Raw genomic sequence first — 57,671 nt, 5'->3', positions numbered from 1 at the left:
CTGCATTACCGGCCGCACGTTCACGTCGGCGACGGCGCTGTTGACCCTGATGGCCGATCGCGCGCCGATCAAGGCCCCCAAGGCCCAGGCCGAGACCGCCCAGAAGTAAGCGCCGCTGGGGCAGACGCCAGGCCCAGCGAGGGGTCAACCTCCTGGAGCCTGGCGTGCCTTGTCAGTTGAACCGCCGGCTGGCGTCAACGGCTCCCGTTTCCATTGATCCTGATCGGGGTGAATCAAATGACGCCCACTTGGCGCCCCTTTGTCTGGCTGTTGGTGGCCGGTTGCCTGTTACTCGTCGCTGGTGGCGCGCCGGCCGTGGCGGGCGAGGCGAGCGACCTGGCGGCGATCGATCGCGCCCTGGAGCGCGGAGTCGCCTATCTGATCACGCAGCAAGCCCCGGACGGCGCGTGGCGCTCGACCCGGTACCCGCCCTTTGGCGATGGCGCGTCGCTGACGGCGGCGATCCTGGAAGCCTTGTCGACCCTGCCCGACCAGCAACCGGCTCGCGAAGCCCGTGCCCGCGGACTCGATTGGTTCGTCTGGCGTGCGCTGGGGGATTGCGGCAGCCCGGACACTGGCCAGCTCAGCTACCCGGTCTACACGGCTGGCTCGATGGCGTCCTTGCTCGCGCGCGATTGCGCGGCCGACCCTTTCACGCTGCGAACGATGTGGACCGACCTGCTCGTCGAGTGGCAACTGAACGCAGCGCTTGACTGGCGTGAAGACGACGACGTCTACGGTGGTTGGAACTACGCGCACGAGCCGACTCGCAAACCCAAGGGCGGCGCGCCGCTGGGACCACTGGCCGAGCCGAACCTGTCGGCCACCGTGGCGGCGATCGAAGCCTTGGCCGCGAACGGCCGCGCGGAACATCGCGCCGCGCTGACTGCCGCGCGACGGTTCGTCGAGCGTTGTCAGAACTTTGGCGACGACCCGGCGTTCGATGACGGTGGATTTTTTTTCATCCAGCGCGACCCAGTGCGCAACAAAGCTGGCGCGCGCGGCCACGACGCGCAAGGCCGCGAGCGGTTCAGCTCCTATGGCAGCGCCACGGCCGACGGGCTACGCGCGCTGCAGGCCTGTGGCCTGGACGAGAAGCATCCGCGCGTCGCGGCGGCGTGGCGTTGGCTGGACGAGCACTTCGATCCCGAGCGGCACCCCGGCGAATATGCGCGCGGGCGCACGGCGGCGCAGCCGGCGCTGTATTACTACTACGCCCATTCGCTCACTCGGGCGTGGTTGGGGCGCGAACCGTCGGTCGAGACGGCCAGCCGCGCCGAGTCACTGGCCCGCGCGCTGGTGCGACGGCAGGCCGTGGATGGCAGTTGGTCGAACACTGCGGTGGACGTGCGTGAGGACGATCCGCTGGTGGCCACGCCGGCGGCCTTGGCGGCGTTGGCCCATTGTCGGCAGTTGATCACCGCCCAGTTGGACGCCAACGCCCAAGGGCAAAGCGTGGCAGATCGCTAGCGCGTCTTGCGCGCTGTCGCAGCGGGGTGGCACGCCCGTCCTTCGGGCGTGGGGAAGCGTGTACAAAGCGCGATGTTCGAGCGGCGACTCACCACGCCCTACGCTGCGCTGGGGACGTGCCACCCATGATTAGTGCGCATCGAAACGGATGGAACGCGCTTCAATCAGTGTGTGTGCCGCGCTTAGAAGCCGGGACGGAACATCGTCACCAGCGAGAAGACCAGCAAGCCGCCAGCGATCAACATCCAAGCCCACGACGGCGAGCTTTGGGTCGCCACTTGCTCGGGAGCATTCACCAGTTTCTTGGTACGACGAGTTGCACGCATGAGAACCTCGACTAACCAGAGGGGGCATTAGGCATCATCGGCTGCCACCCGCGATGCACTTGATGAGAGAACAACAATGTTCACGTTATGCATGACCCGCCAGGGCAACAAGTCCGACAGAAAGTCGGACGAACACGCGAGCCGCGCGGTAAGTGATTGCGCCGTCGATGGGTGTGCGCGAGCGCTCTGAAACACGCTGCCAACGACGTCCGAAACTTTTTTTGCGCGACTGACCGCAACCGCGACAGAGTGACGCAGGTGGTCTATTCGTCGCCGTTCGGGGCGATGGGGAGCACGGCTTCGACGCGCGTCCCTTTGCCGATCGTGCTTTCGATGGAGCAACTGCCGCCCAAGAGGCGGATGCGCTCGCGCATGCCGCGCACGCCGAAGGCGCTGCTGGGCACGGCGCGAATGTCGAAGCCGGCGCCGAAGTCCTGGACCGCCAGGGCGATTTCGGCGGCGCGGCATTGCAGCTCGACGCGGACGCGGCGCGTGCCGCTGTGGCGACGAGCGTTGTTGAGCGCCTCTTGCGCCACACGATAGATCGCCGTCTCCAGCGGCCGCGACAGCCGGTCGATCGTCGCCGGATGCGTGAACTCGATCGCAATGCCCGAGTCGGCCAGTTGGTCGATCAGATCCTCGATGGCGGCGATCACGCCGTAATCGTTGAGCACCGTGGTGCGCACGCCGCGGATGATCCGCCGCCCTTCGTCGACCGCGCGGCGGAGATTGGCGATGGCCCGGGGAATGACGTCCGAAGCGCTCTGCGCGGGGTGGCTGCGCTGGTAACCTTCGAGCGACATCATCGTGCCGGCCACGTATTGAATCAGCCCGTCGTGAACCTCGTAGCTGATGAATTGCTTCTCGCTTTCCTGGACTTCGATCAGGTTGCGCAGCAGTTCGCGCTCGGCGCGCAGCGCCTCGGTGGTTCGCTTCAGCTCGCTGATGTCGGTCGAGATGCCCCCCATGGCAAGCACCTTGCCCGTCGCGTCCTTGATGGGGAACTTGACCGAGATGTAATGGTGCTCGCCATCGCGGTGCGGGGCGACCTCCTCGAAGACCAGCGGCTCGCCCAGGCGAATCACCTCTTTGTCGTTGGCCACGAACTGCGCGGCCAGTTCGGGGGGAAAGGTCTCCTCATCGGTCTTGCCCAGGATGTCGTCGGGGAGAATCTTGATCACGTCGACATATTGCCGGTTCACCAGCAAGTATCGTCCGTCGGTCCCCTTCACGTACATGACGGCCGTGGTGTTATCGAGGATGGCCTGCAAGCGCGCGTGCGTGGCCCGCAACTCGTCCTGGGCCAGCCGGCGGTCGGTGATGTCGAGCACCATGCCGATCTGGCCGAGGGGCTGGCCTTGATCGTCGTAGAACAGTTTGGCCGAAGCCACCGCCCAACGAATCGAGCCGTCCTTGCGGGTGACGCGAAATTCGGGGCTCTGAAAGTCCTCACCGGCGGAGATCACTTCTCGCCACAAGGTGACGACCTGGTTCCGGTCGTCGGCGTGAATGAAGCTTATCCAGCCCAGCCCCATCGCCTCGTCGGGCGTGCAACCGCTCAGCTCGCACCATTGTCGATTGACGAAGAAGATGTGGCCGGTCAGGTCGCCTTGAGCGATACCCACCGGCGCCTGCTCGGCCAGTTGCCGGAACTGGGTCTCGGCGGCGCGCAGGCGCAGCTCGCGCTGCTTGCTGTCGGTAATGTCGGCGCACACGCCCAGCACGCGGATCGGCTGGCCGGTGGCGTCGCGCATCACCTGCCCCGAGGCCTCGACCCAATGAATGCCGCCATCGGGCCAGATCACCCGGTAGGTCACCTTCTTCTCGGCGTTGTCGCTCACGGCGGTTTCAATTGCTCGGCGGACGAGCTCGCGATCTTCCGGGTGGATGTTCTCGTCCGAGGCGCCGATCGGCGCCACGCGCTGCGCGGGGGAACGGCCGTGAATCAACTGCTGGGTCGCGGACGATTGCACCAGGCCGGTTCGCAAATCCCATGACCAGAGCCCCAGCCGGCCGGCCTGCAAGGTCAGCTCCAGGTGCTGCTGCCGTTCGCGCAGTTGGTGCTCCAGCTCGGCGCGCTCCGAAACTTCGTGTTCCAGAATTCGCTGCTGGCGCAGGGCCTCGGCCGCGCTTTGCTCGGCCGCGCCGCGGGCGTTCCACTCGCCGCGCGACAGCAGCACGATGCCGATGCCCAGCAGCCAATAGGCGATCATGCCCCCCTGAAAGATCTGGTCGTGGACGTCGATCGCCCCTGCGCGAAAGTAAAATACGCCGATCGATCCCAGGCAGCCCAGCCCCAGCGCCAGGCACGACGGCCCGAACCCCGCGTAGCGCCCCGCGAACATCACCGCCAAGGAAAAGAACGCATACGTCGCTCGATGCTGCAAGAATGGCTCGCACGTCACGCGCAGCGCCGCGGCGATGGCGATGGCGAACAACGCAAGGCCATAATTGCGCCATGGCTGGCCCCGGGCAGCATGCATGGGCGTGATCTCCGAACGGCGGCGAAGAAAAGTCGGCACTGGCGATTGTACCTGGGGGGACAGGCCGGTGGCATCGGTTCGCCGGGCCACTTTTCGCCCGCTCGGGTCTCCGCGGTCGGCGCGGCGGGTTAATTCGCGCCTCGCGCCCCGGTTGTTACCCTGGATACGGAACGAAGACCTGTAAAGTCGCCAGGCCGCGTGATTCAGCCGAACCAGGCGGTGGGGCCCAGGGGCAGCCATGCATCCGGCGTTCGCCGAGACCGATCATCGACCGTGGCCCGTGCCAACGGGGCCGTGGACCTGGCGACAGGTCTGGCACGATTTGCTGTTCGCGCATTGGCCCGTGTCGGCCGCAGTCTTGCGGCCGCTGGTGCCGCGCGAGCTGACCGTCCAGGAATTCAGCGGCGTCTCCTGGGTGGCCGTGATCCCGTTTCACATGACCGGCGTCATGCGCCGCCCCTGGCCCGACCTGCCGGGCGTCTCGGCCTTCCCGGAACTGAACGTGCGGGTCTACGTCGAGCGCGACGGCAAGCCGGGTATCTGGTTCCTGAGTCTGGACGCCACGAACCGGTTGGCGATCTGGGCGGCGCGGCGATGGTGGCATTTGCCGTACGTTCGCGCGCGGATGTCGCACCAGCAAACGGGCGAGCGACACCGGTACCGATCCGAGCGCGCCCCGCGGAAAGCGCGCGGCCGGTTCAGCGCCGACTTCACGCCGATTGCGCCGCTAGCGCCGGCCCGGCCCGGGACGCTGGAACACTTTCTGGTCGAGCGCTATTGCCTGTACGCGCGAGCGCCCAATGGGGTGTTCTTCCGCGGCGAAGTACATCACGTCCCCTGGCCGCTGCAGCCGGCCGCCGGCGCGGTCGACGCCGGCCAGTTGCTGGCCGTGCATGGGATTCAAGTGTCGGGGCCACCGCTCTTGCACTTTGCCAAGCGGGTCGACGTGGTGCTGTGGCCGTTGGAACGGCTCGGGCGACTTGACGAGGATCGTAAATTGTAGGGTGCATTCCATACACCTTATCTGTGGCATCGTAGCCGCGCGAGCTGACAGGCGTGAAGGCGCTCGCCGGTTTATTTGCATCGAGGTATTCGGCTCGCGACGTCGGCTTAAGGTGCATAGAATGCACCCTACGAAGATGCGGTCAACCTTTGTCACGCGCAAAACAAAACCGGGGACGGTGGCGTCCCCGGTTCCTTGCGTGCGATGACAAGCGAGCGTGGCGACTATTTGCCGCCGGCGCTCTTGCCGCTGGCGGCGCGTGTCTTGCCGATGTTCGCCGTCCCGGCCGTCGTCGAACCGGCGGCGATCCCCTGCTTGATGCTGTTCGAGGGCCGCATCATGGGCCGGCGATAGTGCCGATGATTGTTCCAGAGGCCAGACCAAGAGCCGTTGTTGTAGCCGCCGGCGCCGCCGCTGACATAGCCATTGCCAAAGCCGCCGCGACGGGCGAACTGGGCGCCGCTGTACTTGCCGTTGCGCATGGCGTAATTCGTATGGTGCTTGCCGCGCGAGTTGCTCGCGTGCTTGAACGAGTGATGAGACGAATGACCGCGATGGCCGAAGCCGTGGCCATGATGCGAACCGCCATGATGCCCGCCGCCGTGGTGGCCACCACCATGCCCACCGCCATGTCCGCCCCCGCGGGCAAAGACCGCGCCCGGCACTCCCAACATCACCGCGCTTGCCAACAACCCGCACGAGACGATCGAAATCCAACGAGACATGATCGAACCCCTTTGCTAAAAAGTTCCCTGCATCGCGGTCGCGTGGACCGCACGGTTTGAAGCCACTGCACTTCGTTACGCGAGCGGCGGCTGGGCAGGTCGCAACGCGCAGGCAAACTGACGAAGATGTAAGTGGAACCGTCGCGCGCGGGGAGTTGATTGCGCAAAAGAAAAGCCCAGTGGTATTCACCACTGGGCTTGTGTTGGATTCGTAACGGTCGTGCCGATCGCGCCCGGAAGGAAATCGCTTGGCGCTTAGCTGGCCGGGGCGGCTTCGGTCTTGGCGGCCTTCTTGTCCTTGCCCAGGCTGGCATAGCCCGCCGCGGCGAACTTGTTCTTGAACTTCTCAATGCGGCCGGCGGTGTCAACGTACTTCAACTTGCCCGTGTAGAACGGGTGGCAGACGTTGCAAATATCGACCTTGATCTCGGGCAACGTGCTGCGGGTGACGAACGAGTTGCCGCAGCCGCACTTGACCGAGGTATTCATGTACTTGGGATGGATGTCTTTTTTCATGGCTGATGCACCTTGCGCGGCCGGACGCCAACAGTAAGGATGGTTAGAACTTGAGTGAACCCAACATTTTATCGCCGTCCCGGCGAGGGGACAAGGCCGGGGGCCAGCGGGCCAAAACCGCGTAAAAGCCCGCGATTCATGGTTATCGGCCAAAGGGAAGCTAGCGGTTCTCAATTCGAGGGCGCGTCGGCGTATCCTTTGTGTTCGTCATTCCCGCGCAGGCGGGAATGACGGCAAAGGGGACCACGCTATCACGCACAGGCCGCGCGTCAGTCGTAGTTGCGAATCCGGCGGCCGATCGCTTCGCCCAGCGCGTTGCGCACGCTTTCGATTGTGATCCGGTCGAACACTTGCTGGAAGAAGCCGGCCACGATCATCCGCACCGCTTCATTGCGGGTCAGGCCGCGACAGCGAGCGTAGAACACCTGTTGATCGTCCACGCGGCCGGCCGTGGCGCCGTGGGTGCAGCGGACGTCGTCGGCTTCGATCTCCAAGCCTGGGATCGAGTCGGCCCGGGACGACTCGGACAACATCAAGTTGTCGTTGCGCTGATAGCCGTCGGTCTTCTGGGCGCCAACGTCGACTTTGATCATGCCGCGCCAGACGACGCGCGATTCGTCCTGCAGCGCCCCCTTGTAGAGCAGGTCGCTGCGGCACTCGGCGGCGCGATGGTGCTGCAAGGTGTGATACGACAGATGCTGCGAGCCTTCGGTGAACATCACGCCGTTGACTTGCGCTTCGGCCCGCGGGCCGACCAGGGCCACGTGCTGGTTCACCTTGGCCAGCCGGCTGCCCAGCGCGCCGATCGTCCATTGCAGTCGGCCATCCTGCTCGACGTGGGCTTGCTGATGGGCAAAGTGCCAGGTTCCGCGTCCCCAGTTTTGCAGGTTCACATACCGCAGCGACGCTCGCGGCCCGACGAACAGCTCGATCGCTCCGCAATGCAACGCCGCCTGCTCATCGCCCACCGTCTCGGCCAACAGCGTCACCTCGGCCCCTTCGTCGAGGATGACGAGTTGATGCGCCAAGTCGACTTGGCCATGTTCCAGCGCGTTGAGCAGGTGCAACGGCTCGTCGACGCGCACGTTGCGCGGCACGTACAGCAGCGTCCCGCCCGACCAACAGGCCGCGTGCAAGGCGGCGAACTTGTCGACCGTCGAGTCGACGGCTTGGAACAGGTATTTGCGGACCAGCTCGGGATGATCGTTGACCAGCGTGTCGAGGCTGCCAAAGATCACGCCCCGGTCGGCGTACTGCTTGGCCAGTTGAGCCACCTGGTGCTGGCTGTTGACAGTCGCGGCGCGGCCGGCCAGATCGACGCCCTGATTCAGCAGCCCGGCGGGAATAGCTTCGCTGGCCGCTGCTTCGACGGCGCCACCGCCGGCTGGCAAGCCGAACTTATCGAAGCGGAACAAGCGGATGTCGGTTCGCATCCACTCTTCTTCTTTGCGCGAGGGGAGGTTCAAGGCCACGAACCGGGCCCAAGCCTGGCGGCGCAGCTCGGTCAGCCAGGCCGGCTCTTGCCGAGCGGCCAGAAAGGCCTCGAACGCTTCGTGAGTAAAACCGGTCGCGGTCAAAGTCTGCATGGGAAATGCTTAATGCGAAATGCTTAATTGGGAAGGGACGACGTCTGGCTTGCGAATGACTGTCACGAAAGAAGTTCATCGACGGGAAAGCGCCAGCCAGGGACCGCCGGCTCGGCGTCGGCGGACATGCCGGTGTTAAACACGATCGGGGTATCCGGCGCTTCTGGGCGATAGACACGAATCGTCAAGTTGTCGGCCACGTCAACGTCCCAAACTACTTTCGTGCCAGCCGCAAAATAGTCAGCTCGCTTCCTCGCTATGCGTCGCTCGGCGCCTGGGCCGTAGTCATCCTCACCGCGAATCTCGACGGCGAAGTCGGGAGGCTGCGGCAGGAACTTCATCTTGGCCCGCGGACCAGTGTAGTAGGCCGCGTCCGGGCTGAACGAGCGCCGGTTCGGCAAATCGCAGAGGAACACAATGCTGTCGCCGTACGCCACCCCCACGCCAAGCTGCTTCACGTGAGCGTGCAAGCTTATGAAAATGTTTCCCGTTACAATGCCATGCCAATCGCCGTTCGCCTGCATATGCACAAGTTCTCCATCGACGAGTTCCGCTTTCCCCTCGACGCGGTACAAATCATCGACGGTGGCGTTCCAAACGACGGTAGCCATGACGCCTGCTTCGCGGTCGGTTACCCGACCGTGCCTTCCATTTGCAGCTCGATCAGCTTGTTCATCTCGACCGCGTATTCCATCGGCAACTCGCGGACCAGCGGCTCGACGAAGCCGTTGACGATCATGGTGCTGGCCTCGGGCTCGCTCAGGCCGCGGCTGGTCAGATAGAACAACTGCTCTTCGCCGATGCGCGAGACGCTCGCCTCGTGGCCGATCGACACGTCCTGCTCGGCCACTTCGACGTAAGGATACGTGTCGCTGCGGCTGTGCGAGTCGAGGATCAAGGCGTCGCAGACGACGTTGCTCTTGCTCTTGTGCGCGCCGGGCTCGACTTTGACCAGCCCGCGATAGCTGGCCCGGCCGCCATTCTTGGAGATCGACTTCGAGATGATTCGGCTGCTGGTGTGCGGGGCACAGTGGACGACCTTGGCGCCGGCGTCCTGGTGCTGACCCTTGGACGAAAAGGCGATCGATAGGATCTCGCCTCGCGCGCCGGGCTCCATCATGTAGACGGCCGGGTACTTCATGGTCAGCCGACTGCCCAGGTTGCCATCGATCCACTCCATGGTGGCCCCTTCATAGGCCATCGCCCGCTTGGTCACCAGGTTGTAGATGTTGTTGGCCCAATTCTGGATCGTGGTGTAGCGGCAGCGGGCGTGCTTCTTGACGATCACCTCGACGACGGCCGAGTGCAGGCTTTCGGTGCTGTACATCGGCGCGGTGCAGCCTTCGACATAGTGAATCTGCGCCCCCTCGTCGACGATGATCAGCGTCCGCTCGAACTGGCCCATGTTCTCGGCATTGATGCGGAAGTAGGCCTGCAGCGGGAACTCGATCTTCACTCCCTTGGGGACGTAAATGAACGAGCCGCCCGACCAGACCGCCGAGTTGAGGGCCGCGAACTTGTTGTCGGCCGAGGGAATGACCGTCGAGAAATACTCGCGGACCAGGTCCGGGTATTCGCGGACGGCCGAGTCGGTGTCGGTGAAGATCACGCCCCGGTTGGCCAGGTCTTCGCGGAGCGAGCCGTAGACCACTTCGCTTTCGTACTGGGCCTTCACGCCGGCCAGGAATTTCTTCTCGGCTTCGGGAATGCCCAGGCGGTCGAAGGTGTTCTTGATGTCGGCGGGCACATCTTCCCAACTGCGACCCTGACGATCGGACGGCTTGATGTAGTAGTAGATGTCCTGGAAGTTCAGGTCGATCGCGCCGCCCCATTTGGGCGTCGGCTTGCTGTTGAAGATGTCCAGGCTCTTCAAGCGGAAGTCGCGCATCCACTGCGGCTCGTTCTTCATGTCCGAAATCTGATGCACGATTTCGGCATCGAGCCCCTTCCGGCTTTTGAAGACGTACTTCTCTTCGTTACGGAAGTCGTATTTGTTGATTTCGCCCGCTGCGACGTCGAAATCAGGTTTAATTTCGGTGGCCATGATAAAAGTTGCGAGTTGCTGGTTTCTAGTTGCTAGTTAAAGACAAGGAAGCTGGTGTTTCTTACTAGCCGCTAGCAACTAGCAGCTAGCAACTTCCCTCCTACGTCCCCACTTCGGCCACTTGCGGTTGCTTCATCGCGTCTTCGGCCGCGGCCGCTTCGGGGTGGGCGGCGCGAATCCGGTCGTAGCCGCGCTCGTGCAGCTCGACGGCCAATTCGGGTCCGCCGGTTTCCACAATTCGACCGCCGAGCATCACGTGGGTGAAGTTCGGCTTGTTATGTTCCAACAGCTTGTCGTGGTGGGTGATGATCAAGATGCCCATCTCGGCGCCGCCGATCTCGGCAATGCTCTGGCTGGCCAGTCGCACCGCGTCGACGTCCAGCCCGCTGTCCGTCTCGTCGAGGATAGCGAACTTGGGACGCAGCATGGCCATCTGCAAAATCTCGGCCCGTTTCATTTCGCCCCCAGAAAACCCGTCGTTGACGTAACGCCGGGCAAACTCGGGGTCCATTCGCAACTGTTCCATCTTGGCCTTCAGTTCCTTGCGGAACTCGCGCATCGGGATCAGTTCTTCCCCTTCCTTGCGGTCGGGGCGGCGGACGTTCGTCGTGGCGTGGCGCAAGAAGTCGGCCATCTTCACGCCCGGGATCGACATCGGCCGCTGAAAGGCCAAGAAGATGCCGGCGCGAGCGCGCTCGTTGGGGTCCATGGCCAGCACATCCTGGCCGTTGATCTCGATCGAGCCCTCGGTCACCTCGTAGTTCGGGTGACCCATAATGGCGTAGCCGAGCGTGGTCTTGCCCGAGCCGTTGGGGCCCATCAAGGCGTGGACTTCGCCACGGCGAATGACCATGTCGACGCCGCGCAAGATCGACTTGCCTTCGACCGAAACATGCAGGTTGGAGATTTTGAGAGTTTCTTGGGACATGAAAAGTTGCTGGTTGCTAGTTGCTGGTTGCTAGTTAAAACGCATCAGGCCCAAGCCTTTTACTAGCTGCCAGGAACCAGCAACTAGCAACTTCGGCTTAACCCGTAATCTTCTGATGATCGAACACCGGCTGCTTCTCTTCGACATCGACGTAGCCCGAGTGGTGCGGCACCGGCAGCTCGAGCTCAGTCTGAATGCCTTCCTGGAATCGCGGGGCCGAGCCGCGCTGCTTGCTGATCTTGTAGCCGCGGATTTTGTCTTGGATGCGCATCAGCCCTTCGAGCAGGGCTTCGGGGCGCGGCGGACAGCCCGGCACATAGACGTCGACCGGCACGACCAGGTCGACCCCCTTGACCACGTGGTAGCCGTACTTGAAGTATGGTCCGCCGCCGACGGTGCAGGCCCCCATGGCGATGACGAACTTGGGGTCGGGCATCATGTTGTAAAGCCGGCGGACACGGCTGGCCATTTTGTAGGTCACGGTGCCGGCCACGATCATCAGGTCGGCTTGCCGCGGCGTGGCGCGAAACGCGCCAGCCCCAAACCGGTCGAGGTCGTATCGGCTGGCGCCGGCGGCCATCATCTCGATGGCGCAACAGGCCAGCCCGAACGTCATCGGCCAGACGCTGGCTTGCCGGGCCCAGTTGATCGCCTGTTCGACCGACGTCGTGATGACGTTTTCCTCGAACCGTCCTTCAATCCATGGCTTGGTCATGTGAGTTCCTGCGTAATTCCAAGGTCACGTTCGTGAGGCCCCTGTGGGGGTGATGCACTGCCTGGATCAGCCTCGAAACCAAGCCAGCGTTTGACTGCGTTTTCCACCTCATGCAACTCTGCTGACGTCAAAGCACCAATTCTGCGCCTAAGCTTACTGCGATCGATCGTATCAATCGCTTGGGCATCAAACACACCTTGTTGGTCAAAGAAATCTGCGTTGCTTGCAACTTCAAATCGAGTTCCGCGCACCTGAGTTGTACGTGGCACAAAGCTAACTAATGCCCGTTCGTTATCACGGACAGGAACGCTCAACACCGCACAGGGCCTCGTCTTTGCCTGATAACCTAAATCCACGATCCAAACTTCGCCGCGACGCGGCTCAGGCATGTTCGCTTTCCTCCGCGTCGTACATCAGGAACAACTGATCGGCCAAAAATGCCATTTCTTCATCACTGGCAGGTGATTCGTCAGTCTTTTCCTCTCGTCGAGCCCGAATTTGCGCAACAATTAACTTCGCAAACGCAGCTTGATCCGCGTCCGACAACTCTCCAAACGACGCCAAGAGCTTCTGAACTATCTCGGTCATAGCGTTTGGCTTTCGTCTCTGGTCCGGGGGTGGTTCACCGGCAGGCCGGCTGGGAACAGCGAAGTTCGTCAAAACCTGCGGAATCCAGCAATATATCGCTCACCTAAGTCGTTTGAAACTGGCAACAAGCGTGGCCGTCCAGCCGGCACTCGGTCAGCTTGACCGGCGTCGCCAACAGCTCGGAAAACAGCATTCGCTCCATCGCACATACGCCCCGATCGTGCTCGGCCAGCTCGCCGTACGGGCAGTCGAGCACCTGCAACGTCAGGCCGGTCGCCACCGCTGCCGGTCCAGTCGCCTCAGCCGGGGTGTTGGCTTCAACGGGCGCGCTGGCCTCGGTCAACGTAGCCACCAGCGGAATGTTTCGTTCGGCAAACACGTTGCGCACCGACTCGACGCGCTGGTCAAGTGACTCGCCCATGACTTGCGGAGCGTAAAACCGGGCCAGCCGCTGAGCCAACCGCTCGAGCAAGCCGCGCTTAACCGCCGGGTCGGCGACCGCGCGAATCTCGTCCCACAACGCCAGCGCCAGATCGGGGGCGTTGGTACCGGCCTGGTGCCGGGCCTTGGCCGTGGCGCGGTACTTGTGACTGGGCCGGCCGCGCCCGGTGCGATTGATGTCCCGTTCGACCAGCCCTTGGCCCATCAACCGGGTCAGCCGTTGCCGCACGGCCGTGGCTGTAACCGCCAGCGCCGTCGCCATTTCGGCAATGCTCAATGGGCCGCCGCGGCGCAGCAGATCGACCAGCATGCCGTCCGAAGTTTCCGATTGCGTGCTCATGGTCGCAGCGCCCGACGGGGCGTTAAGTGAGAGAAGCTAGCCCAAGGGGGCTGCTGTCATCGTATCAGTTACCTCAATTATAGCAACGGACTATGCGAAAAACACGGCATGCGTGCCGTAACTGCTTTTATCGCATTGTGTTGCGTGAATTAAACTGCGCATGAAAAAACCCGGGGGTGGGATCCCTGGGCTTGTCGCAATCTCAACGAACACAGCGACTTCACACCGCGTCGACGCCGGTTTCGCCGGTGCGAATGCGAACCGTTTCGTCCAACGGAATGACGAAGATCTTTCCGTCGCCAATCTGCCCGGTCTGGGCCGTGCGCAGGATCGTGGCCAGCGTCTTCTCGACGTCTTCGTTCCGGACCACGACTTCGATCTTCACCTTGGGAACGAAGTCGATCGTGTACTCGGTGCCCCGGTAGGTCTCGGTGTGACCTTTCTGGCGGCCAAAGCCGCGAACCTCCGAGATGGTCATGCCGCGCACGCCCAGTTCGCTGAGCGCGTGCTTGACTTCTTCGAGCTTGAAATGCCGGACGATCGCTTCGATTTTTTTCATCGGTGTCTCTCGCCCTGGTTCATTCCACTCTGATCGCCGCTTAGCCCCCGGTCAATGACCGGGGGCCATTGTTGCCACAGCGTTCGCGAAGTCGCGTTCCGTGTAACCGGCGCTCAGATGAAAATATACCCTTCTTCGCCGTGCTGGCTGTAGTCGAGGCCTTGGACTTCGTCTTGCTGCGTCACCCGCAGGCCCATCGCCACGTCGAGAATCTTCAACAGCACGAACGTCGCCACCGCGGCATAGACCCAAGTGACGAGCGCCGCCATCACCTGCGGCGTCAGCAGCGGTCCCCCTTCCAACAGCCCCAGCAACTTGCCCCCCGACGTCCCCTCGGGCGTGATGTTTCGCGTGGCGAACACCCCGGTCAACACCGCGCCGAGCGTGCCGCCGACGCCATGCACGCCAAAGGCGTCAAGCGAATCGTCGTAGCCGAATTTCGACTTTAGCGCCGTACAGGCATAGAAGCAGACCGCGCCAGCCGCCAGTCCCATGGCCAGCGCCGGCATCGGCGCCACGTAGCCCGACGCCGGAGTAATGCAGACCAGTCCCGCCACGGCTCCCGAGGCACAGCCCAACACCGTCGGCTTGCCGCGGAAGACCCATTCGAGCAACGGCCAGGCGAGCGCGCCGGCCGCGGCGGCGAAATGGGTGGCGCAAAACGCGCTGGCCGCTTGCGCTCCGGAATTCAGGGCGCTGCCGGCGTTGAAGCCGAACCAGCCGAACCAGAGCAGGGCCGCGCCAACCACGGTATAGGTCAAGTTGTGCGGCGGCATCGGCTCGTGACCAAAGCCGAGACGCTTGCCCATGACCAGTGCGCAGACCAGCGCCGACACGCCCGAGCTGATGTGTACCACCGTGCCACCGGCGAAGTCGAGCGCGCCGAACTTGGCGTCGGCCGCGCCAAAGGCCAGGATGCCCCCGTCCCACACCCAATGACACAACGGGCAGTAAACCAGCGTCCCCCACAGGATCATGAACGCAACCATCGTGCTGAACTTCATCCGCTCGGCGAACGCGCCGCAAATCAGCGCCGGAGTGATGATGAAGAACATCCCCTGAAACAGCATGTGGGTCAGCCGCGAGATGCTCCCTTCGACCGGCGTTTCGACCAGACCGGTCGCTTCGTTGAACGTCGAGGTGACGTTCCGCATCAGCACAAAGTCCCCGTTGCCAACCCAGGGACTGAAGCCCGCCTCGCCGGGCGCGCCGCCAAACGACAGCGAGTAGCCATACAGTCCCCACAGCACGGTCATCAGCCCGGCCAGCATCAGGCACTGCATCATCACGCCCAGCACGTTCTTCTTGCGCACGAGGCCGCTGTAGAACAACGCCAGCCCCGGCGCGGTCATCAAGAAGACGAGCGCGCACGACATCAGCATCCAGGCCTGATCGGCCTTGTCGAGCGTGGCCACCGGCGCAGGCGCGCTCGGCTTGGGATCCTCGGCCCAGGCCAACGCGCCGGGCAGCGACAGGACCGCGACTGTGAATATGAATCTCAGTCCGCGCGCGATGTCGAGACGCCAACCGTTTGACTCACAAGAAGTGGCTACTTGGGCCGAGTCGCAACTCGGCGCGCCTGCCTGGCGTTGGGTCATTCGAACAGCTCCTGTACTTAGAGAGGTTCCACGCCATTGAAAGGAGTCCGCCCGAGGACACTCTCAATACGAGTGATTCGCCGGGCATCCCTACCGCGAGCCGCGTGCGACGCACAGAGCGTAGCTCAAACCCGCCCGGCCGAAAAGAGTCGGCCAGATAACGTCCGAAGAAGGAAGGAAAATCGACCACGACGACACAACGGGCACGACGCCGGAAAATACGAAGAAAATTGAACCGCAAAGACGCGAAGGGCACAAAGAAAGACATGGGAGGGGAGCGCGGGAGTGAAACACGCTTGCGGTTTAGCCGCAGGGTCATGGGCCCGCGCGCTTCCCTTCCGCATTCATCACTCAGCACTCATCATTCATCACTACCCATGTCGTGTCGTCGTGGTCGAATTATCTTCATCAATCGGGCTTCGTCATTTGCCCTCGGCCCGGTACCAGTCCCCGCGCAGCCACATCACCAACAGCCGCAAGTCGTGGGCCCAGATCGTGTGCCGCGTCGGCTCGTCCCCGTCGGCAAAGGCCGGCATCCGGTCGTTCCGGTCGCCGTAGAACCGCTCGTGGGCCGGGTTCGAGATGAACTCCGTCAGCCACTCTTCGGACCCGTAATCGGTCAGATCGGGAGCGGTCCCTAGCGACCCTTCGTCGTTGTACTTGTGACAGTCAGTGCAACTCAGCTTGGCCACCAGCTCGCGCCCCTCGGTGATCTGGGCAGCGTCGCGCTTGTCCGCCGCGGCCTGCTCGGGCAGCGCCGCTTCGGCCGACAGGGCGGCCACGACCTTGGCGACTTGCGCTTTGTCTTCCTTGGCCAACGTGTCGCGGACGAAGGTCACCATGTCCCCTTCCTTGTGCTTGGTGTTGCCAAACATTTCCGGGCCGCCCACGTGCGCCGGGTCGAGCACCCGAGCGATCCATTGCCGGCTGGCAAAGCCATACAGGTTCGGCGCCGACGACTCGGGCGCCTTGATGCCGACGCCTTGCGGGTTCGTGTGGCTGTGGCAACTGGCGCAATAGCGCGCGAACAGCCGCGGCCCTTCGGTCATGGGGTCTCTGCGCATCAGCGAGACCGCGCCGGCCGGCGGAATGCCCGACGGCGCCGAGGCCAACTCGAGCGCGCGGTGCGTCTGTTGCTCGGCGTCAGCCACCGCTTCGAGGTAGCCTTGCGATTCCTTGCGCTTCGCGTCCGTGGCCAGCACCGGCACGTTGGTTTCGAACCGAGCCATATTGTCGTCGTACCAGGCCACGCCGGTCAGCGCGCCAGCGCCGAGCAGCAGCATCAGGATGTACAGCACGTTGAACCGATGCCCCAGCTTCCAACGACCGACAATCGGCATCAGCGCCAGGCCCAGCATCAGCAGCCCCGGGATCACCAGCGCGCCGTAAATCTCTTTATCCCCCGGGAAGTACTTCAAGAACTGAAACAGGAACAGGAAGTACCACTCCGGTCGCGCCGCCGAGTACTGGTTTGCCGGATCGGCCGGCGCGCCCAACTCGGCCCCCAGCAAGTGTCCCGGGTGCTCGCCGACCTGCGCGCCGAACAGCGCCGGTCGGACCACGAAGAACAGCACCACCAGCAGCACCGCCAGACACGCCACCGAGTCCTTCAACACCTGGTCGGGCCAGAACGTCGTCTCGACCCCCTTCTTGGGATCCTTGGCGTGAATGCCGTGCCGGCGGAAGATCGCGATGTGCAGCACCAGGAAGAAAATCAGCAACCCGGGCAGCACGCCCGCGTGCAGCGCAAAGAACCGCGTCAGCGTATGGTGCCCATAGTCGGCCCCGCCGACGACCACGCGCTGAATATCGGTGCCGACAAACGGGACCAGGCTCATCAGGTTGGTCGCCACGCGGGTGGCCCAGTAACCCTTCTGATCCCAGGGCAGCAGGTAGCCGGTCAGCGACAGCCCGAGCACGATCTTCATCAGGATCAAGCCGAGCCAGAAGTTCACCTCTCGCGGGGCGCGATACGCGCCGTCGATGACCACTTGCAGCAAGTGCAACGCCAGCAGCACGATCATGGCTTGGGCCATGAAGTGGTGAATGCCGCGCAGCAGCCAGCCTCCCCACATCTCGTTTTGGATGTAATAGACGCTTTCCCAGGCAGTCTGGCTGCTGGGGCTGTAGCTCATCCACAAGAACACGCCGGTGATCAACTGCACGGTGAAGGCGAACACCAGCGTGCTCCCCCACACGTAGCGCCACCGCGCGTGCCCGGGAATGCGCTCGTACAGCGCCTCGTGCAGCAGCTCGCGAATGCCGGTTCGATCGTCCAACCAGTCAAGCAGCGCTCTCATGCTTTGGCCTTCTTTTCGTGCATGCCCGAGTAGAAGTTCTCAAACGCGACGTACACCACCGGTTGTCCCTCTTCCTTGCGCACTTCGCACTTCAAGCCGTCCAGGTCGCGCGGCGAGACGCACGGCATCACGCGGCTGCCATCGGCTTCAAACGCGCTGGTATGACACGGACACTGGAACTGATTGCGCTCGGGCTTGAACGAGACCATGCATCCGGCGTGCGGACAGGTGGCGTTGAATGCCTCGACCTTGTCGGTTCCCGGCAAGCGGCGCAGATAAACCGTCCCGATCGGCTGGTTCGGCAGCCGGTTCCAGGCGTCGACGTAATCGGCCAAGATCGGAAACGCCCGCGGCTCGCCGCTGGTGGGCAAGGTGTCGAGCGAGGCGACGCGCAGCAGCTTCGCTCCGCTCCCCTTCCGTCTGAGCGGATCGAACAGCGTGGCCAACCCGGCCGCCGTCGGCACCACGCCGATCAACGCGCCGATGGCGATCGAGGCCGCCCCGCTAAAGAAGCCGCGCCGCGGCGGAGTTTCCGGGGCCTGGGGGGTCGAATACTTGGTGGCTGGCTTGTCGGGCAACGGGGCCAGCGGAATTTCGTCACTCATGGCGTGCCGCCTTCCAAAAGGTGAGAGGTTCAGGGCAAACGGGCCGCGGCAAAGGGCGGGGGCGTCTTGCGCCGTCTAGTGTAAATCGCCGTAGCGACGATTCCTACACCCTGGCGGAAGCGGGCTGGGTGCCCAATTCTTCGGGGAGTTTTTCACCGCAAAGACGCAAAGAACGCAAAGGAAATGCAAGGAGACTAAACGCAGAGGGCGCAGAGGAACGCAGGGAAAGGAAAGCTAAAACCCTTTCTCCGCGATCCTCTGCGCCCTCTGCGATTCAAAATGTCCGCTTTGCGATCTTTGCGTCTTTGCGGTTCAAATTCTCCTGCGAGAGCGCCGAACGGCTCACCCCATCGCGGCGCGGACCGCTTCAAGCACTTTCGACCGCGCGGCCATCAGCGGCTCGCGCAGCGTCGCGCCGGCCGCCGCCTTGTGACCGCCGCCCCCAAATTGCTCGGCCAGTAGCCGACAATCGAGCTGGCCACCATTGGCCGCCGGCCGGCTGCGGAAGCTGAACTTCACCGCGCCGCCGGCTTGCTCGACCGCGATCACCGCCACCTCGGTGCCGGCCACTTGCAGCGTCATGTTGATCACGTCCTCGGTGTCGGTCGGCTGTGCGCCGCACGCGCTGAAGTCGGGCAACTGGACGTAGGTGTGAATCAACTTGCCATTCTTTTCCGCCTCGGCCCGTTCCAGCACGCGGCCGATCAGGTGAATCCGGCCGAGCGTGTCTTGCTCGTAAAGCTGCTTGTAAATCTGTCCCGGCACCGCGCCAGCTTCGACCAGCGCGGCAGCCGCGCGATAGGTTCCCCCGGTCGTCGACAAGAACCGATACCAGCCCGTGTCGGTGGCCAAGGCGGCGAACAGCGGCGTGGCGATCTCGGGCGTCAGCTTCACGCCCAGAGCCGCGGCCGCGTCGGTAATCAGCCGCCCCGTCGCTTCGGACGAGGTGTCCTTGAACGACTCGGCCCCCAGGTCATCTTCGCTGAGGTGATGATCGACGACGAACTTCTTGGCCTTGGTGGTGCGGATCACGTCGCTCATCGGCCCCAACTGGGCCCAAGCGCTGGTGTCCAGCACGATCAGCGCGTCGGCATCGGCCAGTTGCTCGGCCGTCACGTCGACGCCAATGGCTTTGATCTCGCCCGCCGGGTCCAGGAACTTGAGATTCGGCGGCGTGCTCTGGCCGTTGACGATTCGCACGTGCTTGCCCAACGCGCGCAGCACGCCGGCCATGCCCAGCTCGCTGCCCAGCGCGTCGGCGTCGGGCCGAATATGGCTGGTCAGAATGAACTTCTGGTACGGAGCGATCTGCTTGGCGAATTGCGACCAGTCGATGGGCATGGGGGAGTGTCCGTTGTCAGTAGTCCGTGGTCCGTTGTTAAGAAACTCTCACGCGTGGCTGGCCGTCCTGTCTGCTGCAACTGACAACTGACCACGGACAACTGACACGATACTTCGTCAACCACTAATCAACTTCTCAAGCTCTGCCAAGCAATCGGCCACCGGCACGCGCCATTGCTTCAGGCTGTCCCGGTCGCGGAACGTCACGGTTCGATCCACCAGCGATTGTCCGTCGACGGTAATGCAGTACGGCGTGCCCGCCTCGTCCTGGCGGCGATAGCGGCGGCCAACGGCGCTCTTCTCGTCGTAAAACACATTAAACCGCCGCTTCAGCGCGCGATAGATCTCGTGGGCCAGCTCGGGCATGCCGTCCTTCTTGACCAGCGGCAGGATCGCGGCCTTGATCGGCGCAATCCGCGGATGGAAACGCATGACCACGCGGGTTTGCATTTCGCCTTTCTCGTCGGGAGCCTGGTCCTCGTAGTACGCCTCGCACAAGAAGGCCAGCGTGGCCCGATCGGCGCCGGCCGACGGCTCGATGACGTGCGGCACGTACCGTTCCTTGGCCAGATCGTCGAAGTAGCTCAAGTCCTTGCCGCTGCCACGATGCCGCGGGGTTTTGCCGTCGGGCAACAACTCGACCGTCAGCGGATTGGTCTTGGGGTCGAGCTTCCCTTCCATGTGGCTGCGGAGGTCGAAGTCGCCGCGATGAGCGATCCCCTCCAACTCGCCGAACTCACCCGCGGGCAGGAACGGAAACGCGTACTCGATGTCGGCCGTGCCACGCGAGTAGTGACTGAGTTCGTCCTTGTCGTGCTCGCGCAGTCGCAGCTTGTCGCTGGCCAGACCCAGGTCGGTGTACCACTTCATGCGGCGATCGCGCCAGTACTGGTACCAATCGAACGAACTCTTGGGATGGCAGAAGAACTCGATTTCCATCTGCTCGAACTCGCGCGAGCGGAAGGTGAAGTTGCGCGGCGTGATCTCGTTGCGAAAGCTCTTGCCCGTCTGGGCGATGCCGAAGGGCACGCGAACGCGCGAGCTGTCGACGACGTTCTTGAAGTTGACGAAGATGCCTTGTGCGGTCTCGGGGCGGAGGAAGGCGGCGTCTTCTTCGCCACCCATCGCGCCGACGATCGTCTTGAACATCAAGTTGAACTCGCGCGGCTCGGTCAGCGTGCCGAGCGTCTTGGCGTCGGGGGCGAGGATCTGGGCAAACTTGGCCGGCGAGACCGTGGCCAGCGACACCAATTCGCTTTGCCAGACCAAGCGCTCGGCGTCCTTGGCGCGGAGGTCGAACAGCTTGAGCGCCCGCTGTTGGATGTCGGCCAGCTCTTGCCCGGCTTCGGCCGTCGTGGTGACGAATAGTTGCTGTGCGGTGGCGGCGTTGAAGTCGGGCGCGCCCCCTTTGCTGACCCAGCGGCCGCGGACCTGGTCGAAGCGATAGCGCTTCTTGGTTTCGCGGCAATCGACCATCATGTCGCAGAACAAATCAAAATGCCCCGAGACCTTCCAAACCTGCGGGTGCATGATGATCGAGCAGTCGAGGCCGACCATTTCATAGGCCTCGGGCGCGCCGGCCGGCGCGGCCAGGTCGTCGTGGCCGCTGACCATGTCGCGCCACCAGGCGTCTTTGATGTTCCGCTTCAGCTCGACCCCCAGCGGGCCGTAATCCCAAAAGCCGTTGAGGCCGCCGTAGATTTCGCTCGATTGAAACAAGAAGCCTCGCCGCTTGCAGAGCGAGACCAGTTTTTCCATGTCCATGGGAAGTCGCAGGGGCTAGGGGCTTGAGACTAGGGACGAGTATGAAGCAGACCCTTCTCCCTCCGGGAGAAGGTGGCCGAAGGCCGGATGAGGGTCTTTGCTTCTTGAGGGATGTCTCGATTGTTTTGAAGAATCGGTGAGCGAGTCACTTCGCGCGAAACGGAACCAGCTTGAGGCGGGACCCTCATCCGGCGGCTATCGCCGCCACCTTCTCCCGGGGGGAGAAGGGTTGATGGATACCGCAGCCCAACTCAAGCCGTGGGTCATGCCCAAGGCTTTTGGATTCAATCGCTGATAACGGGCCGCCGACAGTAAGACAATCGCAACAGTGTAACGGTTCGCCCGGCAGATGGTCTACCGGGCTTGCAGCATTCCGATCCAACGCTGGCAGGCACTCTCGGCAACACCAGCGCGCCTCATCGAAGGTTCGATGTCGATCGTGGCAGCTCACGTGAACCCGGGGGAAAGGAGCATCATGGCCAAATACACGGCCACGTGGAATGACAGACCGTAGCCTAGCCCACGCCATGGGTAATGGGCCAGGATGCCGCACCCCAGGCCAATCAGCGGCCCCACCAGCGGATTGATCACGGCAATCAGAATCCAAAAGCTCTCAAAGCCGGGAATAAAGAAAACATCGCGCATATCAAGACGGGGTGCGGTCGCCAAATAGATGACGAATCCGCCAACGATGACAATCAACCCACCGACTAATGACGCGCCGGCGGCAATGCAGCGCGCACGACTGTCTTGCTCACGAAACGACTTCAGCACGGGTGCCAGTAACTTGTAGATCACCCAGCCTTCAAGCGTCAGACCAACGATCCATCTCAGACCAATGAGCCCCAGATGCAACGCATCGGGCAGATCGCGCCTCTCGTACAGCACCGCCCGCCATTCACCGTTGACGGCGCGCACTTCCCCCATCGTCGACCAGTCGCCGGCACGGTAGCGATGGGCATTAGCGCGTGAAATCGAATCGAAGAAGAGACCGCACCAGAAGAGGAGCAGCGCATACATCAGGACGCGCTTGACGCGTAACCAACGGTCGTTCACAAGCCCCTCGCAAGCAATACTTCCGAACGCACGCGCGTCCCTGCTTCTTCCCCCCTGCCTCTCCCGTCTCCTTCGCTGCTCCGTGCCAACCTCCGTGTCCCCGTGCCTCTGTGGTTAGCTTCCGTCCGTGGATAGCTCCCTCAAGCCAGCCGGATCGACCAGGCCGGCACGTCGAGCGTCGGTACCTGCGAGCGGTCGAACAGATCGACGTCCGACGCGATGAAGATGTCGTCCTTGAATCCCTCCTCGATCAGGTTCCGCCCGCCGTAGCTTTCCTCGAGCGCCGGCAGCACGCCGCGCCGCTCGGCCCGGCCCCAGGCGTCCATCGCGATCCGGGTCTGATCGTTCAGCGCCGGCACGTGCGTGATCCACTGCATGAGCAACTCTTCGGCGATCGCGCCGGCCGTCAGGGCGTCGTCGAGCCCGACTTCGCCGCGCGTCCCGGCGCAAACGATGTCGACGTCGGTCTCGCCAGCCAGGGCCTTGGCCACCGCGCGGCGCGTGACCAGCGCGCCGAGCAACACCCGGCGGGCCAGCCGGCAGCGCTCCATGGCGCGCGTGCCGTTGGTGGTCGTGAAGACGACCGTCTTGTTGATCACTCGCTCGGCCGTGTACTCGGTGGGCGAGTTTCCCAGGTCGAAGCCTTCGATCCGCACGCCCAGCCGTTCACCGCCGAGCAGCACCGTGCCCGCCGGGTACTGAGCCGCGCGACGCCGGGCGTCGTCGACCTCGAGGCAAGGAATCACCTCGCGCGCCCCGGCGTTCAGAGCAAAGGCGATCGTCGTCGTGGCCCGGAGCACGTCGATTACCACGACAGCCCGATCGCGCAGCCGCTCGGGCTCGACCAACTCGGGCAGCAAGTGAACATTGAGAGTAGGCATGGTGAACATGGTAACCGTCGGCGTCGCTAATGACAAAGCCGAGAGGATTTCGCCACGGAGACACAGCGGGCACCGAGGAAGACACGGAGATGAAGGACGGAGGGGAGGGTTTTACCGCAGAGACGCAGAGGTCGCGGAGAAGACGCGGAGGGAGAAGGGTATCGGGGGGACGGAAGAACAAGCGTTCCTGTCGTTCATTCGTTACTAGCGCTTAGACACTCATCATTCATCACTCCGCACTCATCATTTCTTTCTCCGTGTCCTCTGTGCCTCTGTGGTGCAATCTTCTCTCTGTAAATCCCTCCCCTCTCCGCGCCCTCTGCGTCTCTGCGGTAAAACATGTCCCCCGTTCGTCCCTCTCTTCTCTCCGTGTCTTCCTCAGTGCCCTCCGTGCCTCCGTGGCTAATCCCCCGAAGTGCTAGCAGCCGTGCGGAAAGCTTTAACGCTTGAATAGACTTGAGGGGCGGCGCGGCGGCTCGACCTGGCGGACTATGCCGTGCCTGCGCTTGATGCTGGAGCCGATGGCGCAATCGGGACGATCGTTAAGAGTGGACAACTCCGCGCCCACCGGCCCACGGTTCGACTGGGCGCGCGAGTCGCTGAATCGCTCCGCGCACCGGGAACTCGATGTTCGAACCGCTGGCCGCACCCACCACCGACGGTACGTTGACTTGCCGCGCGCTCGCGCGCTGGCCGAGTTGGCTCGCGCCATTGGTGTGCGCCGCGGCTCTGGTCGGTTGCAGCGACAGCGGCCCCTCGCGCGACGCCTACCAGGGCGCGGCGTACTTCGCGCCGCCGCAATCGTTTCAGCCGATGACTGGCGCTTATTCGATCGAGCAGGCCGGCCAGCCCTACGACCCGTTGTGCCGGACGGAAGCGCCGCGCTGGTCTCCGTTCGAGCCCAGCCCGACGCCGACCCGCGTGCGCATGTCGCCTCTTGCGGCAGCGCACGACGCAACCGCCGATGACGAGCCCACCGACGAGCGGGCCGACGAATCACGCGAGACCGACGATTCTTCATTCGCGGCCGAACCACGCAGCACGCCGGCGAAATACGCCCATTCGCGCCGCGTCGCTCGACAGGACCAGTTCAGCGACGAGCGCGCCAGCGCCACCGACCCAGCCACCGAGCGTTGGATCGTGCCGGCCCATGGCGAGCCCTTCGCGGCCACCAACGTCCTGCGCGGAAGCGCCACGTTGGCCGCCGTGAACCAGGCGGGCGTGCATTACCGCCGGGCGTTCGAGCTGGCCAACCGGGGCGCGGCCTTTGCCGCGCGGGCTGAACTGCTGGCCGGGCTGCGGGCGCTGGCCGAAGGCTTCGACGCCGACAGCGGCCGCTCGACCCACAGTGACCTGCTGGCCGTCGGGCTGCGGGCCCTGGAAGAGGCGGACGATTTCTCGCCTCGCTCGGGCCCCTGGCCCACCGAGGCCGACGTGGCCCGAGCCATGCGCAGCCATCGCACGCCGATCGTGCCGAGCGACGATCGCGAGCCGAACGCATCGACCATGCAGCAGGCGTACCTGGCCTTTGCCGCGCAGCGCTTGTCGGCGGCCGTTGAACGTGAAACCGTCGGAGCCCAGTTGTTGCATGGGCTGGGTAAGACCTATGGCTTGCTGGCCGCGCAGCCTTCGCGGATCAATCGGGGCGCGACCGGCAAGGCGATCGCCTTTCATCACGCCACGCTGCTGGCCGCGCCGCGGCATCACCTGGCGGCGAACGATCTGGCGGTGCTGTTGGCTCAGGAGGGACGCTGGAGTGACGCGGCTGGCTGGCTGACCTATAGCCTGTCGCTGCAACCCAGCGCCGCGGCCTGGCACAATCTGGCCGTCGCGCAAGCCAACTTGGGCCAGCAACGAGCCGCCGAACATGCGGAGCGATCGGCGCTGGTTGCCGCCGGTGGTTCGCGCGCCGTGAACGATCCGGCCCTGGCCCCGTGGTTGAATGTCCGCTGGATGCAGCCCGGCGATTTTGCCGGAACCAGCGCGCCGGCCACCGACCCGCGAACCGTGACGACGCCGGCGGTGTCGAACGCCGCCGCGCTGTCGGTTGAAAACGGCCGCAACGCCCGGCCCGAGCTGCGCGAAGCTCGCCGTTCTACTTGGAATAACTAGCGTGTTCGGATGAAAAGTATGCCATCAACCTACCAAGCCGGCGGCTCTGCCGCCCTGGTTCGGCGGCGGAGCCGCCGGCTTGGCAATCGGGCATGCGCCGTGCAGAGCAAACTATGACGATGAAGCTGTTGAACACCAAGTCGCGCTGGTTGCTGTGGACGCTCTCCTGCTTTGCGCTGGGGGGGCTCGTGACGCTGGGCTTGCCAGCGGACGAAGCGCCGATGGTCGAACCCGCGGAGGTTGTCAGCGCGACGACGTCGGCGACCGAACCAACCGACGACGTGCGACAATCATTGGCCGACGCGGGCATTGTCTTGTGCCAGCATTTGTCGCCGGCTGCGCCGTATCCGATTCGGGCTATCGACACGACGACGGCCGCGCCGCAGCCAGCCGGTTGGGGACTGTCTCAACCATTCGACTGGCAACCGTACGCGCAAGGCGAATACGTCGGCCACGCCCGCAGCCCGCATGTCTGTGAATATCGCTTGCGGGCCGATGACTTGCTCGAATGCGTGTTCCGCGTGACCCGCGACGAGCAGTCGCAGCCCTATCGCTTGAACGTGGGTGATGAGATCAAGGTCGAGTCGCTGACCGATCCGACGTTGAACCGCGAGAACCTGATCGTTCAGCCCGACGGCACGATCACATTGCCGCTGGTGGGGCAAGTGAAGGCCACACGGCTGACGGTCACCGAATTGCGCGAGGTGATCGACGACGCCTACCAGCACTATTACAAGAGCCCGTCGATCACGGTCACCCCGCTCAAGGTGAATACCAAGCTCGAAGATCTGCGCGCCACGGTCGACAAGCGGCAAGGCTTCGGCGGCCAGTCGCGCGAAGCCCGGGTCACGCCCGAGGGGACCATCGCCCTGCCGGCCGTGGGGAATGTGCCAGCCCAGGGATTGACGCTGGGCGAGTTGAAGCGCGAGCTCGACGAACGGTACGCCGTCGAGGTCGAGGGGCTCGAGGTGACGCCGGTGCTGCTGCAACGCGCGCCCCGCTATGTGTATGTCTTGGGCGAGGTGCGGACGCCGGGGCGGTACACCCTGGAAGGGCCGACGACCGTCATGCAGTCGATCAGCATGGCCGGCGGTTGGAACGTCGGCGGCAACTTGCGGCAAGTGATCATCTTTCGCCGTGGCGACGATTGGCGGCTGCTGGCCACGATGCTCGACATTCGCGGCGCGGTTTATGCCCGGACGCCTTGCCCGGCCGATGAGGTCTGGATCAACGACTCGGACATCGTGGTGGTGCCGAAGTCGCCGTTGTTGGTGTTCGACGACTGGGCGCAAATTATTTTCCAGCACGGCATCTACCGCGTATTTCCGTTCACCACGAGCATGAACTTCGGGTTCTACAACACGCTGCCCGGCGCGGCCGCCGTGACGGCCGGTTCCTAGGCGCGAGTGGCGTGTGGTGTCGTTTCGACGGGAGCCGATGGGCGCCTTGGGGTAGCACCGGTTGCTTGCAACCGGTGTGGCGCAGCCACAAGAGGCATCGTGTCATTCGAGCCAACTGATCGGCACACCCACGGTACGTTGCTGTTCGTACCAGCGCGCCGAACTCCACGGCCAGTCGACGGTTCGCTCGACGAGTCCCGCGCGAACCGGATTCATGTGCATATATTCCAGCTTCTCGCGCAGCTTGGCCTCCTGCTCGATTTCGAACGAATGATACTTCGCTTGCCAGAAACGATCTCCTTCGCCGAACTCTCGACAGTATTCCGGTGCGTGCTCTCGATACCACTCGCGAATCTTGAAACTCGACATTCGTTTCCAACCGTGCATGAACTGTGTGAGGGGCCGAGAGTTTGAGATTCTCACGATGGCATGCACATGATCCGGCATAATCACGAAGCCGGCGCATTGAGCGCTGAACGCGGTGAGTTGGTGATTGAGGATGCCGAGGACAAATCGCTTGGGAACGTCGTGATCGAGAAGTCGTCTCCGGCGGTAGACGGTAAACGTCAAGAAGTGCGCGTAGTGCGGACTGTCGATGATGCGGCGCTGGTTTCGATTCGTATCAGGTTCACGATTCATGCCGTGACCACTGCCTCTTGTCGCTGGCGCGATACCGGTTGCAAGCAACCGGTGCTACCCAATAAGGGTCGCGCCTCAGGCTGAGTTGGTACTCCAATGGTTTGTGGACCCTCATCCGGCCTTCGGCCACCTTCTCCCCGAGGGAGAAGGGTCGAGGCGCGCTCTATCCCATCGTCTCAACGGCCGGCGAGTTGCGTGCGCCAGACGTTCGACAAGTAGCGGCAGCCGTGGGCCAGGCCACCCAAGAGAAAGACGTGGGCCGCGCACCAGGCCCCGGCCCAGCGCCGCACGGCGAACAGATCGAGCGGCATCGACGCGCCGCGGTAGCCGATGAACAGCCCCACGCCGACGGCATAGAGAATGGCGCTGACCACGCACAATAGCGCCGCCACGCGCAGCGCGCGCCAGTGCTGTAGCGTGACCAGCCAGGTGCCGCAAAAGACCTGGGCCACGCTGAGGGCCATCGTGTATTGCGCCCAGGTGGGAATCAGCTCGCCGCGCGATTCGAACAAGGCCAGCACCACCCCCACGATGCCGACCACCGCCAGCCCGCCGGCCAGCCAGTACAAGATCATCAACAAGTCGGCCGAGGGACGCATCGCGGTTGCTACTGCCAGGGACGGCACCGGCTGGAACCAGCGATCGCGACTCACGGGGGGCGAGGGCGGGGGCTCGTGCCTCGGCGGGGCATGGTCGACATAGATCGCCGGCCGCCGCATGCCGCCACTCGACGACTTTCGCCGCGTGCCAATCGACGCATACTCCGCTTCCAACGCCGCGGTTCGATCGGGCTTCTCCGGCTCGGGGCCCACGCCGTAAGTGTCGTATGGCGTGAACTCCTGGCCGGGAATGCGCGGTGTCGCTTCCCCAACGGAGGCCGCGGGGCGCTCGAACGCCTCGTACACACTGCTGCCGTGCGGTTGCTTCGGCGGTTGCGGAGCGCTCGCCTCCGGCGGCGTGGCAGGTGGCGATGGCGCGCTCTGGGCTGGCAACTCTCCCGCGTCGTCGAAACTCGGCGGCAGGCCGTCATCGACCGGCAGTCGCCGCGCGGATGTCGGTGACCGGGCCGGAGCGGTCGGCACCGGCGGTGTGGCGGCTTCCTCGGCCATGGCCGACGCGGCCAGGTCTTCGATCGACGGCGGGGCGGCGCTCGGCGCGGGCGGACGAGTCGCCGGGCGGGGTGGTGCGTCGGCATCGGCGTCCGGCGGCGGCGCTTGGCCAGCGGTGGACGCCCCGGCCCCCAGCCCCAACTCCTCGGCCACGGCGTCGGCAAACCGCTCTTGCTTGGCCGTGGCTGGCGGGTCGGCCATCGTCTTGTAAGTGACCTTCACTGGCTGGCCAGCGGTCGATTTCTTGCGCTGCGCCAGAGGATCGGGCACCGGCACGTAGAGCTTCTGGTGACAGAGGGGGCAGCGCCCTTTCTTACCCGCCCGAGCGCGAGGAACGATCAGTCGATGTCCCAGCGGGCAGAAGAAGCGAATGGGCATGGCAGAAGCGCGGCAAGTACGACAGGAACTTCCCCAAGGGGCAAGGCCCTCAGGCTTGTTTCAGACGACATCATCTATCGTAACGTCGCCGGTCGGCTCGACGGTAACGAAATCCCGCCTACGATCGCCAGGCTTCGCGCAAGAACCGCAGGAAGTTGCCGTGCATGACCGCCGCCACGTCCTCGGGCGAGTAACCCCGGCGGGCCAGCATGTCGGGTATCCGCGCCAGATCGGCGATCGAATCCATGTCCTGGGGGCATTGCTCGCGGCCAAAGCCGCCGTCCAGGTCCGAGCCAATGCCAATGTGCCGCGCATTGCCCGCCAGTTGGCAGATATGGTCCATGTGGTCGACGATCCGTTCGATCTTCAAACCCGACTGCTCGGGACGCGTTTTGCCGATCGTCCAGTCGGGGGTCATCATCCAGGCGTCAAAGACCGCGCCAAACACGCAGCCGCGCCCGATCAGCTCTTTTAACTGCTCGTCGCTGAATTGCCGATTGCCCGGCACCAGCGCGCGACAGTTCTGGTGGCTGGCCCAGACCGGGCCGTCCCAGACCTTGATCGCTTCCCAGAAGCTGTCATCGCACAAGTGAGTGGCGTCGAGAATAATGTTCAGCTCGCGCATCACGTCGAGCAGTTCCTTGCCGCGCGGACCAAGCCCGCCGGTGGCATGGGTTCCCTGGGCATAACGGCCGGGGCCATAGTGAGCCGGGCCGACGGCGCGCAAACCCTGGGCGTGGGCCCGCTCCAAGTGGCGCGGCGTCAGGATCGAGTCGGCCCCTTCCAGGCTGAGAATGTAGCCAATCGGGGCATCGGCGGGCGGGTCGTTACTCCACAGCTCGACCATCCGGTCGAGGCCGCGCCGATCGACAATCGGGAACATCTGGCCGGCTTCTTCCATGGCCCGGTACCAGGCCAACTGCCCTTGGGTTTGCGACCAGGCGATCTCGGGACTGTTCCAGCCCAGCAGCTTGCCGCCGGGGGGCACATAGCGGGCAATTTGCGTGGCCACGCAGATGCCAATCTGGCCGCGGCGCATCTCGCCCAACGAAACCACGCCGGCGCCCCGGTCGGGCTTGTCCTTGAGCGACGCTTCGCGGGCGCGAATGTCGGCCAGCGGTTGTGTAAGGTCACGGTTCCATTCCAGGGCGTTCATGCTCAGGTCAAGGTGGGCGTCGAAGGTCAGCATAAGAAGTTGCTTGTGGCTAGTTGCTGGTTGCTAGAAGGGGGAAAGAGGGGCTAGGGCTAGGGCTAGGGAGGATGTTAGCGATTGGTTTGTGTTCGCGCTATTTTGAAACCTTCTTTTCAATTCTCAGTCTCTTCTCCGTGCAGACCTCCGCGTCTCCGTGCCTCCGTGGCTAACCTGCCGACGCTTCTGAGAATGCCGATCATAACGGCTGGCCAGTCGGTCGCAAAATCGACATTTTTCCGCGCCTCTTTTGACCTGGCGTCTATAATTCCTAGGCGTTGGTTCTCTGCAAGTTTGCGGCACTCCCTTTCCGGTCTGCCTGGCGGTCGTTACGACGGCCCAGCCGCCCGGGAGCCGAGCGCTCGCCGAAACGCAAACTTCCCCCGAACCAACGGCCAGCTCTCGCACGTGCTTTCGAGTTGTTGGTAATTAGGGGAAACGATCATGCGGCGCATTCTGCTGGTGGTGGCGATCAGCCTGTTGGCCTCGACGGCCTCGGCCCAAAAATGGGCCAAGGAAATGTTTGAAGCCACTTCGCACGACTTTGGCACGGTGGCGGCGAACTCGAAAACCGAGTTCCGCTTCACCTTCAACAATCCTTACCGCGACCCGATTCACATCACGGGCGTGCGGACCAGTTGCGGCTGTACCACGCCAACCGTGGTGAAGAACGACGTCAAGTTCGATGAACAGGGTGAGATTCTCGCCCACTTCAACACCGACCGCTTCACCGGCAAGCGCGGCGCCACATTGACCGTGACGATCGACAAGCCGCAATACGCCGAGGTGCAACTGCGAATCGACGGCGTCATCCGCACCGACATCTCGATCAACCCAGGCGTGGTTAACTTTGGCAGCGTCGATCGGGGCGCGTTGGTCGAGCGAACCGTGACGGTCGATTACCACGGCTCGTCGGCCTGGAAGATCAACGAAGTCAGGGTCAACAGCCCGTACCTCGACGCCAAGCTGGTCGAAGGGGACAAGAAATCTCGCCAGAGCCAACTGCAGGTCTCGCTCAAGCCGGACGCTCCGGTCGGCTATCTGCGTGACGAAATCACGTTGCTGACCAGCGACCCCGGCACGCCGCAGATCGGTCTGATGGTCGAAGGGCGCGTGGTGGCCGAGTTGACCGCGAACCCGGCGAACCTGATCCTGGGGGCCGTGCCGATGGGCCAGAAGGTGACCAAGCAGTTCGTCCTGCAAGCCAAGAAGCCGTTCAAGATCACCAAGATCGCCTGCGACGACCCGTCGCTACAGACCACGGTCTCGGACGAAGCCAAGACCTGGCAGATGGTGGCCATCACGTTCGTGGCCAACGAAGCCGGGCAGATCGACCGCAAGCTCCACGTCGAGACCGACCTGGGCCAGGGGGCGTCGATCGACGTGCCGGTTCACGTCGAAGTGGTCGGCCTGGCCAAGAAATAGGACTCGCTCAAAATACCCTGCCTCGCGGCGGATGATCGCTTTAGTTGTCGTCACGACACGAAGCCCCCGGTGACAACGCCGGGGGCTTATTTTTTGCGCGCGGTAGGTACACTGGAACCTATGGCACTCCAAGCCGCTCGAAACTTACGCCTCGCCCCGACTCAGACCCGTAGGTCAGGCCTTGGCCTGACACGATTGTGGCTGGCGACCTCAATTCATTGCACAGCAATGTCAGGCCAAGGCCTGACCTACGGCTGGTTGCTGCTCGTTACGCTTGTCATGGGCTTTGCCACGGCCGACCTGCGGGCCTCGCCGCCGGCGGCCACTAGCGCCCGGCTGATCGGCCCCATCGACGAAAACCAAGTGTCCGCCGCCGGCATCCGCCGCGTGGTGAAGGGCCGGCTCACGCTCTATACCGATCTGCCGCCGAGTGGCGAACTCGACGAGCTGCACGCCCTGATCGATCGGGCCTACGACGCCTGGTGCGCTTACTTTCAGGTTCCGGCCCAGCCCGAGGCCGACTGGCACATGCGGGCGTTCCTGATGAGCGATCGGGCGCGCTTTCGCCGCGCCGGCGTGTTGCCCCCCGAATCGGTCGTCTTTCGCCACGGGTATGCCTGGGGGACGACCGTTTGGCTCGACGAACAACCGTCGGAGTACTATCGGCGACACCTGCTGCTGCACGAGGGGACGCACGCCTTCATGCTCTCGCGGCTCAAGAGTTGCGGCCCGCCGTGGCTGGCCGAAGGGATGGCCGAGCTGCTGGCTACGCACCGTTGGGAAAATGGCCGGCTGGTGCTGGGTATCATGCCCCGTTCGCGTGACGAGACGCCGCAGCTTGGTCGGATCAAGCAAGTGCGCGACGAGACCGCGGCCGGTCGCCGCCCGACTTTGGAACAAGTGATGAACTACGACATCCGCGCGCCGTGGGACAACGACCGGTACGCCTGGTCGTGGGCGTTTTGCGCGCTGCTGGAGGGGATGCCGCGCTATCGGGCCACGCTTCATTCGTTGTTCCCTCGGCTCGAAGCCAAAGACGTCGATGGGCTGTTCCGCGCCGAGCTGAAAAGCGGCTGGTCCGAGTTGCACGACGACTGGGCCGAGTTCACCTCGCAAATCGAACACGGCTACGACATCGAGCGCGCGGCCATTCAATTCGCACCGGGCGCGCCATTGCCGCGCGAGGGGAAGACCGTCGAGATGACGAGCGACCGGGGCTGGCAAAGCGCGCGAATCACGCTGCAATCGGGGCAGCGCTACCGGCTGGAAGCGGCGGGGCAGTTCACGATTGTCGGCGGCGCCACGCCGTGGACCAGCGAGGCGAATGGCGTGTCGATTCGCTATCATGCCGGACAGCTGCTCGGCAAGTTGCTGGCGGTAGTTCGTCCGGACGAGCCAGCCGCCGAGCGCGCCAGCCCGTTCAGCGCGCCCCTGCCGCTCGGGTCGCATGGAACGCTCAGCCCGACAGTGACGGGAACATTGTACCTGAAGCTGAACGACGCCCCGTCCGAGCGCGCCGACAACCGGGGCAGCATCCGCGTGCGAGTGATCGAAGCGAACTGACGCCTTGAGGTTTCATCCTAGCGCATTTTTTCACCGCAAAGACGCAAAGGGCGCAAAGGAAATACCAGGGAAATTAAACGCAGAGAGCGCGGAGCATCGCAGGGAATCCAAGTTCGCTCTATACCGCTCCGCGATCCTCTGCGCTCTCTGCGATTCAAATAGTCTGCTTTGCGCCCTTTGCGTCTTTGCGGTTCAAATCTTTTGAGTGCGACGGAGCTATCCATGCTTAAAATTGTCACCCTCAACGACGCCACGCTCGCCTACTACGACGCCGGCCAGGGACCGCCGATGCTGTTCCTGCACGGCTTCCCGTTGGATCACACGATGTGGCGCGGGCAGCTCGACGCCTTGGCCGACAAGTTTCGCGTCATCGCACCCGACCTGCGCGGCTTTGGCCGCAGCAGCGTCACGCCGGGCACGGTCACGATGGCCCAGCACGCCGCCGATTGCTCGGCGCTGCTGTTCGCCTTGGGAATCGGCAATGCCGCTGTCTGTGCATTGTCGATGGGTGGCTATGTCGCCTGGCAATTACTCAGGCAACGACGATGGCGCGTCGAGCGGCTGATCCTCTGCGACACTCGCGCCGTCGCCGACACGCCCGAGGGGGCCGCGGGGCGTCACAAGATGGCCGATCAGGTGCTGCGCGAAGGTTCGCGCGTGGCGGCGATGTTGATGTTGCCCAAGTTATTCGCCGAGCGAACCGCGCGCGACCAACCGGCCGTGATCGACCAGACGCGCGAAACGATGCTGGCGAATCAGCCCGAGGGGATTGCCGCGTCGCAGCGGGGCATGGCCGAGCGCGAGGACGCGCGCCCGCTGCTGGCAACGATCAATAAGCCGACGCTGTTGATCGTGGGGCAAGAAGATCAGATCTCGACGGTCGAGGAAATGACCGGCATGGCCGCGGCCATTCCGGGGGCCGAACTGTTCGTCGTGCCGGGAGCCGGGCACATGGCGCCCCTGGAAGCCCCAGCCGCGGTGAACGCAAAGATTCGCGCGTTCATGACGTCTTAACCCTTCTCCCCGGGGGAGAAGAGCTCAAGCAATCTCGCGCGCGATGGATGTCCAATAGCGCTCAATACGGCGCTTTGATCGGCGTGAACGTCAGGTCGCGGAAATCGGCAAGTTCGCGTTGTATGCCTAGCCCCGCTTGGGTGACTGTCGCAGCGAACAGTCTTCCGTCAGCGGCCCAGACGACTCGCTCTTTGTCCCGTTCCGCCCATTCCCACCGCGGACATGGTAGTACGGCATTCGTTGCCGCATTCACCACCTCGTGCTCGTCCCAGTAGCAGCCCCTGCCCGGTGCGCGGTGATGCTGAGCGTGAGCCAGCTTCCGCAGCATCCAGCCGTGTGGCAACTTCTTCTCGAAGCGGTGGATTTGGTCGCCCCCGTCACGAAGGCGAATCTCCTCGGTCTGCGTCCAGCCGTCACGGAGCAACCGAGGATAGTAAACGCCCAAACATTCCGCCCCGTATCTGCCGGCAGGAAAATAGTTCGCGTCACGCAGCACTTCAGGGGAATCATGGAGCGTGGTGTATCCCTGTCCATTCAGCCAATAGGTTCTCGGCGCTATCCACAGCCCGCCGCCTTGCCAGCAATCACCCTTGGGGAACATGGCGATGGCCTTGAGATACGGCGCGCGTGAGATGGCGCTCCAAGAGCCGCGCGATTCGCTGTGCCACTTGCCGTTCATGGCGAAATAAAGCAGGTACTTTCCGTCGGCAGACAGATCGCATCGACGCTCGAAGATCTTTCCCTTCAGCCACTGACCAAGCTGAAACTCATCGGTCGTGCGATTCCAACCGATGGTCGCGACACATTTCGACGGTCCGCGCCGAATGACCAGTCCGACGTCAGCGTCGCTGGCCAAAAGGACATGAATCCGCGGCGGGAAGCTTGGCATGGGGCGTATTCACAAAGCTAGTTTGATTTGCTTGGCGGCTTTCTTTGCGCGGGGCCAAACGAGATTGACGCGGGACCCTCATCCGGCCTTCGGCCACCTTCTCCCCGGGGGAGAAGGGTTTGTGCAGCGTCGCGCGTGATGGATGCGCTCTCTCGCCCCGGTTCGTGATTTCATTCATGCGTGACGAAAACCAGCACGCTGCTCACAACGTGCCCAGTGCCGTTGCGCACAACGAGTTAGCGCGCGGGGCGCTTTATGGGTTCCCTATCCCCATCGATTAGGCCATAATCTGCCCTATCGGCGCCCGCAACGCACGCCAGCGCGTTGAACTTTTCTTCTTCCTTATCTTAACTATTCGCGCCGTCGCCCCACACCGAGGGAGCGTTATCGCCTATGCACGACGTCTCGCTGGCGCTGGTTTGGCATCAACACCAGCCCTATTACCCCGACGACATTGGCCACGAAAACCCCATGCCCTGGGTGCGCCTGCACGCCACCAAGGACTACTGGGGCATGGCCATGCAGTTGAAGGAAGTCCCCGAGTTTCACGCCACGATCAACCTGGTTCCCAGCTTGCTGGTCCAGTTGCTCGGCTATCTGAAGCACGGGCACGAAGACGAACACCTACGGGTCAGCCGGCTGCCGGCCGACGGGCTGGCCGAGAACGATCTGCACTTCCTGCTCGATAACTTCTTCATGGTCCACCCGGACCACATGATCCGCCCCTACCCGCGGTACAACGAGCTGTACCAGATGCGCGGTATTGGCGTCGATCCGGCCCACCGGGCGGCCAAGCGGTTCACCAAGCGCGACGTGCTGGACCTGCAATGCTGGTCGAACCTGACCTGGATTCACCCGATTGCGTTTGAAATCGACCCCGATCTGGCCGAGTTTCGCGCCCGCGGCAAGCACTACACCGAAGCCGACAAGCAATGGCTCTTGAAGAAGCAGATGGAGCTGATGGCCCAGGTCATCCCGCTGCATCGCGAGCTGGCCGAGCGCGGACAGGTCGAGCTGACAACCACGCCGTTCTATCACCCGATCTCGCCATTGTTGCTGGATAAGCGTTTGGCGCGACAGGCGATGCCCCACGTCCAGTTGCCCAAGCACCTGGACGGCTATCCGGCCGATCTGGAGTTCCACCTGCAAGAGGCCGTCAAGTTCCACGAGGAGTTGTTCGGCATCAAGCCGCGCGGCATGTGGCCCAGCGAAGGCTCAGTCTGTCAGGCGATGATCCCGGCCGTGGCCTCGGCGGGCATCGAATGGATCGCGACTGACGAAGAGATTCTCAGTTGCTCGACCGACGGCTGGGTCTCGCGCGATGGCCAGGGCTTCCTGCGCCATCCCGAAATGTTGTACCGTCCGTGGCGCGCCGAGGAGCGCGGTCACGACGTGCAAATGGTCTTTCGTGATCACGCCATGAGCGACCAAATTGGCTTCCACTACCAGCGCTACCAGCCGCAGCACGCCGTGGATGACTTTATCGGCAAGCTCGAGGCGATCGGCCGCGCCACCACCGCCAACGCCGGCCAGCGGCCGTCGCTGGTCAGCATCATTCTCGACGGCGAAAACTGCTGGGAGTATTACTCGGACGGCGGGCGCGAATTCCTGCGCAGCTTGTACCAGCGCGTGGCGTCGCACCCGCGCATCAAGTCGACCCGCGTGGGGGATTACGTCCGCAAACACCCGGCCACCGATCGCATTGGCAACTTGTTCGCCGGTAGCTGGATTTCGCACAATTTCGGCATCTGGATCGGGCATCCCGAGTGCAACCAGGCCTGGGACTATGTGTCCGAGACGCGCCAGGCGCTGACCACCGCCCAGCGCAAGAAGTCGGCTCCGCCCGAGCAGCTTGAGAAGGCATGGCGCGAGCTGTACATCGCCGAGGGGAGCGATTGGTTCTGGTGGTTCGGCGACAGTCATTCGAGCGCGCAAGACGCCGTGTTCGACCGGCTGTTCCGCAAGCACCTGCAAAACGTCTACCAATTGATCGGCCAGGAATGTCCGCCCGAGTTGATGCGCCCGATCAGCCAGTCGCACCAGCACGCCCAGCCCTATACCCAGCCGACGAGTCTGCTGAACGTGAAGCTCGACGGACGGCGGACCTACTTCGAGTGGATCAACGCCGGTCAGTTCATCGCCGGCGGTTCGCGGGGGTCGATGAGCATGGTGCAAGAAGGGCGTGTGGCGGGCATCTGGTTCGGGTTCGACGAAACTCACCTGTTCCTGCGGATCGACACGCGCAACGGGCCGGCGCGCGAACGATTGGCCGAGGTCGACGCCCTGCGGATCAGCTTTGTTCGCCCCGAGTCGATTGAAATCGTTGTCGAACAGCCCTGCCAGCCGGAACCGCGAATGCGACTGTTCCGCAAGGGAACGGCCGCCGGTGACGGCGGGGCCCGGGCGGCCTGTGATCAAATCTTGGAAATCAGCGTTCCCTTGCGGGCGCTGCGGGCGACGACCGACGAACCGATTCACCTGCGTTTGGACCTAGAGCAGAAAGAATCGTCGGTCGAGCGCGTCCCGGCCGAAGGAGCCATCGAGACAGTGGTTCCCTCGCCGGAGTTTGAATTAATGATGTGGCAAGCGTGAACAAGGAGAAACGATCAACGAGAAACGATGAACGATAAACGGCGAGGCAAAATGGCTGCGGCTAGATTTGCCAAGTCCTCCGTTTCTCGTTTCCACTTCATCGTTTCTCGTTTCCCCTATGCCTGACCTGCGTAAAGATCCGATTGTCGGTCGCTGGGTAATCGTGGCCAAAAGCCGAGCGCGGCGACCGCACGATTTCAACAGCACGCCCGCGCTGCGCGCGAACAGCTTCTGTCCGTTCTGCGAGGGGAGCGAGGACCAGACGCCGGGCGAAGTCCTCTCGTACCGGAACAACGGCGCGCCGGCCAACAAACCCGGCTGGCGCGTCCGCGTGGTGCCCAACAAGTTCCCCGCCTTGGAAATCGAAGGGGATCTGCAAAAGCGCGGCGACGGCATTTACGACATGATGCGCGGCGTCGGCGCCCACGAAGTGATCGTCGAGTCGCCGAATCACCTGCTGAGCATCTCGGACCTGCCGGACGATCACCTGGCCGAGGTGTTCCGCGCTTATCGGGATCGGCTGCTCGACTTGAAGCGCGACCCGCGCTTGGTCTATGGCATGATCTTCAAGAACGCCGGCGAGCAAGCGGGCGCGTCGCTGGAACATTCGCACAGCCAACTGATCGTTACCCCCATCGTGCCGATCAGCGTGGCCGAAGAGATGACCGGCTCGGCCGAGTTCTTCCGGTTCCGCGGACGGTGCGTGTTCTGCGACATGATCCAACAAGAGCTCAGCCAAGAGAAGCGGATCGTCCTCGACCTGCCGGGCTTTGTGGCGTTCTGTCCCTTTGCCAGTCGCTTTCCGTTCGAGGTTTGGGTGCTGCCCAAGGCGCACAACAGCCATTACGAGAACCTGTCCCATCACGGCTCCGAGGAGCTGGCCCGAGTGATGAAGCAGGTGATGCGCAAGATCGAAGGGGCGCTCGACCGGCCGGCGTATAACTACATCGTGCATACCGCGCCGTTCGACACCGGCGAGTTGGGCCATTACCACTGGCACATCGAGATCATCCCGCGCCTGACCAAGACGGCGGGCTTTGAATGGGGGACCGGTTTTTACATTAATCCGGTTCCTCCGGAGGAGGCGGCGGCCTTCTTGCGAGAAACCGACACCGATTTGCCAGTTTCGATTGCGGCACCCGCAAAAGATCTGCCGAAAAAGACTGCCAAGTAAGCTGCGTAAGCTGTGCGGGCTGGCGAGCCGGCCGGCTGCCGACGGCTCGGTTTTGGGTCAGTTTGATGAATCGGGGTGGCGGGGTCAGAACGAAGTGATGGCCCCGAACCGTCACCACGGGGCCATCGCTGCGCTCTGACCCCGCCACCCAACGTCATAGATGCAAACTGACCCACTTCCGATGATCCAATATCGCGACGACCACGAATCGGGCAGCTCCCGGCAGCTAGCAATGCTGCCAACCGATTTGTAAGTCAAAGCGGGATAGGCAACATCGGCACCCTTGGCCTAGTATCTGGCTGAACCGTCGCGTCCTGACATCTGGCGCGGCTTACGAAGGCACCCGGGGGATGAAACCCCTGGGCTTGGCATTTCCCCGACTCTCCACGCAGCTAAATCCCCACCTATGTCACAGCCGTTGCGCCTGGCTCTCGTTTTTCACAACCATCAGCCGATTGGCAACTTTGAAGGGATCATCGAGCAGGCCTACCAGGACAGCTACCTGCCGTTTCTCGAGGTCTTCAGCGAATACAAGACCCTGCGCATCGGGCTGCACACCAGCGGCTCGCTGATGGATTGGCTGGCCGAGCGCCATCCCGAGTACCTCGACCGCTTGGCCGAGTTGGTGGCCGAAGGGCGCGTCGAGATCATCGGCGGCGCGTACTATGAACCGATCCTGCCCATGCTGCCGCGGCGCGATCGCGTCGGGCAAATCCGTCGCTACACCGACTGGCTCGAACAGCGCTTCCCGGGCAAGGTCCGCGGCATTTGGATTCCCGAGCGCGTCTGGGAACAGAGCCTGACGTGCGACCTGGCCGCCGCGGGCATTCAGTACACGATCCTGGACGACTTTCACTTCAAGTGCGCCGGCCTCAAAGCCGAAGAGCTGCACGGCTACTACGTGACCGAGGACGACGGCCAGTTGATGGGCGTGTTCCCCGGCAGCGAGCGGCTGCGATACCTCATTCCCTTTGCCGCGCCGCAAGAGACGATCGATTACCTGGGGCAGATCGCGCACGATCACCCGGGCAGCGTGGTCGTGTTTGGCGACGACGGCGAGAAGTTCGGCACCTGGCCGGGGACCAAGGCCCACGTCTACGAGCGCGGCTGGCTGCGTCAATTCTTCGACAAGCTGGTCGCCAACCAGTCGTGGATCAAGGTCACCACCTTGTCCGAATCGATCGACAGCGTGCCGCCGACCGGCAAGATCTATCTGCCCGACAGCAGTTACCGCGAGATGACCGAGTGGGTGCTGCCTCCCGAGCAACTGGTCAAGTACGAGCACGCCCGGCACGAGTTGGAACACGATGCGCTCGGCTCGCAGGCCGTGGCCTTTATGCGCGGCGGCTTCTGGCGGAACTTCAAAGTGAAGTACCCTGAAACCGACGAAATGTACACGCGCATGCTGATGATCAGCCAGCGGCTGCAACAAGCCGTCGAGGCGGGTCACGACCGCGAATTGACCGACATGGCCCGGGCCGAACTGTACCGCGGCCAGTGCAATTGCAGCTATTGGCACGGGGCGTTTGGCGGTTGTTACTTGCCCCACTTGCGCAACGCGGTCTATCGCTGCTTGATTTCGGCCGACAACCTGCTCGATCGCGCCGCCGAGCGGAGCGAGCCGTTTGTCGATGCCGTGGTGGCCGACTTCAATTTGGACGCGCGGCAGGAAGTTTACCTGACCAACGACAAGCTCGCGCTGCTGCTGACGCCGCACCACGGCGGCATGCTGTACGAGCTGGATGTGCGCTCGATCTGCTTGAACCTGCTGGCGACGATCGCCCGGCGGCCCGAGGCCTATCACCGCAAGGTGCTGGGGGGCGCCAAGCAAGCGAACGGCGACGTGGCCAGCATCCACGACATGGTCGTGTTCAAGCAGCCCGACTTGGATCAGCGGTTGCAGTACGACGACTATCTGCGCAAGAGCCTGGTCGATCACTTCTGGACCAACGACTTGTCGCTGGGCGAGTTCGTGGCCGGCCGCGCGCAGGAACTAGGGGACTTTGTCCACGGCACCTACGAGGCCCGCGTCCGCCGCAACCCCGATCGGTTGCAGGTCGTGCTCAGTCGCCAGGGGAACGTGGCCGGCACGCCGGTGCGAATCAACAAAGGCGTCACGCTCGACTCGGGCAGCTCGACCATCGAGATCGCCTATGTGCTCGAAGGTTTGCCGCCGGGACACCAGTGCCACTTCGGCGTCGAGTTCAACTTCAGCAGCATGCCCTCGGGCGCCGACGATCGCTACTTCCACGACGGCCGGCACCAGCGGCTGGGACAACTGGGCAAGCAACTCGATCTGTCGGGTGTCACGACGTTGAACCTGGTCGATGAATGGCTGGGGATCGACGTCGGCTTGCAAGTCTCGCAGCCGACGCGTTTCTGGACCACGCCGGTCGAAAGCGTCAGCCAGAGCGAAGGGGGCTTCGAGCTGGTTCACCAGTCGGTTGCCGTGCTGCCCCACTGGCACGTCCAGGCCGACGCGCACGGCCGCTGGAGCGTGACGATCCGCATGGCGGTCGACACGTCGTTGGCCGAAAGCCGGATGGCCCAGCGAGCGCTGGCCGTGGCGCGGTCGTAAGCAGTGCTTCTTTAGTTTTCTTCCTTCACCTGTCGAGGCGCAGCCTCGACCACCCTCGCCCCTTGCGGGAGAGGGTCGCTCGCATGGCGAGCGGGGTGAGGGGTGGGAAGCGGGTACGCGCGCGACCCAGATCGCAAAGTGAACGATCAGACTGACGCCGACGCCCAGGCCGCAAGTTGCTAGAATCACCGGGGTAGCCCCGACAACTTGTTGTCGGGGTTGCGCAGCAACAAGAGGGCGCGTTTCGACGCCACCGGCCGCACACGAACCCTCTTGTCGCGGACGCGACCCGGACAGACAAGCTGTCCGGGCTACCCAACCGATTCACCCCCTGCTGGTGGTTTGCTTTCGCGCCCGGAATGGTGTCCATGCGTCTCAGCGGCCAGACTATCTACATCGCCATCGTCGGGCTCGTCTGCGCGGCCGCCATCGGTTACGTGCTGATGAGCGGCGGCACGGCGTCGACCCTCGAAGCCCAGCAGATGCGCTCCGGCCTGCGGCTGAATCAAATCCCGTTCGACGGCACGAGCGCCTACAAGTATTTGGGGCAACTTTGCGCCATCGGCCCGCGGGTCGCCGGCACGCCGGGGATGACGCGGCAGATCGAGTTGCTGGCCAAGCATTTCGAGGAACTCGGCGGCAAGGTCGAACGCCAAGAGTTCGTCGGCCGCAATCCGCGCGACGGCTCGGCCGCGTCCTTGGTGAACCTGATCGTCCACTGGCATCCCGAGCGCATGAGTCGGCTACTGTTGTGCGCCCACTATGACACGCGGCCTTACCCCGATCGCGATCCGCGGAACCCGCGCGGACAGTTCGTCGGCGCCAACGACGGAGCCAGCGGCGTGGCGGTCTTGATGGAGCTGGGCCGGCATATGCCCAAGCTCGCAGGGCAACTGGGCGTCGACTTTGTCTTGTTCGACGCCGAGGAGCTGGTCTACACCGATCCCCCCGACCCGTACTTCTTGGGCTCGACCCATTTCGCGCGGCAGTACGCCACGACTCCGCCGGCTTACAAGTACACCGCCGGAGTGCTGTTGGACATGGTCGGTGACGCCGACTTGCAGATTTACGTCGAGCAGCAAAGCAATCAGTTCGCGCCCGACGTGGTCAAGCAAGTCTGGTCGACGGCGCGGCGGCTGGGCGTGCGCGAGTTCAGCCCTTATCCGAACTACGAAGTCAACGACGATCACATGCCGCTGAACCGGATCGCCAAGATTCCAACCATCGACGTGATCGACTTCGACTACCCGTATTGGCACACGACCCAGGACAACGCCGCGCGCTGCTCGGCGTTAAGCCTGGCCAAAGTCGGCTGGGTGATGCACGAGTGGCTCAAGACCGCGGTGAAGTGAACCACGGAGTCAGCGACCCCGTGAGCAAGCATCGTAAAAGTTCCCTCACTCCCTCCTCATCCTTCGTGCTCAATTCCATGTCCCCGTGCTTTGGTGGTTTGTCATTTCTTCCGTAGCGCCTTGATCGCGTCCATCAGTTCGGCGTCGTCGAGTTCGCCGTCCTGGTCGCGGTCAAATTGCTTCATCCGGCGGTCCAGCTCCTCGGCCGAGGCCGCCTTGCCGGCGACAATGTCCAGCTCTTGCCGGCTCAGCTTGCCGTTCCGGTCCATGTCGAGATGCTTCAAGAACTCGCGCGCTTGACGCGTCACTTTTTCCTCGTCGGTTTCGCCCGGTCCCACGGGCGCCGCGGCCAGCGCCGCCTTGGTGGCGTCGGGCACGATGGCCGCGCGGAACTTCTTCTTGATTTTCTCGGTGTTGGCCTTGACCAGGTCGCGCTCGTCAACCGGCGTCAGGTTCAGGAACGCGATCGACATCTCGTTCCGCGTCTGTTCACCCCACCGCACGCGCTCGGGAGGCGCCGAAGGATTGCGCGGGTTGTCGGCCGAGTTGTCATGCACGCCGGTCATCTCGATCTTGGTTCCCTTGGGCAAACGGATTGGCGGGGCGTATTCGTACAAGTCCTGCCAGTTGAAGTCCCAGTCGTCGATCCGCAGCAGCGAGCGAACCGTTCCGTCGGGCAGCGTGGCGGTCACGTTCATCTGCTTGCCGATCATGTGCATGTGCGGAAAGATCGTCAGCACTTCCAGGTCGATCGGCAGGACGCAACTGTCGCTTGTCTCGTAGCGTGCCTCGCCCGGCGCGATGTCGATGCGCGTGTCGATCAATGTCACGTCAACCATCGTCCGTCGCGGCGGTTCCGACGTGAAATGGATGCCGATCGACGACTGCTCACTCTCGGGCTTGCCGCTGGGATGCAAGTGCAGGTTCAACACCAGGTCGGCCTTGGCCGGCCAGGGCATCGACAACCCCTCGGGCAGCGGCATGGCGTTGCGCCCCGGCGTCCAGATGGCCAGCGCGCCCGGCAGGAACCGCCCCGGCGGCGAGACCGCTTCGAACCCGTAGCGTGGGTCCGCTTCGTCGCGCTCGCGCGCCTTGCCGCTGGTGTCGTAGAACAAGACCGCGTGATGGACGACGCGGCGATTGCCCGGGCGGAATTCAATCGCCTTGATGTATTGTCCCGCAGGCACCTCGACCGGCAGCAACACATTCAGGTACAGGTCGCGCCCGTCGGCCGCAACCTGGGCCGCCTCGGTCATGGTGATGATCTGGTCGGGTGTGCCAAGCTGCCAGCCCGACGCGAATGTTGGCGGCGACGACTGCTGGGCGGCGTCCCCTTCGACCAGGCCCGACTCGACCCATTGCTTCAACAGCGCCAACTCGGCATCGGCCAACTGGCGGCCGTTGGCGAACTGGCCGTGACCGTTGATCGGCTTCCAGGGGGGCATCGAGCGGCGCTCGCAGACATCGACGATCTGCTCGGCCCGCTTGCTGACATCGTGGTAGCTCAACAGCGGGAACGGCGCCACCTCGCCAGGTCGATGGCAATGGGCACAGTGCTTCCAGACCAGCGGGGCAATGTCTTCGTTGAACGTCACCGTCCGCCCCTCGGCCACCACCGTCAGGGCCACGACGAACAGAACCATGCCAGCCAAACGTGCCATGCCTGAGAACCCCGATCAAAATGCGTTGCGTACGACGGCCAAAGTGAATTCCGCGCGCAAGAACAGCGCGACTTCAGCCTATCTTACCCGGCACGGGGCAAAAAGTTTCGGCCGTTTTGGGCCGGCGATCGGGGTGATAGCCAACTCCCGCGTGTCATGGCTGGTGGGCTTCGACCGCTTCTTCGAGCGGATACCAGAACCGGTCGGTATCGAAATTGCCTCGGTTCGAGAGGATGACCGTTGTCCGGTCGGCCAAGGTGTACTGGTAATACAAGGTGCGGAAGCCGGCCCATTCTCCCTGGTGGCCGAAACCATTTATTTTGCCTTCGTCGTTCCGATAGGCTTGCCAGCCCAGGCCATAGTCATTGACCGTGCCGTCGTCGGTCAGCGTGCGGCTGAGCGCCTCGCGCATGGTCTCGGCCTTGATCAGCTTGTGCTGGCGGATGGCCTGGTCCCAGCGCTCCATGTCTTCCAGGTTGCTCCAGACGGCGCCGTCGCCAACGGTCAGAACTTCTTCGTGTCGCGCCGGGGGCGCGCCCCACGAAGCGACCCAGGCGCCGCGCTTGCCCTTTTGGTATCCGATGGCGTTGTAGCAATCGGCTGCGGCGTAGGTCGTTCCCGCGCGGGGATGGTCACAGACGAACGTGGCCCGCATGCCGGCGGGCTCGAACACTGACTCGCGCATGAAATCGCGGAATGGTTGCTTGGTGGCGCGCCCCACAAGCGCCGCCAACAACAAGTAGTTGGTGTTGTTGTAGGCGAACCGTTCACCGGCAGTGAACTTCGCGGGAAACTTCTTTTGCTGCTTGGCGAACTCGGGTAGGTAGTCGTCGTTGGTCCAGTACGCCTTGTGCGCCGCGGGCACGTCTTCGATCTCCATGTAGTCGGGCAGGCCCGACACGTGACGCAACAGGTCGTGAATGCGAATCGGCCGCGCGCGATTGTAGACCGGCAGCTCGGGCAGAAACTTCCGCACGTCGTCATCCAAGCTTAACTTGCCGCGTTCGTGCAAGATCAGAACCGCCGTGGCGGTGAAGGTCTTGGAGACCGAGGCCAGCTCGAAGCGGGTTTTGCGATTGATCGGCTTCTCGTTTTCGACGTCGGCCAGTCCATAGCCTTTGGCAAACCGCCACTTGCCGGGTTGGACGATCAGGATCGCCACGCCGGGAGTGTGGGGCCCGACGCCCGCCTTGGCCACCAGGGCGTCGATGGCGTGAACCAGTTCGGGCGTGGCCGGCGCTTCGGCGCGCACGGTGGGCGTTGTCGCAATCAGAAAGGCCGTTACGACGCTGACGGCGCGTACGATATAAAATGAAATGGCGTTCATGAATTGATGGATTCGTGCAAACGCGATGCCACTCACCTCGGCTCGTAGCGGCCTTCTCCCCGAGGGGGCTTTGCATAACAACCCCCGATTTAGCGCCGGTACTTATGCAAGTTGAACTCCTGCATAAGTACCCGGGGGCACGACACGCGCCGATACTAAGCGGGGCCACTATCATTACCGCGAGTATCGGCAATGTCCAAGCAAAAGCAAACCGCCAAACGCAAACGCGCCCGGCCGCTGGCAATATCGCCACGGCTTGAAGCCGCCATCCGCAAAATTGTCCGGCAATGCCTAGCCGGAAAGTAGCGCCCGCCGCAGGCTTTGGAAATCCTTTTCGAGCTTTGTTGTCCGCATGGCCTGCACATTCGCGCAGTCTGCTAGATGCTGGATTGCTCTAGCGAGTGTCCCGGCATCGTCTTCTCGCTTGGCCAATTTCGTAAGTTGCTTTTGTAGCTTGGCCAGTTCTGCCGCTGTCATATCGCAGCCTCCTGAAGGTTTGGGGGCCGCATTCTATCAACCCAATAGCCGCCTGCCGGGCTATATTTTTAGCTGGTTGAGCCGCTTCTCCAACTCGCGTATTAAAGCCCGCTGCTCGGCAATGCGCGTTTGCATTTGGGCAAGCGTTTCCTCGCCGGATGCAACCCGCGGGTCTTTCTCGCCGTTAAGCTGCCCTTTGAGGTACTTTAGCCGCTCCTCCTTGGTCATGGCCGCCGCCTTGGCATCGGCAACGCGCTGGATCATATCCAGCACCCCCTGCATTTTCTTGGCCTCCGCTTCCATCTGCGCCAAGTCATCAACCGCTTGGTCGTACTCGGCCTGCGTCGCCCGCAACGCCTCTTTGTTGCCGCAACCTGTTAACGCCAACAACCCCACCGCCGCCAAAAACAACGCCTTAACCATTTGGTTAAACCCCAATAAAAAAAGGAGCGCCGAACCGTGACCGCTCCCAACACCCCGACCAAGGGGCACGCAGAACGATACCGGCCGACGCCCCCTTGCGGGGGCGCGGTCCAAGTACCTGCTTCTGCGTACAAGGGCTGTTATGGCCCAGGTTGGTCGTTCGTTGGGAAGCGGTAAACTTGACGCACGCGCGTCATTCAAATTGTGTCAAATTGCGGACAAAGGCCTCCGGGCAAAGTACGTTTAGCGGCCCCTAGTTTAATGCCGCCGGGCGGCGGCCGGCAACCTAGCAGCAGGCCGGGGCCGGGGTGTCCCAAAACACCGGGCTGATCCCCAGCTCATGGCTTTCTTGGATCAGGCAGCAAATGTTGTGGCAAAGGATTTTGCACAACACCTCATTAACCATCGCCGTATCGGTTTTGCTGCGGACATGGTCGCGGAACTTGGCCTTAATCATGCTGAACGTCGACTCGGCGTTGCTGCGCTTGTGGTAATGCTCCAGGAACTCTTCCCGGCGGTATTGGAAGTAGTGGTACATCTTGGTCCACAAGCCGCCCCGTTTGCCGGTGTGGATGGTTTCCTTGAAGGGAATGAAGGGTGTTGCGCCATGCGCCTCAATGGCATCGTAGTTCTTGTAGCTGGCGTAGGCTTTGTCGCCCGTTACTTCCCGCAACGTAAAATGCCGGGCGGTCGCGTCTACCAATGCCGGCATCAAAGGAGCGTCCTGCGCTTGCTTATCCCGGATCTCAACGGCGGTAACGATGTTGGTTTTGACGCCGCACATTAGATGGACCTTGACCCATTCGTGCTGTTGCCGGACTTGCCCGTATTTGTGGTCGTACCAGCGGATAAACCGCGACGTAGTAAAGCCCGATGAGTCGCAGGCAAAGTCCCGCTCAACCGTTTTTAGGGGCAAGCTGCTTTCGGCAATCATGGCCCGCAAGACCGGCGTCAGGGCGGGGTTTTCCAACGCCTTAAAGATGGAATTGAAATGCGGCAACCGCATAAGGTAGCCGGCGGCCTGCGCGGCCCGCAGGTCGGACATAAACCGCCGGCCGGATACCGTGCTGTAGACCTTATAGCAGGCGGCAAATACGGCATCCCCCAACGGCAAGCGGGGGTGGCCGCCCTTGGGGCCGGTACGGGGCGCGCTAACGCCATCGCACAGCCCCCGCAGCAGGTCCAAGAACTTTTCCTTCTCATGCGTTTGGGCCGCGTTGTACGCCTCCCATTGCTGCGGGTAGGTCTGCCGTTTGGTAATGGTGACTTGTTCGGTAACGGTTACCGTGCCGTCGTTGTTTTGCTCCCGCTTCATACTGAACTCGACGGCAAAAATGTGCTTACAGCGTTGACCGGTTGCCTCGTGGTCCGGGCAACTGCAATGCGGGCTGGCGGGGTCGGGGCAGACCGTATACCGCCCCTTGCCGCTTTGGCTTGGTACTAAAAAGATGCCGCCTTTACGGTCGATCTTGCAGAGGGCGGCAATCACTAAACCGCGTTGTTCCCGGGCGTCCATTGGCGTAAACCCCTTGCGTAACTACGTGTATTCGTAACGTGAGTTACTGTAGCTACAACGTAGCCTCATTCCCAGGAGCTTGCGGCAATTATTTTTGTGGCTACAATGTGGGGCATGGCACGACCAAAGAAACCCAAAGATGAAAACCGCACCAACGTGTTGCGCATCCGGCTAACCGATGGAGAACGCAAAGCGTTGGACCAAGCGGCCAACAGCAAGGTGCTCAATACATCGACTTGGGCGCGGATGGTTTTGTTGCAACTTGTTAGGTACAAGCCATAACGGAGTTGCAAAAAGCAAATAGGCGGGTAGACTCCCGTTTATTGCCGGGCGGTTGGCGGGCAACCGCCGACATTAAACCTGTACCGCCGCTCGCGTGCGTAATAACGCGCAGTAAATTAACCGCACTGAACACCTCCTGTTCTGGTGTGTTGGCTGCTCTTACAGCCAACTAGGGATGAGCCAAGCCTTCCAAGCTCGGATCATCCTATTCCCAGAAGGTGCACGTGAAATGGCGTTGCTTAGTATCTACTAAACAAGCCGCGCGGCCGCCGGTACTTATGCAGGCGGGTTCGTTTGTGGGCAAACGGGGGTTGTTATGCAAAGCCCCCCGAGGGAGAAGGGCTATGCGCTGAGCCAATTACTATTCCATGTGTCGCTTACCGCAGCGCCGGGGCGCGGACAGCGCGAGCTTAGCCGCGTTGCCTATACTTTCAAGCCCACCTGCGCCAGGCAAGCAAAAACTCACGGAAACGAGAGCAGGTGTGAATGATCAGAACACGAGGCCTATTCACTTCAGCGTGAAGTAACCCTTCTCCCGCCGGGAGAAGGTGGCCGAAGGCCGGATGAGGGTCAACATTGCCCAAGATCGCACCAGACTGACGCGGGACCCTCATCCGGTTCGCTGCGCTCACCACCTTCTCCCCGAGGGAGAAGGGTAGTACGCCGGCTCGCGCGATGGAGACCACATCTGCAATCGCGCTGCGCAAGTCTTCAATCCGCGGGCCTGGCGACGTACCAAAAGATCGCGACGTAGTGGCAGACGCTGCCGGCCATGACCATCACATGCCAGGCGGCGTGAAAGTAGCGGACGCGCTGATCGAAGATCAGGAATGCCATGCCGAGTGTATAGAACAGCCCGCCGGCGAAAAACAGCCAAAGGACGCCGTGGGGAATCGCCAGCCACGCGGCCGGTACGGCCGCCGCCGGCAGCCAGCCCAACACGCCATATAAGGTCAGGCTGACCCCTTCGATGCGATGTTGCAGGATCAGCTTGGAGAAAAACCCGAACAGCGCGATGATCCAAATGGCGACGCACAACGCGGTGAGCCAGCCGCCGTGCAACCACAGCAAGGCCAGCGGCGTGTACGAGCCGGCGATCAACAGATAAATGAACGCTTGGTCCAGCGTGCGGAACAGCCGACGCCAGCGGCGCTGGGCGAACACATGGGACAATGTCGACGCGGCGTACACGGCCACCAACGTCGTGACGTAAATGGCACAGCCGATCAGCCGCGCCGTGCCGCCGGTCAGCGACGCTTGAGACATCAGGGCGACGGCACCGATGACGCTGGCGACAAAGCCGACGCCGTGAGTCAAGCTGTTGGCCCACTCGTCAATGCGCCGCTCGACGGAGGCGGCATCCCAGTGGGAACCAGAAGTGAACGTCATCGGGCGATCGACTCGGGGCCAGCAGGATGGTTGCATGGATGCGGATAATGTACCAAGAACAGGGTGTCCGGGGCATGGGGGATCATCGCCAGGCTCAGCACGGCGGCGTGACGGAAGTTTTTACCGCAAAGACGCAAAGGGCGCAAAGAAAAGGCAAAGACGGCTAATCGCGGAGGGCGCAGAGAGCAGCTGAGGAATTAAAATCAGTTCGAGGTCTATGCACTGCGCTTCAATTCCTTTCTGTCCGCCTTTGCGCCCTTTGCGTCTTTGCGGTTCAAATCGCGTTTGTCCTTCCGATGGAAGCCTTCTCCCAAACGCTAGCCATCCGCTAAAGTATCGTCGTGATCGGTTCCCTGCTGACAAGCAACAGGCGCGTGCGATGGATGCAATCTCGGTGTCGCAAAGTCCGTTTGCCGTGTTGACCTTCATTGCCGCGCCGGCGCTGTTGACCAATGCGTCGAGCGTGCTGGCCTTGAGCACCACCAACCGAATGCTCCGCACCCGCGATCGGATGCAGGAACTATTCGCCAAGGCCGAGTCGCCGAATCTTTCCGAAGAGCAAACGGCCTTGCTGATCGATCAGGTCAATCGCGTCGAGATTCAGGGAGGCCTGCTGCTGCGGGCCTTGCGCGACGTCTACCTGGCGCTGGGGGCGTTTGCCGCCGCCACGCTGGTGACGCTGCTGGGCGCGGCTTTGGTCAATTATCAGGACGCTGTCTGGTTTTGGGCCCTGGCGGGGCTGGGCTTGCTGCTCGGGTTCCTGGGCGTGACCGGCCTGGTATTGGGAAGCGGGGCGTTGTTCCGCGCCACGCGCTTGTCGCTGCTCAATATCGCCGACGAGGCGGCCCTGATTCGCAAGCAGCAGTTGCAACGCAAGTCAGCTCAGGCAGCCGCGCGGCAGACTGACAAAGTGTAAAAGAGGGCCATGCCCAAGCCCTTAAGCCGTGAGCATGTCGACCTGGCGCTTCACATGATCAAACAAGGAGTTTGAGCATGGCGCCCGAACCGTGAATGAGTGTCGATCGCCCCGTCGACTCAGGCTACTTAGTCATCGTACCGTCGCGCGTAGTCGGCGCGGCGGCGGCCGTAGCGGCGATAGTAAGGTTCCGTGCCGCGGACGTTGTCGCCCGCTTCGAGTTGGAACCGGCCGCTGAGCAGTCGATAGAAGAACAGCAGCACGAACGCGCCGGCCGTGGCCACCACGAAACCGATCGGGCTGATCGGCGTGACACGGTGTCCGTTCCAGCAATACGACAGCAGGCCCGAGCCGATCACGCTGCCGCCGATGCCCATCATCAAGGTGGCGATCGCGCCGCCGGGGTCGCGTCCTGGCATGATCGCCTTGGCCACCAAGCCGACGACGGTGCCAAACCCGATCCAAATCAGCACGTCGCTGAGGATGTGCTGAAGTTGCGAGGGCAATTCAAACGGTTCCATCGCATTGTTCCGCACTGTTCCGACGTTGCCCGAGGCGGTTGACGATTGAACCGATGATCGAAGGTTAGATTACGGCGCGCCGAACGGGTTGGCTGGCGCGGCCGGAGCGGCGCCCGGTTCGCCCATGGGTGCGGCCCCTGGCGCGGCGCCCGCTGGCGCGCCCAACGGCGCGGGAGCGCCCGCCGGCGCTGGCACGGCTCCTTGCGGAGCAACCAGCGGCGCGGGGCCCGGCGCCACGCCTGGCAAGCCGCGGTTCGGTGTCAGGGCGTCGCGCTTGGCGGCCTGCATGGCGGCGGCTTCGCGAGCGAGCTTGAACTCGGCCCCTGGCGGGAAGTACTGGACGTCGTCCGTCTGCCACCAGGCGCTGGGGAGCGTTTGACCATTAAAGTCGGATTGGCAACCCACGCTGCTGGCCAGCAACACCAAGGCTGCCAGACCAAGCGGCCACGAACGGGGAGTCAATCGAGTCGTCATTTCCGGGATCCTTCCCTAATGGTTTCGCCGCCACACTGCTACTAAGCCAGCACCGCCGGAATCCTCTGCCTATCCGGCATCATTGGTACTCAGATATCGGACAAAGTCTGGCCTAACTTTGAGTAAAATCGGAAAAGTTTCCCAGCACGCGGGGTGCTAGCGGGTGCCTGGGTCGCGCAGTTTTCCTGGTTTGGCGTCCGACGGGGCGTGCGGGCCGGTTTCGCGCGAACGGGCTGCGGATGAGGTGAAAAAAGCGACATTCAATCCCTGGTTTTTGCCTGTTGGTTTGCTCCCCGCTATGCTGGAACTTGCCTCGGAAAGCTGGCAGGTGTGGTCACCGCAAGCAATTGCTCGGCCGGGAATTGCTATCGCAGGGGAACCGATGACGAGCACGCACGTTCGACTGATAGCTGAGCGGCCACGACGGACTTCATGTACGGCACACGCGCGGTTCATCCCGGCCGCGCTGTGGGCGCTGGCGTTCGCGCTGGGCGCGTTCGCCGCCACGTCCCGGGCCCAGAACCAGCCCGTCCCCAGCGTGGCCTATTTCGCCTCGATCGAAGAGTTCCACGACGGCCAGTTCCGCGCCGCCGCGCGCGACTTTCTGGTCAGCGCGCAATCGGGCGCGATCAAGGCGGGGACGCAGCGCTGGATCGATTCGATCTGTTACCACACGATGGCCGGCGACGCGTTTTATCAGTTGGGGCAATTCGCCAACGCCAACGAGCAATACATCGCCGCGTTGAACCTGTTCGTGCAGCACTCAAGCTGGATGATCAATGTCCAGTTCCCGGCCGAACTCACCGCCTCGGCGTCAGTCACCGCCCAGGCGACCGTCCCCTGGGGGCGCACCGAGCGACCGGTGACGATCGCCAACATTCCGGCCAACACGATGATCCAGCAAGGCTCGCTGACGTCGGCGGCCTCGGTCTTGCAGCGCGGCGGCGGCGTGGTCCAGAATCCGGTGCTAATGCCGATCAACGTGCAAGAGATCGTCCGCTGCACGGCCCAGGCGATTCGCCGCCGGCGCGAGATCATGGGGCCAAGCTGCCCGCACGACCCGCTGACCGAACAGGTGTTGTCGGCGTTGCAGCGCCGGCCGGGGCAGCCGAACCACTGGTCCGAATGCTACATCGACGTGATGCTGGGCCTGGCCTTCTCGGCCGCCGGCAAAGAGGCCCAGGCCAAGACGGCGCTCGAACGGGGCATGCTGGCCAACGGCCAGTACGACCACCCGCTGACGCCGATCGCGCTGGTTGAGTTGGCCCGGATTGCCTTGATTGCTGGCGACTATCCAGCCGCCGAGAAGTTGTACCGCGAGACCTCGTATTCGGCCGTCAACTACGGACGACTCGACGTCCTGGAAGAGTCGTTCCGTTACGGCCTGATGACCCATCTGATGGCCAACCGCAAAGGGGAGTATCCTCTACTGCTGCCGGCCGCCGAGTGGGCCCGCCGGCAAGGTTACGCGCATGTCTATGCGTCGCTGTTGGCACTTAGCGCCGAGAACGCGATTGCGCTGGGCCAGCCTAAGGCCGCCCTCGACTTTGTGTCCAAGGCCCGAGCCGCCATGATCCGCAGCGATATGAACATCGCCCGGGTCGGCGCGCGGGTCAATTACCTGCACGCGACGGCGCTGTATGAAAGCGGCAACCCCACTGGCGTCGAAACACCGCTGCAAGCGTTCCTGGCGTTCCAGCGCAGCGGTTCGTTGTGGCTGTACCAGATATCGGTGGTCGATTCGCTGTACAAGAATGCCGCGATCACCGACCGCGTGGCGATCGATCTCTATGACATCTTGCTGCGCGATCCGAAGCCGGCCGACTGGCTGACCGAACCGATGGAGTCGCTATCGGTGATGGGCGTGCCGCACGAAGCCAGCTATGAAAACTGGTTCGAGGCGGCCATCAAGCGGAAGGAATACGAACGGGCGCTCGAAATCTCGGATCTGACGCGGCGGCATCGTTTCCTCAGCCAGATGGATTTCGGCGGCCGGCTGATGAACTTGCGCTGGCTGCTCGAAGGGCCGGCCGAAGCGCTCGATCAGACGACGACGTTGCAGCGGCAAGATCTGTTGACCAAGTATCCGCGCTACAAGGAACTGCAAGACAAGTCGCGCAAGCTGCTGGCCGAACTGCGGGCTGGACAACTGTTCTTTACCGAAGCGCCGGCCGCCAAGCAGCAAGCCGCCAAACTCGCCGAGCTGGCCAGCACGTCGCAGGCCCAGGAGGTCATCCTCCGCGAGATCGCGCTGCGGCGCGAGCCGGCGAACATTGTCTTCCCGCCAATGCGCAACTACAAGGACACGCAGAAGCTGCTCACCCAGGGGCAGGCGCTGTTGTCGTTCTACTCGACGTCGCGGCAGACGCACGCCTTTTTGATGACCAACGACAAGTACGGCTATTGGCTGTTGGCCTCGCCCAGCGCCGTCGAAAAGCTGACCAAGGACTTGCTGCGTGGCATGGGCAATTGGGAACAGAACAAGCAGCTCCGCGGCCAGGACTTGCAGGAAGCGGCCTGGAAGAAGCCGGCAAAGGAACTGCTCGACACGCTGATGCGCGATTCGAAGGTCGTGCTCCCTTACACCTTCACCGAGCTGATCATCGTGCCGGACAATTTGCTCTGGTACGTGCCGTTCGAGTCGCTGTTGGTCAGCAACATGGACGGCAGCGAGCAAGCGCCGCTGATCACCAAGCTGAAGATTCGCTATGCGCCGACCGTGGGGCTGGCCGTCGGCGATACGCGCCCGCACCGGCAAGGGGGGACGACCGGCGTGGTGCTGGGCAAGATGTATCCGCAAGACGCCGCCGACGTCACCCAGCGCGCTTACGAAGACATGGAGCGCGCGCTGGTCAGCCCGACGTCGATCCACGGGCACTTGCACGCGCCGAGCGGACTGCTGGCCCGGTTGTTCGATCGGCTGGTGGTGTTGTCGGAGATTCTGCCCAACGAGAGCAGCCCGCGCGAATGGGCGCCGATACCGTTGGACGCAGGCTCGCCGGGCGCGCAACTGGCCGCGTGGATGTCGGTGCCGATGTCGACGCCCGAGTTGGTCATCCTGCCCGGCTTCCGCACGCCGGCCGAGAATTCACTGAAGAAGCCGGCCGCGGGCCAGGAATTGTTCCTGGGCATTACCAGCTTGATGGGTTGCGGCGCGCGGACCGTGCTGATTAGTCGCTGGCGCACCGGCGGTCAGAGCAGCTATGACCTGGTCCGCGAGTTCACGCAGGAAATGCCCCACACCTACGCGGCCGACGCCTGGCAGCGGGCGGTGCTGGTCGTGTCGGAGCGCGAGTTGAATCCCACGGCCGAGCCGCGCTTGAACTCGGCCGGGCTGACGACCGCGCCCAAGGGGGATCATCCGTTCTTCTGGTCGTCGTTCTTGCTGGCCGACACCGGCGCGCCGCCCAAGCGCGAAGACACCGCTCCGCCGCCGCTGGTTGACAAAGCCGCCGCCGACAAGGCGGCGGCAGATAAAGCGGCGGGTGACAAGCCAGCCGCCGGCATGATCGCGCCGGCCGCTCCACCCGCAGGCGCGGCCCCTGCTGCGAAGCCTTGAGCAGTGCCCGCCCCGTCTCGATATGCACCCTGCATACGCGTTGCTAGCGCACCGAACATTCCCTCTGCTCTCTTCACCGCACGCGGGGCTGGGCGGCCAGCAACTCTTGCGGCGCGCCGTCGGCGTACTTCGAGAAATTGTTCTGGAACATTCCGGCCAGCCGCGCCGCCGCGTGATCGTAGGCCGTCTTGTCGGGCCAGCATTCGCGCGGCACCAGGCATTCGCTCGGCACGTTCGGGCACTGGGTCGGAATGTGCAAGCCGAACACCGGATCCTCGATTGTCGGCGCGCTGTTCAACGTGCCGTTGTGGATGGCGTCGATGATTGCCCGCGTGTAGGCCAGCTTCATCCGCGCGCCCACGCTGTACGGGCCGCCGGTCCAGCCGGTGTTCACCAGCCAGGCCGAGGCCGAATGTTCGCGCATCCGCTCGGCCAACATCGACGCGTATTTGGTCGGGTGCCAGACCATGAACGCCGCGCCGAAACAGGCCGAGAACGTGGCCTGCGGCTCGGTCACGCCGACCTCGGTGCCGGCCACCTTGGCCGTGTAGCCGCTGATAAAGTGGTACATCGCCTGGGCCGGCGTCAGCTTGGCCACCGGCGGCAGCACGCCAAAGGCGTCGGCCGTCAGGAAGATGATGTTCTGCGGGTGCCCACCCATGCAGGGAACCTTGGCTCGCGGGATGAACTCGATCGGATAGCTGCAACGAGTATTCTCGGTGATCGACTGGCTGGTGTAGTCGACCTGCCGCGTGGCGTCGTCGTAAATGGTGTTTTCCAGGATCGCGCCGAAGCGGATCGACTGGAAGATCTCGGGCTCGCGCTCGGCCGAAAGATTGACGCACTTGGCGTAGCAGCCCCCTTCGATGTTGAACACCCCTTCGTCGCTCCAGCAGTGCTCGTCGTCGCCGATCAATTGGCGGTGGACGTCGGCCGAGAGGGTCGTCTTGCCGGTCCCCGACAGCCCGAAGAACAAAGTCACGTCGCCGCTGGCTCCTTCGTTGGCCGAGCAGTGCATCGACAACACGCCGCGCTTGGGCATCAGGTAGTTCATCACGGTGAACACGCCCTTCTTCATTTCGCCGGCGTATTCGGTGCCCAGGATCACGAACTCGCGATGCTCGAAGCTGAGCTCGACGCTCGTCTTGGAGGTCATCTGCTTGGTGTACAGGTTGGCTGGAAACTCGCCGGCGTTGTAGATCGTGTAGTCGGGCTTGCCGAACGTGGCCAACTCGGCGGCCGAGGGGCGAATCAGCATGTTGTGCATGAACAGCGCGTGATAGGGCCGCGCGCAGACCACGCGAATCTTGAGCCGATACTTGGGATCCCAACCGGCGTAGCCGTCGATCACGTAAATCCGCGGCCGGATGTTCAGATAGTCGAGCGCCCGCTGGCGGTTGATGACAAAGCTCTGCTCGCTGAGTGGGATGTTGACGTCACCCCACCAGATGTCGCGGCTGCTGTCCGGGTGTTCGACAATCCGCTTGTCCTTGGGGCTGCGGCCGGTCTTGCTGCCCGACATGCTCAACAGCGCGCCGTTCGAGGTGATCACTCCCCGATCATGGATGATCGCCTCTTCGTACAGCTTGGCCGGCGAGGGGTTCCGCAGGATGTTCGAGACCGCCAGTCCGTCGATGTCGAGCGCCGTTTCGATATGCATGGTGAGCCGCCTCGGTTGCGTACAAATCAGTGGGCGCGCTCGCGCCCTTCGGTCGCAACGCCCCGGAACAATCGCAATCGTAGCCGGATGCTTGTCGGGCACGCAAGCCAGCGCGCGGTTCGGGTTACAGGCGTGCGAAAAGGCACGCGGCGTTGGCGAGGTTGAGTTAAGATGACGGTTCGTGAACTCGCCGGCGCGGACGATTTGACACTTTGCGTGCTGGCGGGATGGGTAGTGATCTGAAACAAGGGACTCGTCGTGAGCAATTACATCACCGTGTCGACCACGTTACCCTCGCGAGAGGACGCCCGGCGGCTGTCGGCCGAATTGGTCGAGCGGCGGCTGGTGGCTTGTGCCCAGATGATCGGGCCGATCGACAGCGCTTATCGCTGGGAAGGCAAGCTCGAAACCGCCCAGGAATGGCTGTTGATGTTGAAGACTCGTTGCGACGCCTACCCAGCCGTCGAGCAAGCGATTCGCGAGCGTCACCCTTACGACACTCCGCAGATCACCGCCCACGACATCACCGCCGGCTACGCCGCGTACCTGGCATGGATCGACGCGGAAGTGACGTAGTCGTTGCGATGCTCACAAGTGTCATGACATTGGACAGTGATAACATTGCACAGCAACAGGTTTCAACCATCACCGAGCGCGCAGCAACCCTTCTCCCTCCGGGAGAAGGTGGCCGAAGGCCGGATGAGGGTCCACGTTGCGCCGGGGGACTCGCACACGATTGACGCGCGACCCTCATCCGGTTCGCTGCGCTCACCACCTTCTCCC

General features: G+C 63.1%; 48 protein-coding genes (1 of these 48 running past the window's edge). 15 read left to right on the top strand and 33 right to left on the bottom strand.

Annotation, left to right across the window (positions count from 1 at the left end):
* Both JSS27_10040 and JSS27_10035 read left to right on the top strand, forming a co-directional pair.
* Positions 1 to 109, top strand: the 3' end of a protein-coding gene (locus JSS27_10040; GenBank protein ID MBS0209284.1) for a hypothetical protein. Its footprint begins 1,376 nt before the window's first position; the window shows 109 of its 1,485 coding nt (coding positions 1,377–1,485); its start codon lies off the left edge, out of view; the stop codon is at positions 107 to 109.
* Between the two features lie 128 nt (positions 110 to 237).
* Entirely contained in the window at positions 238 to 1,470 is a 1,233-nt protein-coding gene (locus tag JSS27_10035; GenBank protein MBS0209283.1) for a terpene cyclase/mutase family protein, read from the top strand.
* Positions 1,471 to 1,652: 182 nt separating this feature from the next.
* Here the strand turns inward: JSS27_10035 and JSS27_10030 are convergent, their stop codons facing one another.
* Both JSS27_10030 and JSS27_10025 read right to left on the bottom strand, forming a co-directional pair.
* A complete protein-coding gene (locus tag JSS27_10030) occupies positions 1,653 to 1,796 on the bottom strand; it encodes a hypothetical protein (GenBank protein MBS0209282.1) in 144 nt (47 codons plus the stop codon).
* Positions 1,797 to 2,059: 263 nt separating this feature from the next.
* Positions 2,060 to 4,279, bottom strand: coding sequence for a PAS domain S-box protein (locus tag JSS27_10025; protein MBS0209281.1), 2,220 nt, complete (start codon positions 4,277 to 4,279; stop codon positions 2,060 to 2,062).
* Positions 4,280 to 4,517: 238 nt separating this feature from the next.
* Between JSS27_10025 and JSS27_10020 the strand changes: the two genes are divergently transcribed.
* A complete protein-coding gene (locus JSS27_10020; protein MBS0209280.1) occupies positions 4,518 to 5,282 on the top strand; it encodes a DUF2071 domain-containing protein in 765 nt (254 codons plus the stop codon).
* A gap of 224 nt (positions 5,283 to 5,506) precedes the next feature.
* Here the strand turns inward: JSS27_10020 and JSS27_10015 are convergent, their stop codons facing one another.
* The 18 genes from JSS27_10015 to JSS27_09930 form a co-directional block, all read right to left on the bottom strand.
* Positions 5,507 to 6,007, bottom strand: coding sequence for a hypothetical protein (locus JSS27_10015; protein ID MBS0209279.1), 501 nt, complete (start codon positions 6,005 to 6,007; stop codon positions 5,507 to 5,509).
* 255 nt (positions 6,008 to 6,262) lie between these two features.
* A complete protein-coding gene (gene rpmE / locus JSS27_10010; protein MBS0209278.1) occupies positions 6,263 to 6,523 on the bottom strand; it encodes a 50S ribosomal protein L31 in 261 nt (86 codons plus the stop codon).
* A 269-nt stretch (positions 6,524 to 6,792) separates the two neighbouring features.
* On the bottom strand, positions 6,793 to 8,109 hold the full coding sequence (gene sufD / locus JSS27_10005) for a Fe-S cluster assembly protein SufD (GenBank protein MBS0209277.1): 1,317 nt from the start codon (positions 8,107 to 8,109) through the stop codon (positions 6,793 to 6,795).
* A 62-nt stretch (positions 8,110 to 8,171) separates the two neighbouring features.
* Positions 8,172 to 8,720, bottom strand: coding sequence for a Uma2 family endonuclease (locus tag JSS27_10000; GenBank protein ID MBS0209276.1), 549 nt, complete (start codon positions 8,718 to 8,720; stop codon positions 8,172 to 8,174).
* A gap of 20 nt (positions 8,721 to 8,740) precedes the next feature.
* Positions 8,741 to 10,153, bottom strand: coding sequence for a Fe-S cluster assembly protein SufB (sufB, locus tag JSS27_09995; protein ID MBS0209275.1), 1,413 nt, complete (start codon positions 10,151 to 10,153; stop codon positions 8,741 to 8,743).
* A gap of 100 nt (positions 10,154 to 10,253) precedes the next feature.
* The gene (gene sufC, locus JSS27_09990; GenBank protein MBS0209274.1) at positions 10,254 to 11,081 is read right to left on the bottom strand and encodes a Fe-S cluster assembly ATPase SufC; all 828 of its coding nucleotides are present in this window, start codon (positions 11,079 to 11,081) and stop codon (positions 10,254 to 10,256) included.
* Positions 11,082 to 11,178: 97 nt separating this feature from the next.
* Positions 11,179 to 11,796, bottom strand: coding sequence for an NADH-quinone oxidoreductase subunit B (locus JSS27_09985; protein MBS0209273.1), 618 nt, complete (start codon positions 11,794 to 11,796; stop codon positions 11,179 to 11,181).
* Positions 11,793 to 12,185 (bottom strand): type II toxin-antitoxin system PemK/MazF family toxin, encoded by a 393-nt coding sequence (locus JSS27_09980; GenBank protein ID MBS0209272.1) that lies wholly within the window; start codon positions 12,183 to 12,185, stop codon positions 11,793 to 11,795. Before JSS27_09980 ends, JSS27_09985 begins: the two co-directional genes overlap by 4 nt.
* Positions 12,178 to 12,384, bottom strand: coding sequence for a hypothetical protein (locus tag JSS27_09975; protein MBS0209271.1), 207 nt, complete (start codon positions 12,382 to 12,384; stop codon positions 12,178 to 12,180). Before JSS27_09975 ends, JSS27_09980 begins: the two co-directional genes overlap by 8 nt.
* A 103-nt stretch (positions 12,385 to 12,487) precedes the next feature.
* Positions 12,488 to 13,165, bottom strand: a complete 678-nt coding sequence (locus tag JSS27_09970; protein ID MBS0209270.1) for a transcriptional regulator — start codon at positions 13,163 to 13,165, stop codon at positions 12,488 to 12,490.
* A gap of 220 nt (positions 13,166 to 13,385) precedes the next feature.
* Entirely contained in the window at positions 13,386 to 13,724 is a 339-nt protein-coding gene (locus tag JSS27_09965; GenBank protein MBS0209269.1) for a P-II family nitrogen regulator, read from the bottom strand.
* A 113-nt stretch (positions 13,725 to 13,837) separates the two neighbouring features.
* Positions 13,838 to 15,322, bottom strand: a complete 1,485-nt coding sequence (locus JSS27_09960; GenBank protein MBS0209268.1) for an ammonium transporter — start codon at positions 15,320 to 15,322, stop codon at positions 13,838 to 13,840.
* A 422-nt stretch (positions 15,323 to 15,744) separates the two neighbouring features.
* The gene (locus tag JSS27_09955) at positions 15,745 to 17,622 is read right to left on the bottom strand and encodes a cytochrome b N-terminal domain-containing protein (GenBank protein ID MBS0209267.1); all 1,878 of its coding nucleotides are present in this window, start codon (positions 17,620 to 17,622) and stop codon (positions 15,745 to 15,747) included.
* Positions 17,619 to 18,227, bottom strand: a complete 609-nt coding sequence (locus JSS27_09950; GenBank protein MBS0209266.1) for a Rieske 2Fe-2S domain-containing protein — start codon at positions 18,225 to 18,227, stop codon at positions 17,619 to 17,621. The genes JSS27_09955 and JSS27_09950 overlap by 4 nt, the downstream gene beginning before the upstream one ends.
* A 342-nt stretch (positions 18,228 to 18,569) precedes the next feature.
* Positions 18,570 to 19,568: a DHH family phosphoesterase gene (locus tag JSS27_09945; protein MBS0209265.1), complete on the bottom strand. Its 999-nt coding sequence runs from the start codon at positions 19,566 to 19,568 to the stop codon at positions 18,570 to 18,572.
* A 117-nt stretch (positions 19,569 to 19,685) separates the two neighbouring features.
* Entirely contained in the window at positions 19,686 to 21,326 is a 1,641-nt protein-coding gene (locus JSS27_09940) for a glycine--tRNA ligase (protein MBS0209264.1), read from the bottom strand.
* 453 nt (positions 21,327 to 21,779) lie between these two features.
* Complete coding sequence (locus JSS27_09935) at positions 21,780 to 22,388, bottom strand: hypothetical protein (protein ID MBS0209263.1); 609 nt, start codon at positions 22,386 to 22,388, stop codon at positions 21,780 to 21,782.
* 140 nt (positions 22,389 to 22,528) lie between these two features.
* Positions 22,529 to 23,269 (bottom strand): 2-phosphosulfolactate phosphatase, encoded by a 741-nt coding sequence (locus JSS27_09930; protein ID MBS0209262.1) that lies wholly within the window; start codon positions 23,267 to 23,269, stop codon positions 22,529 to 22,531.
* A 627-nt stretch (positions 23,270 to 23,896) separates the two neighbouring features.
* Between JSS27_09930 and JSS27_09925 the strand changes: the two genes are divergently transcribed.
* Positions 23,897 to 25,381 (top strand): hypothetical protein, encoded by a 1,485-nt coding sequence (locus tag JSS27_09925; GenBank protein ID MBS0209261.1) that lies wholly within the window; start codon positions 23,897 to 23,899, stop codon positions 25,379 to 25,381.
* 113 nt (positions 25,382 to 25,494) lie between these two features.
* Positions 25,495 to 26,781, top strand: a complete 1,287-nt coding sequence (locus tag JSS27_09920) for a polysaccharide biosynthesis/export family protein (protein ID MBS0209260.1) — start codon at positions 25,495 to 25,497, stop codon at positions 26,779 to 26,781.
* A gap of 102 nt (positions 26,782 to 26,883) precedes the next feature.
* On the opposite strand, the gene JSS27_09915 is transcribed toward JSS27_09920, so the two are convergent.
* From JSS27_09915 to JSS27_09905, 3 genes are all read right to left on the bottom strand, one after another.
* The gene (locus JSS27_09915) at positions 26,884 to 27,420 is read right to left on the bottom strand and encodes a transposase (GenBank protein ID MBS0209259.1); all 537 of its coding nucleotides are present in this window, start codon (positions 27,418 to 27,420) and stop codon (positions 26,884 to 26,886) included.
* Between the two features lie 176 nt (positions 27,421 to 27,596).
* Entirely contained in the window at positions 27,597 to 28,907 is a 1,311-nt protein-coding gene (locus JSS27_09910) for a hypothetical protein (GenBank protein MBS0209258.1), read from the bottom strand.
* 118 nt (positions 28,908 to 29,025) lie between these two features.
* Complete coding sequence (locus tag JSS27_09905; protein MBS0209257.1) at positions 29,026 to 30,096, bottom strand: membrane dipeptidase; 1,071 nt, start codon at positions 30,094 to 30,096, stop codon at positions 29,026 to 29,028.
* A 444-nt stretch (positions 30,097 to 30,540) separates the two neighbouring features.
* Between JSS27_09905 and JSS27_09900 the strand changes: the two genes are divergently transcribed.
* The 3 genes from JSS27_09900 to JSS27_09890 all read left to right on the top strand — a co-directional run bounded on the left by JSS27_09900 (position 30,541) and on the right by JSS27_09890 (position 34,098).
* Complete coding sequence (locus JSS27_09900; protein ID MBS0209256.1) at positions 30,541 to 31,521, top strand: DUF1573 domain-containing protein; 981 nt, start codon at positions 30,541 to 30,543, stop codon at positions 31,519 to 31,521.
* A 228-nt stretch (positions 31,522 to 31,749) separates the two neighbouring features.
* The gene (locus JSS27_09895) at positions 31,750 to 33,084 is read left to right on the top strand and encodes a hypothetical protein (protein ID MBS0209255.1); all 1,335 of its coding nucleotides are present in this window, start codon (positions 31,750 to 31,752) and stop codon (positions 33,082 to 33,084) included.
* 222 nt (positions 33,085 to 33,306) lie between these two features.
* Positions 33,307 to 34,098, top strand: coding sequence for an alpha/beta fold hydrolase (locus tag JSS27_09890; protein MBS0209254.1), 792 nt, complete (start codon positions 33,307 to 33,309; stop codon positions 34,096 to 34,098).
* A gap of 61 nt (positions 34,099 to 34,159) precedes the next feature.
* Here the strand turns inward: JSS27_09890 and JSS27_09885 are convergent, their stop codons facing one another.
* Entirely contained in the window at positions 34,160 to 34,987 is an 828-nt protein-coding gene (locus JSS27_09885) for a hypothetical protein (GenBank protein MBS0209253.1), read from the bottom strand.
* A gap of 393 nt (positions 34,988 to 35,380) precedes the next feature.
* On the opposite strand from JSS27_09885, the gene JSS27_09880 reads away from it, so the two are divergent.
* The 4 genes from JSS27_09880 to JSS27_09865 all read left to right on the top strand — a co-directional run bounded on the left by JSS27_09880 (position 35,381) and on the right by JSS27_09865 (position 42,683).
* Positions 35,381 to 37,579, top strand: coding sequence for an alpha-amylase/alpha-mannosidase (locus JSS27_09880; protein ID MBS0209252.1), 2,199 nt, complete (start codon positions 35,381 to 35,383; stop codon positions 37,577 to 37,579).
* A 118-nt stretch (positions 37,580 to 37,697) separates the two neighbouring features.
* Positions 37,698 to 38,753, top strand: coding sequence for a galactose-1-phosphate uridylyltransferase (gene galT, locus JSS27_09875; protein MBS0209251.1), 1,056 nt, complete (start codon positions 37,698 to 37,700; stop codon positions 38,751 to 38,753).
* A 406-nt stretch (positions 38,754 to 39,159) separates the two neighbouring features.
* Entirely contained in the window at positions 39,160 to 41,331 is a 2,172-nt protein-coding gene (locus tag JSS27_09870) for a DUF1926 domain-containing protein (GenBank protein ID MBS0209250.1), read from the top strand.
* A gap of 359 nt (positions 41,332 to 41,690) precedes the next feature.
* Positions 41,691 to 42,683 (top strand): M28 family peptidase, encoded by a 993-nt coding sequence (locus JSS27_09865; protein MBS0209249.1) that lies wholly within the window; start codon positions 41,691 to 41,693, stop codon positions 42,681 to 42,683.
* A 101-nt stretch (positions 42,684 to 42,784) separates the two neighbouring features.
* On the opposite strand, the gene JSS27_09860 is transcribed toward JSS27_09865, so the two are convergent.
* The 6 genes from JSS27_09860 to JSS27_09835 all read right to left on the bottom strand — a co-directional run bounded on the left by JSS27_09860 (position 42,785) and on the right by JSS27_09835 (position 49,758).
* Entirely contained in the window at positions 42,785 to 44,344 is a 1,560-nt protein-coding gene (locus JSS27_09860; GenBank protein ID MBS0209248.1) for an EF-hand domain-containing protein, read from the bottom strand.
* Between the two features lie 154 nt (positions 44,345 to 44,498).
* The gene (locus tag JSS27_09855) at positions 44,499 to 45,671 is read right to left on the bottom strand and encodes a beta-lactamase family protein (protein MBS0209247.1); all 1,173 of its coding nucleotides are present in this window, start codon (positions 45,669 to 45,671) and stop codon (positions 44,499 to 44,501) included.
* 291 nt (positions 45,672 to 45,962) lie between these two features.
* Complete coding sequence (locus JSS27_09850; GenBank protein MBS0209246.1) at positions 45,963 to 46,148, bottom strand: hypothetical protein; 186 nt, start codon at positions 46,146 to 46,148, stop codon at positions 45,963 to 45,965.
* 60 nt (positions 46,149 to 46,208) lie between these two features.
* On the bottom strand, positions 46,209 to 46,571 hold the full coding sequence (locus tag JSS27_09845; GenBank protein MBS0209245.1) for a hypothetical protein: 363 nt from the start codon (positions 46,569 to 46,571) through the stop codon (positions 46,209 to 46,211).
* 286 nt (positions 46,572 to 46,857) lie between these two features.
* On the bottom strand, positions 46,858 to 48,087 hold the full coding sequence (locus JSS27_09840) for a transposase (GenBank protein ID MBS0209244.1): 1,230 nt from the start codon (positions 48,085 to 48,087) through the stop codon (positions 46,858 to 46,860).
* 993 nt (positions 48,088 to 49,080) lie between these two features.
* Positions 49,081 to 49,758 carry a hemolysin III family protein gene (locus JSS27_09835; GenBank protein ID MBS0209243.1) on the bottom strand — a complete coding sequence of 226 codons (678 nt, stop codon included), beginning with the start codon at positions 49,756 to 49,758 and terminating at the stop codon, positions 49,081 to 49,083.
* Between the two features lie 379 nt (positions 49,759 to 50,137).
* On the opposite strand from JSS27_09835, the gene JSS27_09830 reads away from it, so the two are divergent.
* Positions 50,138 to 50,674, top strand: coding sequence for a DUF2721 domain-containing protein (locus JSS27_09830; protein MBS0209242.1), 537 nt, complete (start codon positions 50,138 to 50,140; stop codon positions 50,672 to 50,674).
* A gap of 128 nt (positions 50,675 to 50,802) precedes the next feature.
* Here JSS27_09830 and JSS27_09825 read toward each other — a convergent pair whose 3' ends face one another.
* Together JSS27_09825 and JSS27_09820 are read right to left on the bottom strand one after the other, a co-directional pair.
* Positions 50,803 to 51,195, bottom strand: a complete 393-nt coding sequence (locus JSS27_09825) for a GlsB/YeaQ/YmgE family stress response membrane protein (protein MBS0209241.1) — start codon at positions 51,193 to 51,195, stop codon at positions 50,803 to 50,805.
* 69 nt (positions 51,196 to 51,264) lie between these two features.
* Entirely contained in the window at positions 51,265 to 51,669 is a 405-nt protein-coding gene (locus JSS27_09820; GenBank protein MBS0209240.1) for a hypothetical protein, read from the bottom strand.
* A gap of 382 nt (positions 51,670 to 52,051) precedes the next feature.
* Between JSS27_09820 and JSS27_09815 the strand changes: the two genes are divergently transcribed.
* Positions 52,052 to 55,228 carry a CHAT domain-containing protein gene (locus JSS27_09815; protein ID MBS0209239.1) on the top strand — a complete coding sequence of 1,059 codons (3,177 nt, stop codon included), beginning with the start codon at positions 52,052 to 52,054 and terminating at the stop codon, positions 55,226 to 55,228.
* A gap of 73 nt (positions 55,229 to 55,301) precedes the next feature.
* Here JSS27_09815 and pckA read toward each other — a convergent pair whose 3' ends face one another.
* Positions 55,302 to 56,888, bottom strand: a complete 1,587-nt coding sequence (gene pckA, locus JSS27_09810; GenBank protein MBS0209238.1) for a phosphoenolpyruvate carboxykinase (ATP) — start codon at positions 56,886 to 56,888, stop codon at positions 55,302 to 55,304.
* A 258-nt stretch (positions 56,889 to 57,146) separates the two neighbouring features.
* On the opposite strand from pckA, the gene JSS27_09805 reads away from it, so the two are divergent.
* Positions 57,147 to 57,464: a divalent-cation tolerance protein CutA gene (locus tag JSS27_09805; protein ID MBS0209237.1), complete on the top strand. Its 318-nt coding sequence runs from the start codon at positions 57,147 to 57,149 to the stop codon at positions 57,462 to 57,464.
* Positions 57,465 to 57,671: the final 207 nt, after the last annotated feature.

The sequence above is a fragment of the Planctomycetota bacterium genome (genome assembly GCA_018242585.1).
Lineage (GTDB): Bacteria > Planctomycetota > Planctomycetia > Pirellulales > PNKZ01 > JAFEBQ01.
The sequence above is the reverse complement of the archived record's forward strand: the minus strand, read 5'-3'. Positions and strand labels throughout refer to the sequence as shown.

Excerpts from the sequence above, each read along its gene's own strand:
- JSS27_10000 (MBS0209276.1), bottom strand. The coding sequence starts at position 8,720 with ATGGCTACCGTCGTTTGGAACGCCACCGTCGATGATTTGTACCGCGTC.
- JSS27_09950 (MBS0209266.1), bottom strand. The coding sequence starts at position 18,227 with ATGAGTGACGAAATTCCGCTGGCCCCGTTGCCCGACAAGCCAGCCACC.
- JSS27_09970 (MBS0209270.1), bottom strand. The coding sequence starts at position 13,165 with ATGAGCACGCAATCGGAAACTTCGGACGGCATGCTGGTCGATCTGCTG.
- JSS27_10015 (MBS0209279.1), bottom strand. The coding sequence starts at position 6,007 with ATGTCTCGTTGGATTTCGATCGTCTCGTGCGGGTTGTTGGCAAGCGCG.
- JSS27_09920 (MBS0209260.1), top strand. The coding sequence starts at position 25,495 with ATGACGATGAAGCTGTTGAACACCAAGTCGCGCTGGTTGCTGTGGACG.
- galT (MBS0209251.1), top strand. The coding sequence starts at position 37,698 with ATGCCTGACCTGCGTAAAGATCCGATTGTCGGTCGCTGGGTAATCGTG.
- rpmE (MBS0209278.1), bottom strand. The coding sequence starts at position 6,523 with ATGAAAAAAGACATCCATCCCAAGTACATGAATACCTCGGTCAAGTGC.
- JSS27_09915 (MBS0209259.1), bottom strand. The coding sequence starts at position 27,420 with ATGAATCGTGAACCTGATACGAATCGAAACCAGCGCCGCATCATCGAC.
- JSS27_09830 (MBS0209242.1), top strand. The coding sequence starts at position 50,138 with ATGGATGCAATCTCGGTGTCGCAAAGTCCGTTTGCCGTGTTGACCTTC.
- JSS27_09855 (MBS0209247.1), bottom strand. The coding sequence starts at position 45,671 with ATGAACGCCATTTCATTTTATATCGTACGCGCCGTCAGCGTCGTAACG.
- JSS27_09945 (MBS0209265.1), bottom strand. The coding sequence starts at position 19,568 with ATGCCCATCGACTGGTCGCAATTCGCCAAGCAGATCGCTCCGTACCAG.
- JSS27_10035 (MBS0209283.1), top strand. The coding sequence starts at position 238 with ATGACGCCCACTTGGCGCCCCTTTGTCTGGCTGTTGGTGGCCGGTTGC.
- sufD (MBS0209277.1), bottom strand. The coding sequence starts at position 8,109 with ATGCAGACTTTGACCGCGACCGGTTTTACTCACGAAGCGTTCGAGGCC.
- JSS27_09980 (MBS0209272.1), bottom strand. The coding sequence starts at position 12,185 with ATGCCTGAGCCGCGTCGCGGCGAAGTTTGGATCGTGGATTTAGGTTAT.
- JSS27_09825 (MBS0209241.1), bottom strand. The coding sequence starts at position 51,195 with ATGGAACCGTTTGAATTGCCCTCGCAACTTCAGCACATCCTCAGCGAC.
- JSS27_09900 (MBS0209256.1), top strand. The coding sequence starts at position 30,541 with ATGCGGCGCATTCTGCTGGTGGTGGCGATCAGCCTGTTGGCCTCGACG.
- pckA (MBS0209238.1), bottom strand. The coding sequence starts at position 56,888 with ATGCATATCGAAACGGCGCTCGACATCGACGGACTGGCGGTCTCGAAC.
- sufB (MBS0209275.1), bottom strand. The coding sequence starts at position 10,153 with ATGGCCACCGAAATTAAACCTGATTTCGACGTCGCAGCGGGCGAAATC.
- JSS27_10025 (MBS0209281.1), bottom strand. The coding sequence starts at position 4,279 with ATGCATGCTGCCCGGGGCCAGCCATGGCGCAATTATGGCCTTGCGTTG.
- JSS27_09955 (MBS0209267.1), bottom strand. The coding sequence starts at position 17,622 with ATGAGAGCGCTGCTTGACTGGTTGGACGATCGAACCGGCATTCGCGAG.
- sufC (MBS0209274.1), bottom strand. The coding sequence starts at position 11,081 with ATGTCCCAAGAAACTCTCAAAATCTCCAACCTGCATGTTTCGGTCGAA.
- JSS27_09815 (MBS0209239.1), top strand. The coding sequence starts at position 52,052 with ATGACGAGCACGCACGTTCGACTGATAGCTGAGCGGCCACGACGGACT.
- JSS27_09960 (MBS0209268.1), bottom strand. The coding sequence starts at position 15,322 with ATGACCCAACGCCAGGCAGGCGCGCCGAGTTGCGACTCGGCCCAAGTA.
- JSS27_09885 (MBS0209253.1), bottom strand. The coding sequence starts at position 34,987 with ATGCCAAGCTTCCCGCCGCGGATTCATGTCCTTTTGGCCAGCGACGCT.
- JSS27_09840 (MBS0209244.1), bottom strand. The coding sequence starts at position 48,087 with ATGGACGCCCGGGAACAACGCGGTTTAGTGATTGCCGCCCTCTGCAAG.
- JSS27_10030 (MBS0209282.1), bottom strand. The coding sequence starts at position 1,796 with ATGCGTGCAACTCGTCGTACCAAGAAACTGGTGAATGCTCCCGAGCAA.
- JSS27_09925 (MBS0209261.1), top strand. The coding sequence starts at position 23,897 with ATGTTCGAACCGCTGGCCGCACCCACCACCGACGGTACGTTGACTTGC.
- JSS27_09940 (MBS0209264.1), bottom strand. The coding sequence starts at position 21,326 with ATGGAAAAACTGGTCTCGCTCTGCAAGCGGCGAGGCTTCTTGTTTCAA.
- JSS27_09820 (MBS0209240.1), bottom strand. The coding sequence starts at position 51,669 with ATGACGACTCGATTGACTCCCCGTTCGTGGCCGCTTGGTCTGGCAGCC.
- JSS27_09905 (MBS0209257.1), bottom strand. The coding sequence starts at position 30,096 with ATGCTGACCTTCGACGCCCACCTTGACCTGAGCATGAACGCCCTGGAA.
- JSS27_09850 (MBS0209246.1), bottom strand. The coding sequence starts at position 46,148 with ATGACAGCGGCAGAACTGGCCAAGCTACAAAAGCAACTTACGAAATTG.
- JSS27_09845 (MBS0209245.1), bottom strand. The coding sequence starts at position 46,571 with ATGGTTAAGGCGTTGTTTTTGGCGGCGGTGGGGTTGTTGGCGTTAACA.
- JSS27_09860 (MBS0209248.1), bottom strand. The coding sequence starts at position 44,344 with ATGGCACGTTTGGCTGGCATGGTTCTGTTCGTCGTGGCCCTGACGGTG.
- JSS27_09895 (MBS0209255.1), top strand. The coding sequence starts at position 31,750 with ATGTCAGGCCAAGGCCTGACCTACGGCTGGTTGCTGCTCGTTACGCTT.
- JSS27_09985 (MBS0209273.1), bottom strand. The coding sequence starts at position 11,796 with ATGACCAAGCCATGGATTGAAGGACGGTTCGAGGAAAACGTCATCACG.
- JSS27_09930 (MBS0209262.1), bottom strand. The coding sequence starts at position 23,269 with ATGCCTACTCTCAATGTTCACTTGCTGCCCGAGTTGGTCGAGCCCGAG.
- JSS27_10020 (MBS0209280.1), top strand. The coding sequence starts at position 4,518 with ATGCATCCGGCGTTCGCCGAGACCGATCATCGACCGTGGCCCGTGCCA.
- JSS27_09890 (MBS0209254.1), top strand. The coding sequence starts at position 33,307 with ATGCTTAAAATTGTCACCCTCAACGACGCCACGCTCGCCTACTACGAC.
- JSS27_09870 (MBS0209250.1), top strand. The coding sequence starts at position 39,160 with ATGTCACAGCCGTTGCGCCTGGCTCTCGTTTTTCACAACCATCAGCCG.
- JSS27_09835 (MBS0209243.1), bottom strand. The coding sequence starts at position 49,758 with ATGACGTTCACTTCTGGTTCCCACTGGGATGCCGCCTCCGTCGAGCGG.
- JSS27_09910 (MBS0209258.1), bottom strand. The coding sequence starts at position 28,907 with ATGCCCATTCGCTTCTTCTGCCCGCTGGGACATCGACTGATCGTTCCT.
- JSS27_09965 (MBS0209269.1), bottom strand. The coding sequence starts at position 13,724 with ATGAAAAAAATCGAAGCGATCGTCCGGCATTTCAAGCTCGAAGAAGTC.
- JSS27_09975 (MBS0209271.1), bottom strand. The coding sequence starts at position 12,384 with ATGACCGAGATAGTTCAGAAGCTCTTGGCGTCGTTTGGAGAGTTGTCG.
- JSS27_09880 (MBS0209252.1), top strand. The coding sequence starts at position 35,381 with ATGCACGACGTCTCGCTGGCGCTGGTTTGGCATCAACACCAGCCCTAT.
- JSS27_09865 (MBS0209249.1), top strand. The coding sequence starts at position 41,691 with ATGGTGTCCATGCGTCTCAGCGGCCAGACTATCTACATCGCCATCGTC.